The organism is candidate division KSB1 bacterium (genome assembly GCA_034506255.1).
In the GTDB taxonomy this organism is placed as follows: domain Bacteria; phylum Zhuqueibacterota; class Zhuqueibacteria; order Zhuqueibacterales; family Zhuqueibacteraceae; genus Coneutiohabitans; species Coneutiohabitans thermophilus.
Map to the genome: position 1 here is coordinate 57672 of JAPDPX010000004.1, position 57671 is coordinate 115342.

41 protein-coding genes, 2 tRNA genes and 1 other RNA gene (2 of these 44 cut by a window edge) are annotated in these 57671 nt (G+C 59.7%); 20 read left to right on the forward strand and 24 right to left on the reverse strand.

Annotated features, from left to right (window positions below; all coding sequences use genetic code 11):
• Window positions 1-5768: the 3' portion of an Ig-like domain-containing protein gene (locus tag ONB52_08875; GenBank protein ID MDZ7416257.1), read on the forward strand. The gene continues 2530 nt to the left of window position 1, outside the view; 5768 of the gene's 8298 nt are visible here — the last part of the coding sequence; its start codon lies beyond the left edge, outside the window; the stop codon is at window positions 5766-5768.
• Between the two features lie 233 nt (window positions 5769-6001).
• On the opposite strand, the gene ONB52_08880 is transcribed toward ONB52_08875, so the two are convergent.
• From ONB52_08880 to ONB52_08925, 10 genes are all read right to left on the reverse strand, one after another.
• The gene (locus tag ONB52_08880; GenBank protein MDZ7416258.1) at window positions 6002-8365 is read right to left on the reverse strand and encodes a family 10 glycosylhydrolase; all 2364 of its coding nucleotides are present in this window, start codon (window positions 8363-8365) and stop codon (window positions 6002-6004) included.
• Between the two features lie 8 nt (window positions 8366-8373).
• A complete protein-coding gene (locus ONB52_08885; protein MDZ7416259.1) occupies window positions 8374-9354 on the reverse strand; it encodes a DUF4143 domain-containing protein in 981 nt (326 codons plus the stop codon).
• Window positions 9355-9851: 497 nt separating this feature from the next.
• Window positions 9852-10487 carry a hypothetical protein gene (locus tag ONB52_08890; protein MDZ7416260.1) on the reverse strand — a complete coding sequence of 212 codons (636 nt, stop codon included), beginning with the start codon at window positions 10485-10487 and terminating at the stop codon, window positions 9852-9854.
• A 294-nt stretch (window positions 10488-10781) separates the two neighbouring features.
• Window positions 10782-13034: a T9SS type A sorting domain-containing protein gene (locus tag ONB52_08895; GenBank protein ID MDZ7416261.1), complete on the reverse strand. Its 2253-nt coding sequence runs from the start codon at window positions 13032-13034 to the stop codon at window positions 10782-10784.
• A gap of 233 nt (window positions 13035-13267) precedes the next feature.
• Window positions 13268-14518 (reverse strand): IPT/TIG domain-containing protein, encoded by a 1251-nt coding sequence (locus ONB52_08900; protein MDZ7416262.1) that lies wholly within the window; start codon window positions 14516-14518, stop codon window positions 13268-13270.
• 39 nt (window positions 14519-14557) lie between these two features.
• On the reverse strand, window positions 14558-15562 hold the full coding sequence (locus ONB52_08905; protein ID MDZ7416263.1) for a PorV/PorQ family protein: 1005 nt from the start codon (window positions 15560-15562) through the stop codon (window positions 14558-14560).
• 123 nt (window positions 15563-15685) lie between these two features.
• Window positions 15686-17779, reverse strand: a complete 2094-nt coding sequence (locus ONB52_08910) for a hypothetical protein (protein ID MDZ7416264.1) — start codon at window positions 17777-17779, stop codon at window positions 15686-15688.
• Window positions 17780-17877: 98 nt separating this feature from the next.
• A complete protein-coding gene (locus ONB52_08915; protein MDZ7416265.1) occupies window positions 17878-20976 on the reverse strand; it encodes a carboxypeptidase-like regulatory domain-containing protein in 3099 nt (1032 codons plus the stop codon).
• A gap of 184 nt (window positions 20977-21160) precedes the next feature.
• Window positions 21161-21331, reverse strand: a complete 171-nt coding sequence (locus ONB52_08920; GenBank protein ID MDZ7416266.1) for a hypothetical protein — start codon at window positions 21329-21331, stop codon at window positions 21161-21163.
• Complete coding sequence (locus tag ONB52_08925; GenBank protein ID MDZ7416267.1) at window positions 21328-21573, reverse strand: hypothetical protein; 246 nt, start codon at window positions 21571-21573, stop codon at window positions 21328-21330. The genes ONB52_08920 and ONB52_08925 overlap by 4 nt, the downstream gene beginning before the upstream one ends.
• Window positions 21574-22542: 969 nt before the next feature.
• Between ONB52_08925 and ONB52_08930 the strand changes: the two genes are divergently transcribed.
• Window positions 22543-23133, forward strand: coding sequence for a porin family protein (locus ONB52_08930; GenBank protein MDZ7416268.1), 591 nt, complete (start codon window positions 22543-22545; stop codon window positions 23131-23133).
• A gap of 279 nt (window positions 23134-23412) precedes the next feature.
• On the opposite strand, the gene ONB52_08935 is transcribed toward ONB52_08930, so the two are convergent.
• The 5 genes from ONB52_08935 to ONB52_08955 form a co-directional block, all read right to left on the reverse strand.
• On the reverse strand, window positions 23413-24501 hold the full coding sequence (locus ONB52_08935) for a tetratricopeptide repeat protein (GenBank protein MDZ7416269.1): 1089 nt from the start codon (window positions 24499-24501) through the stop codon (window positions 23413-23415).
• A gap of 138 nt (window positions 24502-24639) precedes the next feature.
• Complete coding sequence (locus ONB52_08940) at window positions 24640-25470, reverse strand: Ku protein (protein ID MDZ7416270.1); 831 nt, start codon at window positions 25468-25470, stop codon at window positions 24640-24642.
• A 195-nt stretch (window positions 25471-25665) separates the two neighbouring features.
• Window positions 25666-27060, reverse strand: a complete 1395-nt coding sequence (locus ONB52_08945; GenBank protein ID MDZ7416271.1) for a sigma-54 dependent transcriptional regulator — start codon at window positions 27058-27060, stop codon at window positions 25666-25668.
• Between the two features lie 323 nt (window positions 27061-27383).
• On the reverse strand, window positions 27384-28823 hold the full coding sequence (locus ONB52_08950; GenBank protein ID MDZ7416272.1) for a HAMP domain-containing histidine kinase: 1440 nt from the start codon (window positions 28821-28823) through the stop codon (window positions 27384-27386).
• 151 nt (window positions 28824-28974) lie between these two features.
• Window positions 28975-29460, reverse strand: coding sequence for a hypothetical protein (locus ONB52_08955; GenBank protein ID MDZ7416273.1), 486 nt, complete (start codon window positions 29458-29460; stop codon window positions 28975-28977).
• A gap of 391 nt (window positions 29461-29851) precedes the next feature.
• Here ONB52_08955 and ONB52_08960 point away from each other — a divergent pair, with 391 nt between their 5' ends.
• The 17 genes from ONB52_08960 (at window position 29852) to ONB52_09040 (ending at window position 46837) form a co-directional block, all read left to right on the forward strand.
• Window positions 29852-30328, forward strand: a complete 477-nt coding sequence (locus ONB52_08960) for a flavin reductase family protein (GenBank protein MDZ7416274.1) — start codon at window positions 29852-29854, stop codon at window positions 30326-30328.
• Between the two features lie 624 nt (window positions 30329-30952).
• Window positions 30953-32464: a bifunctional metallophosphatase/5'-nucleotidase gene (locus ONB52_08965; GenBank protein ID MDZ7416275.1), complete on the forward strand. Its 1512-nt coding sequence runs from the start codon at window positions 30953-30955 to the stop codon at window positions 32462-32464.
• 274 nt (window positions 32465-32738) lie between these two features.
• Window positions 32739-33488, forward strand: a complete 750-nt coding sequence (locus tag ONB52_08970; protein ID MDZ7416276.1) for an exodeoxyribonuclease III — start codon at window positions 32739-32741, stop codon at window positions 33486-33488.
• Window positions 33489-33630: 142 nt separating this feature from the next.
• Entirely contained in the window at window positions 33631-34770 is a 1140-nt protein-coding gene (locus tag ONB52_08975; protein MDZ7416277.1) for an aminopeptidase, read from the forward strand.
• A 17-nt stretch (window positions 34771-34787) separates the two neighbouring features.
• On the forward strand, window positions 34788-35333 hold the full coding sequence (locus ONB52_08980; GenBank protein MDZ7416278.1) for a hypothetical protein: 546 nt from the start codon (window positions 34788-34790) through the stop codon (window positions 35331-35333).
• Window positions 35334-35388: 55 nt separating this feature from the next.
• The gene (locus ONB52_08985; GenBank protein MDZ7416279.1) at window positions 35389-37689 is read left to right on the forward strand and encodes a T9SS type A sorting domain-containing protein; all 2301 of its coding nucleotides are present in this window, start codon (window positions 35389-35391) and stop codon (window positions 37687-37689) included.
• A 661-nt stretch (window positions 37690-38350) separates the two neighbouring features.
• Window positions 38351-39658, forward strand: coding sequence for a signal recognition particle protein (ffh, locus tag ONB52_08990; GenBank protein ID MDZ7416280.1), 1308 nt, complete (start codon window positions 38351-38353; stop codon window positions 39656-39658).
• Between the two features lie 83 nt (window positions 39659-39741).
• Window positions 39742-40176: a 30S ribosomal protein S16 gene (rpsP, locus tag ONB52_08995; protein ID MDZ7416281.1), complete on the forward strand. Its 435-nt coding sequence runs from the start codon at window positions 39742-39744 to the stop codon at window positions 40174-40176.
• 297 nt (window positions 40177-40473) lie between these two features.
• Complete coding sequence (locus ONB52_09000; protein MDZ7416282.1) at window positions 40474-40704, forward strand: KH domain-containing protein; 231 nt, start codon at window positions 40474-40476, stop codon at window positions 40702-40704.
• A gap of 130 nt (window positions 40705-40834) precedes the next feature.
• Window positions 40835-41371, forward strand: coding sequence for a ribosome maturation factor RimM (rimM, locus tag ONB52_09005; GenBank protein MDZ7416283.1), 537 nt, complete (start codon window positions 40835-40837; stop codon window positions 41369-41371).
• Between the two features lie 9 nt (window positions 41372-41380).
• Complete coding sequence (gene trmD / locus ONB52_09010) at window positions 41381-42067, forward strand: tRNA (guanosine(37)-N1)-methyltransferase TrmD (protein MDZ7416284.1); 687 nt, start codon at window positions 41381-41383, stop codon at window positions 42065-42067.
• A gap of 31 nt (window positions 42068-42098) precedes the next feature.
• Window positions 42099-42440: a 50S ribosomal protein L19 gene (gene rplS / locus ONB52_09015; GenBank protein MDZ7416285.1), complete on the forward strand. Its 342-nt coding sequence runs from the start codon at window positions 42099-42101 to the stop codon at window positions 42438-42440.
• A gap of 208 nt (window positions 42441-42648) precedes the next feature.
• The gene (gene ugpC / locus ONB52_09020; GenBank protein ID MDZ7416286.1) at window positions 42649-43755 is read left to right on the forward strand and encodes a sn-glycerol-3-phosphate ABC transporter ATP-binding protein UgpC; all 1107 of its coding nucleotides are present in this window, start codon (window positions 42649-42651) and stop codon (window positions 43753-43755) included.
• A 471-nt stretch (window positions 43756-44226) separates the two neighbouring features.
• Window positions 44227-45474, forward strand: coding sequence for a transcription termination factor Rho (gene rho, locus ONB52_09025; GenBank protein ID MDZ7416287.1), 1248 nt, complete (start codon window positions 44227-44229; stop codon window positions 45472-45474).
• Window positions 45475-45845: 371 nt separating this feature from the next.
• Window positions 45846-45918 (forward strand) — tRNA-Lys (locus tag ONB52_09030).
• A 31-nt stretch (window positions 45919-45949) separates the two neighbouring features.
• A tRNA-Lys gene (locus tag ONB52_09035) sits at window positions 45950-46022 on the forward strand.
• A 182-nt stretch (window positions 46023-46204) separates the two neighbouring features.
• Entirely contained in the window at window positions 46205-46837 is a 633-nt protein-coding gene (locus tag ONB52_09040; GenBank protein MDZ7416288.1) for a hypothetical protein, read from the forward strand.
• Between the two features lie 118 nt (window positions 46838-46955).
• Here the strand turns inward: ONB52_09040 and ONB52_09045 are convergent, their stop codons facing one another.
• From ONB52_09045 to ONB52_09080, 8 genes are all read right to left on the reverse strand, one after another.
• The gene (locus ONB52_09045) at window positions 46956-48134 is read right to left on the reverse strand and encodes a RuBisCO large subunit C-terminal-like domain-containing protein (protein ID MDZ7416289.1); all 1179 of its coding nucleotides are present in this window, start codon (window positions 48132-48134) and stop codon (window positions 46956-46958) included.
• Window positions 48135-48152: 18 nt separating this feature from the next.
• On the reverse strand, window positions 48153-48557 hold the full coding sequence (locus ONB52_09050) for a hypothetical protein (GenBank protein MDZ7416290.1): 405 nt from the start codon (window positions 48555-48557) through the stop codon (window positions 48153-48155).
• A gap of 141 nt (window positions 48558-48698) precedes the next feature.
• Entirely contained in the window at window positions 48699-50936 is a 2238-nt protein-coding gene (locus ONB52_09055; protein MDZ7416291.1) for a VIT and VWA domain-containing protein, read from the reverse strand.
• A 114-nt stretch (window positions 50937-51050) separates the two neighbouring features.
• Window positions 51051-51914, reverse strand: a complete 864-nt coding sequence (gene rfbA / locus ONB52_09060) for a glucose-1-phosphate thymidylyltransferase RfbA (protein MDZ7416292.1) — start codon at window positions 51912-51914, stop codon at window positions 51051-51053.
• A 60-nt stretch (window positions 51915-51974) separates the two neighbouring features.
• Window positions 51975-52337: RNase P RNA component class A (rnpB, locus tag ONB52_09065), an RNA gene on the reverse strand.
• Between the two features lies 1 nt (window position 52338).
• A complete protein-coding gene (locus ONB52_09070; GenBank protein ID MDZ7416293.1) occupies window positions 52339-53067 on the reverse strand; it encodes a C4-type zinc ribbon domain-containing protein in 729 nt (242 codons plus the stop codon).
• A gap of 414 nt (window positions 53068-53481) precedes the next feature.
• Entirely contained in the window at window positions 53482-54570 is a 1089-nt protein-coding gene (locus ONB52_09075) for an MBL fold metallo-hydrolase (GenBank protein MDZ7416294.1), read from the reverse strand.
• A 145-nt stretch (window positions 54571-54715) separates the two neighbouring features.
• The gene (locus ONB52_09080) at window positions 54716-55123 is read right to left on the reverse strand and encodes a DUF2914 domain-containing protein (GenBank protein ID MDZ7416295.1); all 408 of its coding nucleotides are present in this window, start codon (window positions 55121-55123) and stop codon (window positions 54716-54718) included.
• Window positions 55124-55412: 289 nt separating this feature from the next.
• Here ONB52_09080 and ONB52_09085 point away from each other — a divergent pair, with 289 nt between their 5' ends.
• Window positions 55413-55919, forward strand: coding sequence for a PTS sugar transporter subunit IIA (locus tag ONB52_09085; GenBank protein ID MDZ7416296.1), 507 nt, complete (start codon window positions 55413-55415; stop codon window positions 55917-55919).
• A gap of 122 nt (window positions 55920-56041) precedes the next feature.
• On the opposite strand, the gene leuS is transcribed toward ONB52_09085, so the two are convergent.
• Window positions 56042-57671 carry the 3' portion of a leucine--tRNA ligase gene (leuS, locus tag ONB52_09090; GenBank protein ID MDZ7416297.1) on the reverse strand. It continues 1031 nt past the right edge of the window, so only the last 1630 of its 2661 coding nucleotides appear in the window; its start codon lies beyond the right edge, outside the window — the gene reads right to left on this strand; it ends in the stop codon at window positions 56042-56044.

The window sequence follows — 57671 nt, forward strand, 5'->3', positions numbered from 1 at the left end:
CCGGGGAGAGCGGCGCCAATTCCTGGACGGTGAGGGTCGATGGCGGCGCGCCGTTCGTCTACGACGTTTTTCAAGGCCAGCGTTCCAACACCTGGAAGTGGGATTTGCTCAGCGAGCGCGGCACGGGCAACCCCTCCAATCCTCAATTTGATCCCAAGACTTTCGAATGGGCGGCGGGCCAGCATACCCTCGTGGTCGAGGGCCGCTTTGACCGCGCCCGACTCGACAAGTTTTTGATCACGCGGGATGCGAGCTACATTCCGCAGGGCAAGGAAGAAGGCGGCAGCCGCACGGATGAAAACGGCATAGCCAGCACGGAAGTCGTGCTCGGCACCCTGGCGGGTCCCGTCAAAGTGGAGGCGCAATTCGGTGCTCTGGTGCCGGCGGTGTTCCACTTGACCGCAAAACCGGGTTTCCCGGGTGGTTTGGTGCAGCCCGGCGGCAGTGGACAGTCCGGTCCCGCCGGGCAGTTTTTGGCACAGCCCTTTACCGTGGTGGTGACGGACAGCTTTGGCAATCCCACTGCGGACGGCCGGGTGTCGTGGGTGGTGACGGAAGGCACCGGCCAGCTTTCAAGCTATCGCGTCATCAGTGATTCCACCGGCAGGGTGGAAGTTGATTTCGCGCCTGGCAACGGCAGCAGTCAGAACAAAGTCGAAGCGGCGGCGGCCTTCACCAGCCAGCGTTTTGAATTCACCGCGCAGACCAGCAGTGGTGTGGCAAGCGCTGCGGAGCTGGTGAGTGGATCGAATCAAACGGGTGCCGTGGCCAGCACTTTGCCGGCGCCCCTGGTGCTGCGCGTGGCGGATGCCGGCGGCCAGCCGGTGGCGGGTTTCCCGGTCGAGTTTGAGACCATGCGCGGTGGCGGTACGACCAGCGGCCACAATCTTGTGGAGAACAGCGGCTTCGAGAAGGGCAACAATGGTCTGCCCTCGCAATGGACGCTGGAAGGCAATCCCACCACGGATGAAGTTCGGCTCAACAGCAGCAATCCGCATGCGGGCAGCCGCAGCGTGTTCGTCAATGCCAACCGCAACGGCGTGGGCATTTCGCAGGTGATTTCGTATGCCGCCAACACCAGCTATACGCTGACGTTTTGGGCGAAGGTGGACAGCGGCGTGCTGCGTGTTTCCTGGCGCATGAATGATGCCGCCGGCAATCAGCAGGAGACCATCGTCGATGTGACAGCGGAAGCCACTGCCGGCGGATGGCGGCGTTACCTGGTCACGGCGACCAACCAGGCGGCCGCCAATCGCCAGTTGTTCTTCCGCACGTTGAATAGTGGCAAATTCCGCGTGGATGACGTCAGCGTGGTGCGCAACACCGGTGCCGATGGCCGTCTGGCGGTGAATTGGACTTTGGGCGACACCGTTGGCACGCAGCAAGTGCGGGCGCGCGCGCGCAACGCCAGCGGTGCGGATTTGTCCGGCTCACCGGTGGTGTTCACGGCGCAAGCCACGGTGGGCGCGGCAGCCAGGCTGGTCGAAGTGAGCGGCAACAACCAATTGGGAACGGCCGGCCAGCCGTTGGGCGCACCCTTTGTGGTGAAGGTGACGGATGTCGTCGGCAATCCGGTTTCCGGCAGCACGGTGTTGTTTGAAGTGATTCAGGGTGGTGGCAATCTTGCGGGTGCGACGACGGCCAACCTCGTGACCAACGCCCAGGGCCTGGCGCAGGTCGTGCTCACCCTGGGATCGAATGCAACGGTGAGCAATCAGGTGCGTGCCAGCGCCGCTGGTTTGACGGGCAGTCCCATTGTTTTCACGGCTGGCATCGGCACACCGGCCAGGCTGGCCAAAGTCTCGGGTGACAATCAGGTGGGGACGGCCGGCTCGCCGGCGCCCGGCAATTTGGTGGTGAAGATCACCGATGCCGGCAATAAAGCCATCTCGGGTGCATCGGTGACGTTCACAGTGCAGCAGGGCAATGGCACAATCAACGGCCAGTCCACCGCCGTGATTCGCACCGACGGCAACGGTGAAGCCCGCGCCCTCTTCGTGCTCGGGCCGCTGACCGGTGGTGAAAACCGCGTGCGGGCGAGTGCCGAGTTCAACGGCCAGGCGCTGCAGGGCTCGCCGCAGAATTTCGTGGTGCGGGCGGCAGCCTTGAAAGAGATGGCGATGATCAGCGGCAACAATCAAACCGGGATTGCCGGCGAGACGCTGGCCAATCCCTTCCGCGTGATGCTGGTGGACACGCTCAACCACGGTGTGCCGCAACAGGAAGTGACGTTCACCGTCATCGAGGGCGGTGGCCGGCTCGACAATGGCGGCACCAGCAGCATCGTGCGAACGGATTCCACCGGCCGGGCGCAGGTGCGCCTGACGCTGGGCTCGCAAATCGGCACGAACAACAACAAGGTGCGGGCGCAGGCGGCGATCGCGTTGCCGGGTTCTCCGCAGATTTTCCAGGCGAGCGCACAAGTCGGCCCGCCCGCGGTGCTGAAGAAGATCGACGGCGACAGCCTTTCCGGCGTGGTGAATAATCCCCTGCCCGAGCCTTTTGTGGTGCAGGTCACTGACCGTGCCGGCAATCCGCTCTTCGGAGTAAAGGTGATCTTTGAAGTGCTGGAGGGCGGCGGCAATCTCGACGGCGTGACCAGGGACACGGTGACCACCAACGATCAGGGGCGGGCGCAGGTGACGCTGACTTTGGGCGCCACCTCGGGTCTGTACAACAACAAAGTGCGCGCGCGCGCCTTCAACGGCTCGCTCGAGCTGCAGAACTCGCCCATGCTGTTCGTGGCCACCGCCGCACCCAGCAAGGCGCGCGTGCTTGCGATCGCGGGCGGCAACCGGCAACAGGGGTTGGCGGGCGAACCGCTGGCCAATCCGCTGCGCGTGCGCGTGCTCGACAGCCAGGGCAATCCCATCAAGGACCATCCGGTGCGCTTCCGCTCCAGCGGCATCGCCAATGGCACCTTCAGCACCACAGGTCTGGCCGACACCACCGTCGTTACCAATGCCAATGGCATTGCCGAGGTAACATGGATTCTCGGCAGCACGATTCTGCCGGACAGCCAGATGGTGACTGCCAGCGCCAACGACGGCCTGCAAAATCTGCAGGGCTCACCGGCAACCTTCAAAGCCGCGGCCACACCCGGCCTGCCCAGTGCCCGGACCTCGACCATCACCGCCTCCGGGCCGGTGCCGGCCAACGGCCAGAGCCGTTCCACCATCACGGTCACCGTGAAGGACAAGTTCGGCAATGCACTCGCCAACAAGCCGGTGCAACTCCTCGCCTCCGGCTCGGACAACAACGTACAGCAGCCCGGCGTGACCGACGCCCAGGGGCGCGCCACCGGCTCGCTGGCCTCGACCAAAGCCGAGCTCAAAATCATCACGGCCAAAGTGGACGGCGTGCATGAGATCAAGCCCGGCACCAGTGTGCGCTTCACGCCGCTGGCCGCCACGCAAATGGCGATTCGCAGCGGCCACAGCCAGAGCGGCAACGTCAACACCGCACTGCTGGAACCGTTGAGTGTGCTGGTGACGGATCAATTCAACAATGGTGTGCCCAACGTGACGGTGGTTTTCAGCGTTGAAGCGGGCGAAGGCCGGCTGCTCGGCCCGGGCCCGGTGGTGACCGACAGCAACGGCGTGGCGGCAATTCAGTATGTGCTCGGACCGACAGTGGGCGAGAACCGCGTGCGCGCGAGCGCGACCGGTCTGCGCAACTCGCCGCTCATCTTCGTGCTCAATGCCGTCAACAATCCGGCGCGCAGCATGCAGTTGATCTCCGGCAATGGCCAGACCGGGGTGGTGCTGGAAGAGCTGCTGCAGCCGCTGGTGGTGGGTGTGGTGGACAAGGACAATCGTCCGGTGGCCGGCAAGACTATCAAATTTGAAGTCACCTTCGGCGGCGGCCAGGTCAACGGCGGCCAGACGGCCAACGTGAGCAGCGATGAATTCGGCCTGGCGAAAGTGGTGTGGCGTCTCGGGCCGAGCGCCGGCTTGAATGTTGTGCGCGCCAGCGGGACAAATCTCAACAATTCGCCGCTGGATTTCCAGGCGCAGGCGCGTACCGGTCGGCCCGTCGCGCTGGTCGAGGTGAGCGGCAATGGCGCCGCCGGTGCTGTCAATCAAACCCTGGCCACGCCCCTGGTGGTGCGCGTGGTGGATGCCAACAGCAACGGCATCGACGGGGTGCCGGTGATTTTCGAATTGATCCAGGGCGGCGGCCAGCTCTCCAACGGCTTCATCAATACCGCCAATGGCGGCTTTGCCTCGACACAGATCACCTTCGATGGCGTGAGCGGCCCGCGCAAGATCCGCGCAAGCGCCAACGGCCTGGCCAACTCGCCGCTGTTCTTCACGGTGACCGCAACGCCGGGCACTGCCAGCCGGATGCAGGCAGTGGCGCGCACCAACAACCAGAGCGGCACCGCCGGCCTGCCGTTGAACTTTCCGCTGCAAACGAAAGTCACCGACATCCATGGCAACCCGATTGCAGGCGTGCCGATCAGCTATGTGGTGAAGAAAGGCGGCGGTAATTTTGCCGGACAGGCAGCGGCCACGATCATGACCAATGCCCAGGGGATCGCGCAAGTGCCATGGACCGTGGGCCCCGGCGCCAATGAAGCGGAAGCCATCGGCACCGGCCTGAGCGGTTCGCCGATCGAATTCCGGGCCACCGGCGTGACCGGCAACAATTTCCCGATTCTCGTCGATGTGCCGGATCAGCAGGCTGTGGAAGGCAACCGCATCGAGTTTGTGATCAGTGCGACCGATGCCGACAACGAGGCCATACGTTACAGCGCGGCCAATCTGCCGCCCGGTGCGGTTTTCGACTCGCTCGGCACGCGCATCTTCACCTGGCAGACCGATCTCAACAGCGCCGGCCGTTATGAAGTCAGCTTCTTTGCGCGCGATTTGCGCGGCGGCCGGGACGAGGAGATCGTCGTCATCGAAGTGACGAACAAAAACCAACCACCGGTGATCGTCAGCCGCATTCCGGCCGGCATGCCCGGTGCGCCACAGGACACCACCGTGCTGAGCGGCAGGCTCACCATGCGCGTCAACGCGGTTGACCCCGACGGTGACGTGTTGAGCTACCGCTGGTATTTGAACGGCGAGCTGACCAGCGCCATCACCAACACCTTCGAGTTTGACAGCAAGATCAAACTCAATGCGGTGGAAGCCTGGGTGTTCGATCTGGAAGACACGGTGCGCACGCGCTGGACCATCCGCACGCCGGTGCAGCTCGAAACCTTCAGCGCCACCGCAGTGGAGGGCAGGGGCGTGCGCCTGGAATGGGTCACCAGCAGCGAGTCCAACAACGCCGGCTTCAACCTGCTGCGCAGCCGCAGCCGGGACGGCGGGTATGAAAGCATCAATCTGCAGATCATCACCCCGAGCCAGGATGGCCGCTATTCCTACCTCGACACCGACGTCGAGGTCAACACGCGCTATTTCTACAAGCTCGAGGACATCGATCTCAACGGCAACATTACCGTGCATGGCCCGCTGGAGATCATGGTGGCGCCGCCGTCACGCCTCGATCTGGCACAGAACTATCCGAACCCGTTCAACCCGTCCACCAACATCCGCTACCAACTGCCGCAGAACACCCGGGTCAAACTGGTGGTTTACAATCTGATCGGCCAGGAGGTGCGCGAGCTGGTGAACACCATCATGCCGGCCGGTTATCATACCGCAGTGTGGGACGGCCGCGACCAGCGCGGCAAGCCGGTGCCCTCGGGCATTTATCACTACCGTCTCGAAGCCGGCGGCCAGGTGTTGGTGAAACGCATGACCCTGGTCAAATAACGGACCGACTCCTCTCACAATAAAAGAAAATCCCACCGCTCTTTGGCTGCGGTGGGATTTTCTTTTTGGGCAGAAGCCCGGTTTTTCCAATTCGTCCGACAACGACGCACCCCCCGGCAGGGCCGGGCTTGTCAAAGCGTTGCGTTTTGCGAAAGGGCGGGGAGGCTGCCACGGCCAAGCCATGACGCGGACGGCATTTTCGATGGAAGTGAATGCCTCTCCTCGCCTGTCTTCTACTTGGTCAGCAACATGCGCCTGGTGAGCACCTGCGCGCCGAAACGCAGGCGGCAGAAATAAACGCCCGAAGCCAGCGCCGAACCGTCGAAAGTGACTTCATGACGACCCGCAACCAGATGCTCATCAACCAAAACCGCGATTTCCTGTCCCAGCGTGTTGTAGACCGCCAGGCGCGCCGTGCCGTTCTCCGGCAGATTGAACACGATGATGGTGACCGGATTGAACGGGTTGGGATAGTTCTGCGCCAGGCTGAATTGCTGCGGCCTCTCCGGATTTTCCGCCACCACCGTGCCACTGCCGGTCTTGAAGCGCCAAACTTCCGACCACAAGCTGACACCGATGGCATTCGCAGCCCGCACGCGCCAGAAATAGAAGCGGTTTGCCTCCAGGCCGCTGGCGGCGAAGGAGGTGTCGGTCAGGCCGCTTTCATTGACCACCAAAGCGGTCGAATCGAAAGTCAGGCTGCGCGCGACCTGCAGGTCATAGGAATGCGCTGCGGCGGAACGCCGCCACTGCAGAACCGGATCACGCGCAATCTCCCCCGTGTTGTTGGCCGGATAGACCAGTAACGGTGCTGCCGGGAAGCCCGTGGAGAAGCTGAAAACCGGCGAGAAGGGGCCGGTTCCGCCGGCATTGCTCGCCCGCACCCGCCAGAAGTATCTGCTTTGTCCCGCCAGCCCGCTGATCGTTTTGAAGGTATCCACCACCCCGGTTTCATTGACCAGCAACGCGGTCGCAAAGCTGGAGTCGCCGGCAACCTGCACATGATAAGACGTCGCAGCCGTGGGGTAATACCAGCTCAACGTGACACTCGGCGGCAGATCGCGCGCGCCGTTGGCGGGCAGGGCCAGCAGCGGCGCCGGCGGCGGCACCACCTGAATCACATTGCTCGTTGCGCTCTCATTGAAATTGCGGTCGAGTGCGGTCACAACATAGTAATGCGGTCCGTTGTCCGTCGGCGTGGGCAATATCGCGGCGTTTTCACCGACCACGGTCGCGATCCTGGCGGGATCTTCGAGATCGCCGGCCGTGAGGGTGGAGGTGTTGAAATGATAAACGACGTAGCGGGAGGCCGTGTCGCCATCGCCGGCGGGCGGGGGCGCGTCCCAGCGCAGTGCCGCCGGTGCATCGCCCGCCAGCCGTTCGTAGCGCAGATTTTGTGGCGCATTGGGCAGCAGGCTGTCTTTCCACGCCATCACCGGTGGCAGGGCGTGATACCGAAAGAGATTGGTGCGCAGGCTGTCGGCGAAACCCTTGCTGTTCTCGCGAAAGTACAAGGCACGGAACATAATGCTGCCCTGCACGCCGGGATTGGCGCGGTTGGCGCGCACCTGCCGCGGGATTTCATTGGCCGGCCAGTTTGCCGCGCGATAGACGGCCTGGCCGGGATAGAAGTGCCGGCCGTTGCGCTGCGACGCCCACCATGGCATGAGCTTGCCGTAATCCTGGCTGCCGCCAAAGGGCCAGTAGAGTTGCGGCGTGATGTAATCGACAATTTGGCGCTGCAGCCAGGCCAGCGCGTCGCAATAGATCGTGCTGTAGGCATCCAGGCCGGTGATGCCGGGCGGCACCCCGTTTTTCCAGATCCCGAACGGGCTCATGCCGAATTTCACATGCGGCTTGACCGTCTGGATGCTGTCATGAATCGTTTGAATGAGCAGATTGACATTGTCGCGCCGCCAGTCACCGAGGTTGGTGAAGCCGCGGCTGTAATTGGCAAAGGTCGCGGCATCCTGATTGGTGATTTGATTGGGCGGATAGGGATAGAAATAGTCGTCGAAGTGCACGCCGTCAACATCGTAGCGGCTCACCACATCCATCACCACGTTGGTGATGTGCTGGCGCACCTGCGGCAGACCGGGATCGAGAAATTTGATGGTGCCGATTTGAATCACCCACTCCGGGTGCTGCACCGAGAGGTGGCGGGGATCGTTGGGATAATTGCCCACTTCCCGCGAGACGCGGTAGGGATTGAACCAGGCATGCAGTTCCATGCCGCGCCGGTGTGTCTCCTGAATCGCGAATTCCAGAGGATCATAGAAGGGCGAGGGCGGGGTGCCCTGGCTGCCGGTGAGCCAGTACGACCACGGCTCGAGCGTGGAGGCGTACATGGCATCCGCCTCCGAACGCACCTGAAAGATCACGGCATTGATGTGATGGGTTTGCAATTCCTCGAGCAGCCGCACCAGTTCGGCGCGCTGTGCCGCGGGAGTGAGGAACGGCGAGCTGGGCCAGTCGAGATTGATAACCGTGGCGATCCAGGCGCCGCGAAATTCTCGCTTGGGCGGGAGGAACTGCGCCAAAACAGAAAAAGCATTGATGAACAATACAATCGCGCACAGCAATAGCGGTTTTTTCATAGCACCTCTCAAGAGTTCAAGTTGTCAAGCCAATGTCGCGCCGGCTGCTGCAGAAATTCCTCCAGCGCAATGCCATCCGGGCCGACCAGCAGGGTCTTGGCCGGCGCAAATGCCCGCTGAAAGGCAGTCATACCCTCAAAATGTCGCCGCCGTCCGCTTTTGACCTCGATGCCAAGCAGACGCTCTCCCTGCCGCAGCACAAAATCGACTTCGTGTTTATGATTGCGCCAATAATAAATTTCGTCACCCGTGCCCAGTGCGCTATTGACCAGATGTGCGCCCACCGGCGTCTCCACCAAATGTCCCCAGCGTACGGCATCCTGCCGCCAGGTGGCAAAACCCACTCCCGCCGTGGCCGTCAGCAAAGCATTATTTAAAACCAGCCATTTCGGACTGGAGGCACGCCGGCGCAATGGCGTGCCTTGCCACTTTTGCAAACCTTTGATCAACCCGGCGCTTTCCAGCAGATGTTGATAATGCGCCAGTGCGGTGGTGTTGCCGGCATCCAGAAGTTGTTCCAAAAGTTTTTGATAAGAAACAACCTGGCCGGCGTATTCCGTGGCCATGACGAAAAGCTGACGCAACAGCGCCGGTTTTTCGATGCGGGTGGGCAACAAAATGTCTTTGCTCAAAGTCGTCTCGATCAACGATTCCCGCACATATTGCGCCCAGCGCCGCTCGTCCGTGATTAAAGCCGCAGCGCCGGGATAGCCGCCAAAATACAAATACTGGTCGAGATTCCAGCCAAATGCCGCCCGACACTCGGGCCAGGACCAGTGTGTGGCATGCAACTGCTCGAAACGGCCGGCCAGGCTTTCGGTCAATCCGGTTTGCATGAGCAGCGCGGAAGAACCCAAAATGACAACGCGAATATCACGCCCCGCGAGGGTGTCCTCGTCCCAGCAGCGTTTGACGGTTTCCGACCAGCGCGTAATTTTTTGCACTTCATCCAAAACCAGCAGGACGGGATGGCCGGTTTGCGTCTGCAAACGCGCGCGCTGCCACTGTTGCTCAATCCAAAATGAATCCGGCGGTGCGGTTAAATCGGCGGTGGCGTAATGCGCGGTCCCCCCCAGCTTTGCAGCACTTGCTGTGCAACTGTGGTTTTGCCGACTTGCCGCGGACCGGTGAGCACCTGGATAAAGCGCCGCGGCTCGCGCAATCTTGTCAGAAGTGTGCCGGCGACAGGCCTTTGATAATCAGAAGGATGCATGATGGCTTGAAAATTTACTCAATGAGCCGGGTAAAAATAGGCAGATGCGCGCGCAAAAGCAAGCACCCCCAATGCAGCAACAAAAAGGGCGCGGAAGAATTTCTCCGCGCCCCGGGATTACGTTTGAAGACTCCGTGCCACCTCGTTATTTTAGCAGGCTCATTCTTTTTGCCAACTTTACACCGTTGGAGGTCATTTCGTAGGTGTAAACACCCGCGGCAAGCCGCGAGGCATCGAACGTGACCTTGTGAGCACCCGCAGACAAATGCTTGTTCACGAGCGTGGCAACCTCCTTGCCCAGCATAATTTTCTGATGATTTCACTGCGCAGCCCCTCCCGGAATTCCACCGGCAGTGCAAAGGCGGAGGCACTGTAGTCCCATTGGCGTTGGCGGATCATATCGCGCTCGAATTTCCCCGCGCACTCGTCACACAAAGACATGTCGTCCACGCGACCGTAGGCATCACAGGCTTGGCATCGCCCGTCGTAGCCCGGCCAGTCGTCTTCCTCGTTCGTTTCCATCTCTGCGATGAGGGCCAGCGCCGCGCTCTCTTCCGGGTTGGTGTAGTAGCTTTTTTCTCCGATATACCAGATGCCGGTCTCACCTCGGTCACTACGTTTGTGGCTGGCACGTTTCGTTTTGCCCTGTGCCATGAGTCTTTCCAGGCTTTCCCGATCCTCTATTGTCGCCATCCGGCTGAAACGCAGATTGTCGGCGCTGGCCTCGGACTCTTCGTGCCGGAGATGGTCGCGAATCAAGTCCTTTGATTTCTTGACTGATGCTTCCGTGCTGAAGAACTGCTGAAAATACCCCAGTGCCAGCCGGGGTTCTTCATGCGGCGGTTGTGGCGGGATGACGCGCGGCCGCTCAAATTCGACCTGGATGATGGTGTTGTAGTGTTGCATCATGGCGATGCAAGCCTCCATTGCTTGATTGCCAACTGAGCGTTGCCAGCCCAACGTTTTCCTGTGCCTGCTTGCGTGGCGAGTTGCGGCGGCTCGCGCGATCCTGCTGGAAGCGTGCCGGTGACAGGCCTTTAACAGCCAAAGGATACATGCGGGCCAGAGAATCTACGCAATGATCTGAACAATAGTAGGCAGATCACCGCGCAAAAGCAAGCGCCTCAATGCAACAACGAAAAGGGCGCGGGGGGATTCCCCTCGCGCCCTTGGGTAAGGCCTGAATTGCTTTCTATCGCCTCGCTATTTCACGAACAGCATGCGCTTGGTGAGAACTTCGTTCTCGAATTTCAGGCGATAGTAGTAGGTGCCGGTGGCCAGGCCGGTGGCATCGAAGGTCAAGTTGTGGTTGCCGGGCGCCATCATCTGATCGACCAGAGTGGCGACCTGGCGGCCCATCATGTCGAACACCACCACTTGCACGCGCCCCTGCTTTTGCAGACTGAAGGGGATCGTGGTCTGCGGGTTGAATGGGTTTGGATAATTCTGGAACAACTGGAAGGTTTGCACATAGGCCCAGTTGCTTTCCCGGCCTTCCACGCTGGTGCCCACACGCATGAACTTCTGCACGATTGGATAGTCGCTGGCGCCGAAGCAGAGCACGTAGGCGATGTTGCGATTCGGGCTGAAGGCAATGCCGCGCGGCCGCTCGTTGGCATTCGCGGGAGTGTTGAACTGCCATTCGATCCAATCAACGATTTCCTTGGTCGCCGGATCATAGGCATACCAAACATTCGGCTTCCAGAAAGTCGTCGCGCCCGGGAAACGATTGGGTAGATCATTGTAAGAGCCGGCGCTGAACCAGAGCTGGGTGCCGTTGGGATCCCACACCACGGATTCGCTGTCAAAGCCCTTCAACAGGGTGTCGGTGACAGCGAAGGCTGAGAATTCATCCGGGCGGGTGTACTTGTAAACGGCGTGATTGGTGTAACCGCACCAGTAGATGGTGTTGCCATCTTTAGAGACTTCAAAGCTGCGCGAGAAGCCCTTGGAACTATCCACGGCGTTGCCCAGGAAGTTGAAATCCTTGTCGAAGATCTTGATGGCGTTCGGTGGTACGACGGGCGCGGTGAAGACGTTGCCCTGGGCATCGACGGCGGGTGCGGTGAGCGTGACGCCCGTTGTCGGCACCACTTTGGCCATGCCGGCGCCGGTCTTGTAGTTGATGCGATAAAGTGCATCGAAATGGGCCGCCAGAATGTTGCCTTCATGGTCAGTGCGCAGGCCGCGGGCGCTGTTGAACAGCGTGTCGGTTACGCTGCCAATCGTCAGGGTTTTGATCGGTGAGAACGGTGCCGGGCTGCCATCGGGGTTGAAGACATAGATCGCGCGCGTGGCTCTTTTGGTGCCGGCCGCGGTGGTAATGCTGTCACTGGCGCCGAAGAATTGCACCCAGACTTTGCCATCGGGGTCAACCGCAACGCCGTGTCCGCCCGAAAAGCCCTTGAAGTTGTCGTTTGGGAAATTGCTTTTCGAGGTGGCCGGGAAACTGCTTTGCAGGCGTTCGAACTTCTGCACGATCGGATAATTGCTGGCGCCGAAGCAAGTCACGTAGGCGGTGTTGCCATCCGGGCTGAAGGCGATGCCGCGCGGCCGCTCGTTGACATTTGCCGGCGTGTTCAACTTCCACTCGATCTCATCCACCACTTTGTTGTTCACCGGGTCGTAGGCGTACCAGGTGTTGGGTTTCCAGTAGGTGGTGGCGCCGGGGAAACGGTTGGGCAGGTCGTTGTAGGAGCCGGCACTGAACCAAAGCAGTGTGCCGGTCGGGTCCCACACCACGGATTCGCAGTCAAAGCCCTTCAACAGGGTGTCGGTGACAGCGAAGGCGGAGAATTCATCCGGGCGGGTGTACTTGTAAACGGCGTGATTGGTGTAACCGCACCAGTAGATGGTGTTGCCATCTTTAGAGACTTCAAAGCTGCGCGAGAAGCCCTTGGAACTATCCACAGCGTTGCCCAGGAAATTGAAATCCTTGTCGAAGATCTTGATGGCGTTCGGTGGTACGACGGGCGCGGTGAAGACGTTGCCCTGGGCATCGACGGCGGGTGCGGTGAGCGTGACGCCCGTTGTCGGCACCACTTTGGCCATGCCGGCGCCGGTCTTGTAGTTGATGCGATAAAGTGCATCGAAATGGGCCGCCAGAATGTTGCCTTCATGGTCAGTGCGCAGGCCGCGGGCGCTGTTGAACAGCGTGTCGGTTACGCTGCCAATCGTCAGGGTTTTGATCGGTGAGAACGGTGCCGGGCTGCCATCGGGGTTGAAGACATAGATCGCGCGCGTGGCTCTTTTGGTGCCAGCCGCGGTGGTGATGCTGTCACTGACACCGAAGAACTGCACCCAGACCTTGCCGTCGGGGTCGACCGCGATGCCGTGTCCGCCCGAACTGCCTTTGAAATTGTCATTAGGAAAATTGCCGGCGAATTTCCATTGCGCCTGGCTGCTGGTTGCCGCCAGCGCGAGGACGACAACCAAGGCTGATAGCCATTTAGACATAGCTTTCTCCCTTCACGAAGATGAATTGGATGGATACTGATGAAGAATTATCAGACGCAGCAAACGTTCTTTCTTGCTCAGCCTCCTTTCCTGATTGCATAGACACCTTGCTCCCTAGCGGGCCGCCCTTTGTAGTCCCGATCCCTTGGGGATCGCTGTTGATGCCAATCAACTCACAGGCTGGAGCAATGCCCCACCAGGGGGCAGGGTTACGAAATCACGGTAGCAGAGCGTTAGTTGTCTCCCCGGCCGTAATACGGCGCGCTCTTTTTCACCAGGTTGACCTTGAGCAGGGCCTGTGTGCTGCTGCCAACGGCTTCCCGGATGACATAAAGAAACGTGCCGTTATCCCAGCCGAAGCTCAGGCTTTTGGGCCGAAGCAAGCCGGGATAAAGTGCCTCCGCCGTCCGGTTGGGATGAACCACCACCATGGCCTCCGGCGCATCCGTGCCGATATACAAGTCGCCGTCCGCCGCAAAGGTAATCGCATAGACGCCGGCACCCGCGGCACCGAAGGGTGAAGCCGAGAAATTGAAATACTCCTCCTCCGGACCCAATTGGTCAGCCGACACGATGGCGAAGCGCCAGACCTTCTCGGCGCCGTCACGATTCCCGGCGAGATAAAGATGGTCGTTGAAAACGCGCACCGACCGCACATTGGCCACAAAGGGGAAGCTGCGCACGTTCTTGTCCTGCCGGACGCGATAAATCTCCGGGTTGTTGCCTGCCAGCCACAGGTTGCCCTCGCGGTCGAAATCCATGTCATAAAGCCGCGTGGTCGTGGTGGGCAGCACCACCCAATTGGTGGGGTTGCCGCCGGCCGCCGGAATCTGAATGATGCGGCGTTCCAACGTCAGGCCATAGAGAAAGCCGCCCGGCCCGACTTTGAGCGAAGTATAGCGCGTCGGTGTGCCGGTGGGTTTGGGGGAAAAGCTGCTGCGCGTGCCCTCCGGGGTGAACTTCGCCACGCCGGACTGGCTGCTGACATTGTTGTTGACAAACGAGACATAGGCATTGCCCTGCGCATCAAACGTCACCGACCACGGCACTTCGGCTTTGTCAAACACTTTGACCTCGCTCACCGCCTCCAGCAGTCGGTACGAAACGGTGTTGCTGAACTTGTCGGCATGCAACACTGCGATCCTCAGTTTGATGTTGTCCCTGGGCAGATTCGGCGCCCTCACCCGCAGTTGTGTCGCCGAAGCCTCCAGCACAGTGGCGACGGTGGCGTCGAAATAAACCAGGTTTTCCTCCTTGACCGGCGAGAAGTTTTGGCCGTTGATAGTGACAATGCCGATGCCGGCAAAGGTATCCGGCGGGGTGACACTGGTGATCACCGGCGCCGGCCGGCTGACATAGTTCGGATCGAACAGGCTGGGAGTGGGTTCCTCCTCGCAGCCGGCCATGAAAGCGCCGAGCAGCAGGCCGACGGGCAGGATGGCCAGCAGCTTTCCGGCAGTGGAAAAAAGAATCGCTCTACTCATCGTCGTCCCATTGCTATTTGAACACGGTCACAAAGCCCTTCAGTAGGCAAATTTCACCGAGAAGCGATGGACTTGGTCGAACAGGCCGAAGGGTGTGTAGGCATAGTCCAGCGCCAGATGGTTGCCCTTGCGAAAACCGGCGCCCACGCTGAAGTGGTGTTCATCACTGGGAAAGAGGTAGCCGGCGCGCAGGGCAAAGGCGTTGAGAAACACGTATTCGCCACCCAATTTGACCTGCTCGGGATAATCGCGCGGATGCGTCGCTTCCACGGCGAGCACGAAATCATGTGGCGAGTGCGCGTCCGTCAGCAGATCCATGGCATTCATGGAGAGCCCGATTGCGAAGATCAGGGGCAGTTGAAAAGTCTCGTCCTGATATTTGATCTCTTCGGAAAAATTGCGCACGTTCATGCCGAAGTCCAGGCTCTTGAAACCGGTGCGATAGATGATACCGAGATCGAAAGCCAGGACGTCCACCTTGTTTGCCGTGGTGATCTGGCTGCCGTCGCTGCCAAAACCGATGATGGCGGTCTTGAGATCCTGCTTGACGAAGCGCACGTTGCCGCCCACCGAAAACTTGTCGGTGAGCGCTTTGGCATAGCCCAGCCCGACGGACAAGGCCGTGGGCCGGAAGGTGCCGGTGTCCAGAAAACCGGCCTCATTGTCGGCGCGGATGGTGCCATAGACCTCGCCGTAGTCGACCGACAGGAAGCTCACGCCGAACACTCCGTATTGCCCGTCGCCGGGGTTGAAGGCCAGGCTGCCGTACGAATAGTTGATGTCGGCGATCCATTCCACCCGGCCCAGGGCAATGTCCACTTTGGTAGGCAAACGCGCGATGCCGGCGGGATTGAAAAACAGTGCGGCGGAAGAGCCGGTCATCGTGGCCGTAGCCTCGCCCATGGCGGTGGCACGCGCGTCAGTGGCCACCGTCAGGAATTTCAGGCCGGTTTGCGCCAGCTTTTGTTGCTGGCTCAATCCCGGCGCGACCGCCAGCGCCACCAGCAAACAGCTCAGTTGCCGGACAGCAATTCTTTTTTTCATCGATCCACCTGTGGGGCTTAGTGGTTCATGCAAGCAATCGAAGGCATCTCAAACTCGGGACCCCGCGGCTGCACCCGCCGCCCGGGCGTTTTTCCCCGGGCGTCATCGCCAGCCATGCAGGCTTCAGCGCACCACGACGAATTTCACCACCGAGCTTTTGCCGGTGACTTTGTCGGTGACCACGGCGAGATACAAGCCACTGACGATGACTTGATTGGAGGAGGTGATGGAATTCCACGCCGCGTCGCCGCTGCCGTCGCTATGCTCGATGGTATGGATCAATTCGCCGCTTTCCGTGAAGATGCGGATGGTGCACTGGCCGGGGATGTTGAAGAACTTGATCTGATTCGGCTGATCAAAGCGCAGCGAGCCCCGCGGTGCGGAAATGTGATAGGGATTGGGCACCACGCGAATCGCGCCCGCTTCATTGACATCACTGCTCGTAATCGCCGGGCCGGCCTGGCGTTTGAGATTGGCCGCGTTGTAGGTCTGCGTGTAGTAGCGGTTGCTGCGCAAGGCCCCGCGTGGTGTCAAGCCTGCACCGGTGTTGTCCTCCGGTTTGCCGACCGCAACGACGTAGTAGTAGTAGTCGCGGCCGCGAATCGGCGAAGTGTCGGCATAGCGCCGTTCGTTCGGTCCGGCGGTGTGAATCAGGACGTGGGTGCTGTCTTTCGAGCCGGCGGCGCGGTAAATCTCGAACCCCGCCAGCTTGGGGTCATTGTCTTGATAGGTTTCCCAGGACACGACAATGCGGTCACCGCCGCTTTCGATATTGACCGACTTGGGAGGCAGCGGCGGCCGGGGAATGGCGTAGCCGGAATTGAAGTTGGCGAGAGCGCGCCGAAACGTCTGAAACAGCGAATCCCGGCCGGACATGACCCAGATGTTTTTCTCCCGTGCCGTGATTTGCCCGCGTTTGTACAGCCGGCCGATGGTTTCCTGGCGCTCGCGGCTGATGCCCGAGGCGCCTTCCGCCATCACGATGTGAATACTCTCGCCGGGACGCAGGGTGTAGGGGCCGTAACCATTGGCAAACGAAAAACCGCCGGTTGTGCCCAGGGAGGGATCACCCGTGGGCTCGATGAAATTGCCGCTCGGCTCCACCCGGTCGGCATGCCGTGGCTGGTGCCCTTTCGACATCCAGCCATATTCCAAAGTCATCTTGGGAATGTTGAAGGCATCATTGTTGGATTGCAGCGGCGCGTCCGAGTCCTCATGGCTGGTGGTGGAGGGCTGGCCGGGATCATCGGTTTGATCGGTGGCGGAGCGATCGGCGTGCAGCGTCACCACCCCGATGAACTGGGTCGCGCCCAGCCGGCCGGTGGTGTCCGCTTCCGTGGTGCCCACCCCGGAACCGGGCGCCCAGATCGGCCCGCCGATGTTGTCGTAGCGCGTGAAGGGCGGATACTTGCCATGCCAGGTGAATTGCGCGCGGAAATTTTCGCCCGGTGGATCGGGCTTGATGCCGTCACCGCGTGCGTCATTCATGGCGTTGATGCCCCAGCCGGTGGCATTGCCGATGACATAGCGGGTGGCGGCGCAGACCGAGTTGCGATACTGAAAATAGAAGTAGACGCCCTCCAGTGTGGTGTTGGGCAGCTCGATTTCCGGGTCGCCGTCGGTGTTGCCGGTGTTGGTGAAGGTGTAGTCGTAGACGAAGTAGTTGTCATGATAATCCTGGCTGAATTGCATGATCTTGCGCGTCATGGTGATGCCGAGCTGGCAATTGACCACCACCACCAGCATGCGGTCGGGCACCAGGTTGGGGTCAACTTCGTCGTTGTCCACCGGTTTGTCATATGACAATTCGCCGTCGACATAAACCTCCGGCGGGGCAAAGCGGCTGATCATTTTGAATTGCACCGGAAAGAATTCGTTGGCGCCGCTGACCCGCGGGCCGACGTGCACGACTTTGTAGGGATAGGTCGTACCGCGTTCATCGGTGAAGTTCACCGCGCCGATCCACAGGCCACGCGCCGCCTGCATGTCCTGGTAGGCATAGATCGCCGGCCATTGCATGCCATCCTGCTGGCTGCCGATCGGCCCGCCGACCTCGACCTCGCAGCCAATGGCGGAGAACCAACTGTGCAGCGAGCCCGCGGCCATGTAGCGGTTCTGGAATTGCGCCAGGCCCGGGCCGGGTGCCAGCAGAAAGGCCAGCATTGCAAGGCAAGCCCAAAAGCGCAGCACGTGCTTGATCTCACACATCGTTTTCATTGCTCCCTCGAGTGAAAATGAATGACGTGGCTGCCTGCGCCGGCACCGGTGATGACCGCCCGGCGTGCCCGGCGTGGCGGCGGCACACTCGTGTCATGTCAAAAAAGGGTGAACGACAATTGCAGGCCGAAGAAAATGTCCCGCGGGTTGAGAAATGTGAGAAACTCCTGGTTCGGCATGTCGATGTAGGCCTTGGTCTCAAGGATCCGTTTTTTGCGGGCCTCATCGGGATCATTGGGATCATACGGCTCGTAGGGAACGGTGCGATAGTCGCCCGGCCGGTCATTGCCGACAATGGGCGAGTAACCGGCATCGAAATCACGCAGGATTTTGCTGATGTCCGCCGGGTAGTGCAGGGACTTGAGATAGCGTTCGTAATCCTCCGCGTTCACGAAGCCGCCCTGCGACATGTACTTGAGATTGAGCGCGTTGTTGACGTCCATGAAGAACTGCACCTCGGCGTTGGCAAGGCGGAAGGTCTTGCTCAGGCGCAAGTTCACATTGTAAAAATCCTTCCAGTGCAGGATGTTTTGAATCTCTGTGATGTTGGCGCCACCCGGGGGCGTGTAATAGGCGCCGGAGGACCAGGTCGCCAGCACGTTCAACCGCCAGTTTTCCAGCGGATGCCAGCCCAGCACTTTCGGGCCGACGGCAGCCGGCGAGAAGAGATAGACATTGGCGCGTGCAAACGGCTGCGCCAGCGGCTTGACTTGATAGTGCGAGCGCGTGTCGTTCTCATACCTTTCCTGCTGGCTCTTCACATCGACATATTCGGCAAAGCCGAAGTTGCCGAAGGTGTTGACCTGATAGGTGTAGTTCAGGAATCCCTGAATCCAGTTGCCACGGTTTTTCGTGACGGTGAACTCGAAGCCGCGAATGTCTTCGTAGTTGGTCGGCTCCACCGCCTGATAGTTCACGGCGTTGCGGATGCTGCGATATCTCACCAGCCGCGGTTGCAGCGACACATCCTTGTAATAACCGGCAAGCCGCACCAGATATTGATCGAACAGGTTGTGCTCATACCCCAATTCGTAGGCCACGGTCTTTTGCAGCGGATTGTTGGGGTTGCCGATGCGAATGACTTCCTTGGTTGCGGAGGCGCGCCGGAAGAGATACAAATCATCGGGCGTGGGAAGCTGGCGAAAATGGCCGTAGTTGAAGTAGAGCTTGCTGTTCACGGAAATGGGAAAGGCAACCCCCAGGCGCGGGCTGAGGGTGAATTTGCGCTCGGTGTCGGCCTTGGCCAGCAGGGTGTCGATGCCGTCGGCCTTGGCCCCGGAGAAGGCGGCATCGAAGGGGCTTTCGATGACGTACCACTCGCCGCCGGCATGGGAATAGTCCAGGCGCAAGCCGAGATTGGCGATCATGCCCTCGAACTCCAGTTTGTCCTGCAGGTAAAGCGCACCGCGTTTCGGAAAGGTGTGCCATACCGACCGCGAGTTGTTGTCGGGGAGATAGAAATCGAACAGGGCGTAGTTGACGTTGTTGTCGGTGTAGACAAACTCGAAGCCGGCTTTGAACTGGTTGAAGCGGCCGACTTGTTTGCTGATGTCGAACTTGGCCGCCCACACCCCCACTTTGCTGCTGTCGCGCGAGTTGCTCATGCCGAAGCCCATGCGGAAATCCGGGGTGCCCAGGCCGGGCGCCGGGAAGGGATAAAAGCCGAAGGGGGCCTCGTCCACCAAGTACCCGTTGCCGAAGGCGTAGCGCGGCGTGGTGTCGCGCGGCCGGCCGGGGTTGGTTTCATACTGCGAGTGGAAGTAATGCAGCGTGGCCTCGTAGAAGGTCGAGGGCCCGAGCACGTGCGTGAGCTTGGCACCGATGCTGTTGCGTGTGATCGCGGAGGGCGCCCAGTAATCGGTGTTGAACATGCGCGTGTCGATGTAGCTCACCCGGTTGAGCGCCGCGGCAATGCTGCTGGTGGAGCGGAACAGCCCGGGCAAGCCGGCATTGTTGTTGTTCGTGCCGCGTTCCCGGCCGCTGATGCCCTCGATCATCAATTTCATTTTGGGCGTGATATCCGCGGTCAGCTTCAGTTGCATGTTGTAATCACGATAGCCGTCACGCGAGAGCGGGATGAGGTACATGTCCTGGGTGGTGCGGTAGGAGGTGAAGAAGCGCAGGTCTTTGAGGGCTTTTCCGATCACCGGCACCGGGCCGCCCAGGCTGACATCGAAGTCATAATCCGGGTCCACGATATCGAGCTGGCGGCGGTGCTGCCACAGGAAAAGCTGGCGCAGGGCCTCCGGAGTGAGGTCATTGTTGGGGTCATCATCCTGCAAGCGTTTCAACGCCACGGCATTCCAGCCGCCTTCGAAGGGGGCATATTGTTTGCGCGTGAACTCGTCCCACGCGCCGTTGTTGGTGCCGGTCCAGCACACCGCTTCATCGACGAAGGGCCGGATCCAGTAGGAATTGCGATCGTGCGGGGAGGGCCCGAAATGCTTTTGCGCCGGCGGACTGTAGCGCGAAATCAACCCGAAGGTGTAGCGATCCTTGCCGCCTTCCTTGGTGGTCACATTGACGACACCGGAGCGAATGTTGCCATATTCGGCATTGAAACCGCCGGTTTGAATCTGAATCTCTTCGATGGCGGTGTAGCTGATGCCGGTGTAGGGTTTGTTGTCGCGTTCGTCGCGCAGCGCGATGCCGTCCACCACGAAGGCCGTTTGGCTGGCGGTGTTGTCGGTGACCCGGCCGCGGATGATGATGCCGGTGTCATCATAACGCACGCCGGCTTGCAGCGCCACGACGTTCTCCAGTCGGACGACCGGCAGCGCCTCGACTTCTTTGATGTTCAGGTTCGCCGTGCTGGCGGAAACGTCCTTCTGCACCACCGGCCGCTCTGCCACCACCACCACTTCTTCACCCGCCAGGACTTCGGGTTTCATGGCCACGTTGATGGTGGTGGTGAGATCGATATTCACCCGCACATCTTTGACCTCGTAAGTCGTGTAACCGATGATGCTGGCGCGCAGCGTGTAGGTGCCGGCGGGAACGAAGGGCATGACAAAGTACCCATCCAGCGCCGTCGCCGCGCCGATGGTGGTGCCGACCAGAGTGACATTGACCGCCGGCAACGGCATTCCGGTCTCCGCATCTTTCACCGTGCCCGCAATTTTGCCGGTGGTGCCGGCATGGGCCAGTGCGAAGCAACAGGCGAGAGCAGCGGGCAGGAGCACAAACTTCTTGGGCATGCGTGACTCTCCTCTCCTTATTTTGAAAAATGGAATCGTGATCGCCAGAGGAAGCGATGATGATCAGAGAGATGCTGTCGTTTAAAAATTTATCGGGGGAGGGGTTCAGAATTTTACGCCAGAACGCAACTCCGCACGGTGCAGGCAGTCAACAAAAAAATGCAAGACTCGGACCACGCAAAGATCAACAAGCACTTTTTAATTTTTCAAAATTTGCTGTCAACCAATCGCGTTTTTTTCCCGGCTTTGTGAAAAAAGAAGGCAAAAATTCCTGTTGTTGCGAAAGGTGCTTTTTACCATTATAAGGAATGAGGTTGCGGATTTTGGGAAAGACTTGAAGGCAATCGCCACTCATGCTGTCGCGTCCAACATGATTTTGAAGGTGCAGATATGGCCACATTCACCCGGTTGGGCCCGGTCAAAATAGCCAAACTTTCCAGCCATGTCAAGCGAAATGTTCCGCCGGCGGCAATGCCCGGTTCCTTGTGATGACGTCGCCCAGAGCTCTTGTCCGATGCTGCTCACTTTTTGGAGGGCCAAGCCAATTGCGGGCAATTCAAAGGCAGTGACAGAAAAATTATGCGAGCGGGTTTTCATCGAAAACCTTCTTGCTCGCTGAATTTTGCATCCAGATTGATCCCCCGCCACGAGAAACACCGATTTGATCACGGCGCCCAAACACCCAGGGGGGTGGCGCATAAAAAATTTTGCCGGCCAACGTGCGGTCAACTCCGGCAGGGGTGCACGTCACACACGCCATTTCTTCCGGACAAGAGCAAGCCAGCATGTAAAATTCAGGCAGCGCAACCGCTATTCAACCTTCAGTGTCAGGGTCAAACACAAACAATTTGCCCACGAAAACAGAAATCCCACGGGAACAGCCATGTCGTGGGAGTCCACTTTCGTGGAGAGAAGCCGTGACGCCTTCGGCAAACGGGCGAATTTCGAAGTCAGGGCCGCTCCACCTTCGAAAAAAGTCTTGCTTGGCTTCGAACGGTATAACTGGCGGCGTTTTGTGAACACGTCATTTCCTCCGGGCAACAGCAAACCGGCATGTAAAATCCAGGTGGTCGCTCGGCATGAGACCTGAATGTTTTGCACCCGTAAATCTCCTGGCACGACTTTCTTGAAAAAGTTGGTGACATTGGACCTCTTGTCTGCAGGTGGGGATGCCGGTGCGGTGTCTTGCGCAACTGAGACAGGATTACCCCCGGCTGCCTGCCGCCCGTCAGTCATGAAGGCAATGCCAACATTTTCTTCATGACAGTTCAACCACGACTGGGCCGTGGCTCGCAGGAGAGTTTTGTGTGAAGTTCCACGCACCGGCCAAGCCGTTGCGCCTCCCGTTGGGTGAACTTTTGCAAATCTGCACTGCCTGGTTGATAGTGCAGCGCCTGCGCCACCGCCGCCGCAGACCGGTGTGGCGGGCAGGCAACAGTGTGTCTTTATCACCGCATGCGTGATGCTGCCCGGCACTGAAAATCATGGCGTTCCTGCCGCGTCCCGAATGGCATGGCATTTGTCCTTTGGCCGGCAGACTCTCACAATGACAAGGAGCCGTGAACCATGAAAACCAAGACAGTTTTGCTCGTCGCGCTCACCGTGGTCTTGCTGCTGGCGCCCAGGGCAGTGCGCTCCCAGCCGGCCGTCGCGCTCTCCAACATCGGGTTGAAGCTGGATCTCGGCGCCGGCAGTGAACGCCTGGCCGGCGCCCTGAACCTTGAACCGGCGGGCGCGCTTGCTCTGCATCTCGGATATGGCGTGTCGCAGCCGGTGACGCTGTGGCTCGGCTTGCAAGTGAGCAAGCATGTGCAGGAAGAGCTGCCGGAGTTGCAAAGCGGCATGACCGGCGTGGAGCTGAATCTGCAGTACAAACTTCGCCCCTTCCAGAGATTCCGGCCCTACGGCAAGGTTGGTCTCGGCGGTTTCATCCTGGAAACCGAAGCCACGCAAATCACACTGACTGGCGGCGGTGTGGTGTGGGCGCTGGGCGTCGAATATCGACTGGCGAAGTTTCTCTCGCTCGGCGGAGAATTTTACTGGAAGGATTTTGACTTCGATCGCCGGCGCCTTGGGCATGAGAGTGATTTCGAAAAGCTCGAAGACCCCCTTCCCGGCGACAGTCGCGGCTTCATGCTCCACCTCACTCTGCAATGAGACCGGCTTGCCATAAAGCCTGCAGGACGAGGCCGTCGCGTTTTTCTCCCCCGCAAATGGACTCCCACGGATCAGCTTTTTCCGTGGGCGTTCTGTTTTCGTGGACGGATGCTGTCGCTGTGCGCAATAGAATCGCTGGTTGGGCGAAGGTGCCGTTTTTTCCTCCCGCGAAAATGGGCTCCCACGAAACGGTTTGGGTGGGAGTTTTGTTTGTGTGAGAGGGTTTGCCTTGCAGCATTTGTGGTGAAATGAAGCACGGGGCGGCGCCCTGGAAAACATCTATTCCGGGCTGTCCTGCAGATGCTCGCGGGCAATGGCCGCCCATTCGCCCGAGGGATCGAGCTGCAAATAACGCTGCCATTGCATGCGCGCCGCCTCCCGCATGCCGAGTTTCTCATAAACCACGGCGAGGTTGAAAATCGCGGGTTCATATTCGGGGAAGAGGGTGAGGGCGCGCTGATAAAGTTGCAGTGCCTTGCCGGTCTCCCCCAACTCATCGTAGAGGTTGGCGAGATTGTAGCAGACGAGATGGTTGTTCTCATCCACCGCCTGCGCGCGTTCGAGCAGCTCCGCCGCCCGCGGCAGTTCGCGGCGGTGACAGTGAATGTTGGCGAGATTGATCAGGGCTTCGACAAAATCCGGCTTCATGGCGAGCGCGTTTTCATAGGCGGCAATGGCCTGATCGTAGGTTTCGGGATTGCCATCCGCTGCATAACCCAGGTGGTACCAGTCTTCCGCGGTGCGCGGCAGCTCGGTGACGGCGGGTTTGGGGGTGAGCGCCACCACCGCGCCTTTGGGCTTGTACTCTTCGAACTCGAGCACCGTCTGCGGCGAGGGTTGCCGGCCGGCCAGAATGCGCTGCGCGATCGTGCGCAGGGGCAGTTTCTGTTGGAGCAGCTCGTCGATTTGCCGGAAGGTGAGCAGATCTTTGAACTCGTAGTAGTGTTCGGCGTTGGTTTTGACCGCGGGCGTGAACAGGCCCCAATGCGCGAAGTAACGCACCAGATCCGGCCGCAGCCGCGGAAACACGCGTTGAATGCGGGCCAGGGAATAGAATTTTTTCTCGAGTGCGGCTCTGCTTTCCTGGCCGGTCATTTCGAGGAATTCGGCTTCGGAGAGAATGCGGATACGGCCGCCGCTGGCATTGATCGCCTCCGCACGCTTGAGCTTGTTGCTCTTCACGATGTTGGCGAGATAGCCCTCCTCGCCGATCACCAGCATGGTGGTTTCCCTGGTGACGCGCGGCGGCGCCTGGCCGCCCAGGCGGCGCACCAATTCCTGCGCCTGCCGTCGTGAAAATGCGAAGAGCTTGCCCGTAAACACCACCACGGCGCCGGCAAGAAGTTTGGAGTCAGCGTGATTGGACATGTCCTGGCATCAGCTCCCTTCCTCCAGATGGGCCTGACATGAAAAAACCACACGGATCCTTATCTCCATGTGGTTGGTGGTTGCGCCCGTACCGCCAATGAGAAGTGGCGAGTCGAATTTGTCGTGTCGCGGGAGAGGTTATTCCTCATCCGTGCCGGTTTTGCGGCGCGGTTTTTTGGCAACCGGCGGTGCTTTTTCCATGCCGCGGCGGACGGTTCCGCCGTTGCCCGACAACGGCGAGGCATAGGTGGCAGCCCTCTCCACTTCCTTCATCTGGGCAGCAGCCTGCAGCCTGGCAACCTTCTCCTTGATCAGGGCCAGCAGTTTTTCCTGATACCCATCCTTGAAATTTTTGGCGCGGAATTTTTTGGTGTGTTTGTCGATCAGGGCGGCCGCCATTTGAATGCCCTCTTTGTTTTTCTTGAGGCCGCCGTTGACCTCGTCGAGTTGGGCGGTATCCCGCAGTTCATTGTCATAGCGCAGCGTCGAGACAACGATGAGATTCTCCCGCACCCATAACGCCACCAACTGCTGCTTGCGGTTCATTACCATTTGTCCGATCCCGAATTTGCCGGAGGGGCGCATGGCTTCGCGCAGATTGCAGAAGGCCTCGGCCGCCAGCGGGCCGTCGGGCGCCAGATAATAGGGCGTGTCGAAGCGCAGCGGTTCGAGCGCGGCCTGCTCCACGAAGAAGAAGATTTGCAGCGTGCGTTGCGTTTTGGGCGCGAGCGCCTCCAGCTCGGCTTCGCTCAGGGTGACGAACTTGCCGGCTTCGTATTCATAGCCCTTGATGAGTTCATCCTCGAGCACCGGCCCGTGCAGCGGGCAGCGCTTTTCATATTTGATCTTGGACAGACAGGGCGCGTGCAGCAGGTTGAGCGAAATCTCGTGCGCTTGCGTCGCCGAGTAAATTTTTACCGGAAAGTCGAACAGGCTGAATTGCAGCCGGCCGGTCCACAGCGCTCGCATGGGTCGGTCTCCTTCGGGTTGGCGATTTTAAGGGAGAATATACCACAGCACGCGCAAGCAGCGGAAAATCCGCCATGATGGTACAGAAAAGCCTTCAGGATGTCAAGCGGGAATTTCCACGCTGGCGGTGGCGCGCTGTGGCCGCCGCCACCGTGGGCTGGCATCGTCGCGGAACCAAAGCCGTGCCGCGCCGGCCTATTCCTGCGCGTTTTCCAGGCCGTATTTTCCCAATTTGTACAACAGCGTCGTGGTCTTGATGCCCAGCAGGCGTGCGGCTTCCGCCTTCACCCCGTGTGCACGCGCCAGTGCCCGTTCCAGCATGGCGCGTTCGACTTCTGCGAGCGTCTTGTTCAAATCGAGGTTGTCCTCGCTGAGGGAAAGAATCGCGCCGCGATCTTTCACCAGTGGCGGCACTTCCGCCAGCGTGATGGTGGCATCTTCGCAAAGCACGGCGGCGCGCTCGAGCACGTTTTCCAGCTCGCGCACGTTGCCGGGCCAGTGATAGTTCTTCATCATCTCCAACACTGCGGGCTCCAGGCGCAGGCGGGGTTTGCGCAGCTCACGCCCCAGGCGCTGCAGAAAATGATCGGCCAGTAGCGGCAAATCCTCCAGACGCTGTCGCAGTGCCGGCAGCGTGATGGGCACGATGTGCAGGCGGTAGTACAAATCTTCGCGGAAACGGCCGGCCGCGACCTCCTCCTTGAGATTGCGATGGGTGGCGGCAATGACGCGCACATCGACCTGCACGGTTTCTTCGCCACCGACGCGCTCGAATTCCTTTTCCTGCAGGACACGCAACAGTTTGACTTGCAGATTCGGCGAGATGTCGCCCACTTCATCCAGGAAAATGGTGCCGCGCTGTGCCAATTCAAAGCGGCCGAGTTTGCGTTTGAGCGCGCCGGTGAAGGCGCCCTTTTCGTGGCCGAAAAGCTCGGACTCCAGCAGGGTTTCCGACAGCGCGCCGCAGTTCACCCGCACAAACGGCCCCTCGCTGCGGCTGCTGTTCTTGTGAATCGCACGGGCCACCAACTCCTTGCCGGTGCCGCTTTCGCCGTAGATGATCACGCTGGCATCGGTGGGGGCGACCTTTTGCAGCATGCGAAAGACGTCCTGCATCACCGGCGCCTGCCCGATGATTTCACCAAAATTGAACTGCTGCTCCTCCTGCTGGCGCAGGTAGCGGTTCTGTTCCTGCAGACTTTCGAGCTGGCGGCGCTGGCCGAGACGCTGCGTAAAATGTTCGAGTTTGAGCGTCAGCTCCTCCGGTGAAACCGGCTTGGTGATGAAGTCCGCCGCACCCTTTTGCATCGCCTGCACCGCCAGCTCGATGGAGCCGAACGCGGTGACCACCATCACCTCACAGCCGGGCCGCAGTGCCCTGACTTTCTCCAGCAGCTCCAGGCCGTTCATGCCGGGCAGGCGGTAATCCGAAATGATCAGATCCGCCGGCGCGGCGCTGAGCGCCCGTAGTGCGTCCTCGGCGCGCTCGAACGCCGTCACCTCATGCCCCTGGCGCCGGGCGACCTGCTCCAGCCCCTCCCGCATGGCGGCATTGTCTTCGATGATCACGAGCTTGAGTTTTTCAGACATGTTGTTGGCGCTCCACGAGTCACTCCGCCCTGCCGGGTCTCTGGTTGGGGGCAGCGAGGCCGTGCGTCAGCTCGCGGCCCATCCTCACATCGAAAATCCCGGGCTGGCCGGGATGACCCACGAACTGCACGAATCATGCCCGGGAGCATTGCGGGTGTATCACCGCCTTGTAACGGTTTTGCTTCACAGGATCAGCAACAGCCCGGGTGTTGCATGGAACTTCCCACCCAGTGTGTTGCATGCCACGGTGCAGTCGCGGCGGAGCTGTCCTGATTTCTCCCGCGGGGTTCGAGTTTTTCATGGCATCCTTTCATGCCGCAGCGTCAAACATCGCTCGATTTTCCGCCCGCAGCCGGCGGTTCCTGCGGCAGGGTCAACCGGAAGTGCGCGCCCTTCTTGCTCGGTACCAATTCAATGTGGCCGCCGTTCAATTCGGCAAAACGGCGCACCAACGCCAGACCCAGGCCGCTGCCCTGTGGCCGCGTGGTGAAAAAAGGTTCGAAGATTTTTTCCCGCAATTCAGGCGCCACCCCGGGGCCGCTGTCTTTGATTGAGAGTTGGAGACGGCCGTGTGCTGCTGCGGCACTGATTTCAAGCTCACCGCTGCCGTTCATGGCCTCGATGGCATTGCCCGCGAGATTGAGCACCATGCGGCGTAACTGCTCTTCATCCACCAGCGCGGAGGCGGTGGCGGCCACGCGCAGCCGCCAGGTCACAGCCGGATGCAGACTGTGCAAGTGGGTGTGCACGTCTTCGATGATCGGGCGCACGCGCACCTGCTGCCGGACACTCGGCCGCGGCCGGGCATAATCGAGAAAATCGCGCACGGTGTTTTCCAGCCGCCGCACTTCGGCGCGAATGCGCTGCACCTGCGGCTTGAGCGCTGCCGGCGCGTCGCTCTCCAGCATGCCGGCAAACAACTCGATGCCGCCGAGCGGATTACGAATCTCATGCGCCACGCCGGCCAGCATCAGGTGCAGGTTTTGTTCGCGGTTGACGATCGCGGTGTGCATTTGCTGCATGGTCTGCGCCAGAAAGCGAATCTCCTCGGTGCCCTTCACCTCGAACGACACGGAGGGTGCGCCGTGGCCGATGGCTTGCGCTGCCGCGCGCAAGCGCTCCAGCGGCGACGTCAGGCGTTGCGCAAAGATGATGCCGCTGAGTGCGGCCGCCAGCAGGCCGAGCGCGGCTATGCTCCACAACACCCGCTGCATCTCGGCGACGGCAGCAAGACTGGCGGCGCTGCCTTCGATGCCCACCAGTGCGCGCACCTCCCCGCCCTCGGTGAGCGGTGCATAGGCCGCTTTGAAGGGCCGTTGCTGCGCATCAAAGAACAGTTTCGCCGCACATGGCCAGCCGTGCCAGGCACGCATCATTTCCTCCCGATCGAAACGCAGCCGCACATATTCGCTGCCAATGGCCAGCTCGCTGCGACTGTCAAACAGCAGGCGGGAGTCGCGATCGCAGATCACCAAACGGTTGAGTTTGCCCGCCGCCAGCAGGGGCGCGCAAGCCTGCCGCAGCGCCTGCACGGTGCGTGAGGCTTCATCGCCGGGAACCAGGCTGATGACCGGGGTCACGCCGCTGGCAGAGGCAACGAGTTGTGCGCCGCTGACCGCCAGCGCCACCAGTTTGTCAGCCAGCTCGCTTTCGATCTGGGCGCGCATGCGTCCGTGCAGATAAAAACCCGCCAGCGCCAGCAGCGTGCCCACCTGTAGAATGAGAAAGAGAATGAGTTGTGTGCGAATGCGTGGACGGAACATGAGCTCAGATGCCAGTTGCCGCCATGCCGCGCGGGCGGCTGAAAAGAACGGCTGGCGGCGTGCTGCGACTGAAAAAAACACCGCGCCGTCGCAAGGCTGGCTAAAAAGAAGCACATGCCATGCAGGAATCCGGCCACCGGCCAGCCGGGCTTCACGGGCTGCCGGCAGCATGGCGGCGGCCAAAGATCAAATACAATCCCGCCAGGATCAACACCACCGGCCAGTAGGCCCGCAACTCCGAAAACGGACCAAAAATGATCAGGAAGAGCGCAGCCATGCCGGTCAGGATGATGCCGGGAAGCAGCAGCCCGCGCTCGCGCCCGCCGAGAAAGTACATCAGGAGAAAACCCATACCCGGGCCAAGAATGAAGATCGGCCACAGGCTGCCCATGTGATCCCAGCGCCCGCTCCAGGTGCAGTAAAGAAAAAGCAGACCCTGACTGATCAGGATGGCGGCCGGCATGAGGAAGCCGTAGTACCGCCGGTTGGACAGGTAGGGAAACAGAAAGATCACGCCGCCGATGATGAGCCACAGCGGCCACCATTCCTCCCAGTACATTCTGACAACATTCCCCGCCAGAAAAGCCAGGCCCAGCACAATCAGCAGGCCGCCAGCGACCAAAGATGAACGATTCATGATACGACCCTCGCAACCGGCATGACTACCGTTTTGGTTTGATGGGTGTCCGTTCCTCGTCGCACACTCGTCAAGAAATCCTGTGGCCACGGCCCGTTCGATGCGATAAAAGGCCCGTTGCCTGCGCAGCGCTCGTCGCAATGAAAAGCCCGAAGTCGCCGGGATGGAATATTTTCGAACCGGCACGTCGCGCAGCACCCGCAATTAAGGGAAAGGCCTTTTGAATGTCAAGCAGCTTCTTGCCGCACTGCCGGCCGGATGCGTTGCTGCTGCTTGCATTTGGCCGGTTGCCGGGCTATATTGCGCCGCAAAAAACCGGCTGTCACGCCGGCGGCACGCCCCGCGGCGCGCTGCGAGGAGGTTCACCCCCTCAGTTCGTCGAGGCCCCAGCATGATTGCAGAGCACGAATTCCGCCAGGTGATGGGCAGATTTGCCACCGGCGTCACAATTGTGACCACGCGCGCCGGCGGGATCATTCACGGCCTGACGGCCAACGCTTTCTGCTCGGTGTCGCTGGCACCGCCGCTGGTTTTGGTGTGCGTGAACAAGGCGGCGCAAAGTCATGATCTGATCCGGCAGGGTGGCTGCTTTGCGGTGAGCATTCTCGCTGCGTCACAGCGTGCCGCGGCTCGACGCTTTGCACGCGAAGAACTGCCGGCGCGCGAGCGCTTTGCCGATCTCCGGTTGCGCACCGCCATCACCGGCGCGCCGATTTTGGAGGAATGTCTGGCCTGGCTGGACTGCCGGCTGGTGGCAACGCATGAAGGCGGTGATCACACGATTTTCGTCGGTGAAGTTGTCGCGCTGGGCCAGAATGCGGACCTGCCGCCGTTGCTTTACTTCCGCGGCAGTTATCATACGCTGTGAGCCGGACATGGCTTTTGCGAGCGGGAAAGCAAGCACGCCGTCAGTTATTCTGTTCGAAGTCGAGCAAGACTTTTTTCATATGCAGAGACTCTGATTGCGAAATTCTCCCTTTTGCCAAAGGTGTCATGGCTTCTCTCCTCCCCCCACGAAAACGAACTCCCATGAAATGGCTTTTTCCGTAGGGATTTCTGCTTTCGTGGGCGGATTGTTTGTGTTTGATCCCGACACTAAAGGTTGAATCGCTGTCCCGCTGCCTGAATTTTACATGCTGGCTTGCTCTTGTCCGGAAGAAATGGCGTGTGTGACGTGCACCCCTGCCGGAGTTGACCGCACGTTGGCCTGCAAAATTTTTCATGCCCCACCCCGTGGATGGTTGGGCGTCGCGATCAAATCGGCGTTCCTCGCGGAGGGGATCAATCTGAGTGCAAAATCAGGTTGCCTCTGCGTTCATCGGCGAAAATCTGTGTTGTGAAGAAGTTCACGGGCATGATCGTTTTTCCGCGTGATTTGCATGCCGCGCGCGGCAGCCCCCCATGATGAAAATGAACTTTCGTCGTCGGGTCCGCCCCTGAAACGTCTCTTCACAGAAGCATTTTGGTGGTAACCTGAAACGGAGCCTTGATCATGTGGAAACGCCTTTTCCGGCGGGAATGGTTGCCGGCCCTGCTCGTCGCCCTGTCTGCCTGTGCCGGTCCGGCGAATCTGGCCAGACGCGAGGCCGGCGCCGCGATCACGCTGCTGCAAATCAATGATCTCTACGAACTCACGCCGGTGAGCGGCGGCAAGGAGGGCGGCCTAGCGCGGCTGGCCACGCTGCGGCGCCAATTACAACAGCACAATCCCAACACTTTCATGATTCTTGCCGGTGATCTGCTCAGCCCCTCGGCGCTCGGCACCGCCGTGGTGGAAGGCGAGCGGCTGGCCGGCCGGCAGATGGTGGCGGTGCTCAATGCCATCGGGCTGGACTTTTGCACTTTCGGCAACCATGAATTCGATCTGAAGGAGGAGGCGTTCCGCAAACGCCTGGCCGAGTCGCGCTTCACCTGGTTTTCCAGCAATGTGTTCGACCGTGACGGCCGGCCGTTTCCGGGTGTCGCTGAAAATGTGCGCTTCACCGTCGTCACTGCCGCGCAACAGCACGTGCGCGTGGGCCTGTTCGGCGTGACCATGACGAAGAACAAGCCCGATTATGTCAGCTTCAGCGATCCGCTGGCGACGGCGCGACAACAGGTGGCCAGGCTGCGCGGGCAGGTGGATATTCTGATTGCGGTCACGCATCTTCCGCTGGAAGATGACCTCGCCCTGGCGCAGGCGCTGCCGGAGATCGACTTGATCCTGGGCGGGCACGAACATGAGAACGTGCAAGTTTGGCGCGGCCCGGACTTCACCCCGGTTTTCAAGGCGGATGCCAACGTGCGCTCGGTTTACGTTCACGAGCTGCATTATGACCCAGCCGCCAGGCAGGTGCGGATCAATTCACGCCTGCAGCCCATCACCGACAGGATTGCAGAGGATCCGGCGGCGAGGGTCGAAGTGCAGAAATGGGTGGCGGTGGCTTTTGCCGCTTTTCGCCAGATGGGTTTTGCCCCGGAGAAACTTGTGGTCAATTCGCCGGTCGAGCTCGATGGCCGGGAGGCCGTGGTGCGCAACCACCCCGGTCTGCTGACCGATTTGATCGCCGCCTCTTTTCTGCGCGCCGCGCCCGAAGCGGAACTGGCGCTGTTCAACGGCGGTTCGATCCGCATCGACGATGTGCTGCCGGCCGGCCCGATCACCGAATATGACATCATTCGTCTTCTGCCCTTTGGCGGCAATCTCGCGCTGGTGGAAATGACCGGTGAGCTGCTCGCCAGGGTGTTGGAGCAGGGCCGCAAGAACAAAGGCAGTGGCGGCTATTTGCACACCGCCAACGTGAGTTGGGACGAAGGGCGGGGCCGCTGGCGCATCAAGGGCAACGAGCTGGACCCCGGCCACCGCTACAAGGTGGCGAGCAGTGATTTTCTGATCAGCGGAAATGAACAGGGCCTGGACTATTTGCAGCGCAGCAATCCCGGCCTCACCGTTTTGAATGAAAAGGTGGCGGAGATTCGCCGGGCATTTATTCTCCATCTACAGGAGACCTACGGCACGCGGTAGGGCCCGTGCTCTATTGTGAAAATTTCCGTCCCAACAAGTTCCTCCCCCGGCTGAGCAGGATTTCCCCAACGACGGGTGTCGAGTCCCCGGGAATCTCATGCAACGGCCGGATCATCGCGGGAAAATTTACTCAAAAAAGTTCACGATTTCGGATGAACTCTAAAAAGTTTTGCATTATTTGCGGCAGCGCCCTATTTTGTCGCGCTTTCCCGCCCGTTGCGCCGGGGAAGCAGAAGATGCCATCGTCAGGAGTTTTTGCCCTTCCCGGCCACCCATGAAACTTATTTCCTGGAATGTCAACGGCATTCGTGCCGTGCTCAAAAAGAATTTTGTGGACTTCGTGCAGACTGCCGCGCCGGAGGTATTGTGCGTTCAGGAAACCAAAGCCGGGCCCGAGCAAGTGAGTCTTGCCCTGCCGGGCTATCAACAATTTTGGAACACCGCGGAAAAGAAGGGTTATGCCGGCACCGCCATCTTCACCAAAATCACGCCACTTGCGGTGCACCCCGGCATGGGGGTGGCGGAGCATGATCGCGAAGGCCGTGTGCTCACCGCGGAATTCAGCGATTTCTTTTTGGTCAATGTCTACACCCCCAATGCCAAGCGCGACCTCTCCCGCCTGGCGTACCGCATGCAATGGGACGCTGATTTTTTGAAGTTTCTCACGCGGCTGGAGCGCAGGAAGCCGGTGATCTTTTGCGGTGATTTAAACGTGGCGCATAGCGAGATTGATCTCGCCAATCCCAGGGCCAATGTCGGCAATCACGGCTTCACCCCGGAGGAACGCGCAGGATTCGATAATTTCATCAAAAAAGGATTCCTCGACACCTTTCGCGAGTTCAACCGGGAGGGGGGACATTACACTTGGTGGAGCCAGATCGGCAACGCCCGCCGTCGCAACGTGGGCTGGCGCATCGATTATTTTTGCATCTCGGCGGCCCTGCGGCCACGTTTGCAGGCGGCATTCATCCTCCCGGAGGTGACGGGATCAGATCATTGTCCGGTGGGCATCATCATTACTTGAAGCTGCCGCCCCGGGCGAGGCAACGCCGGACCCGGAACGCCGGCCGCCATGAAAACTGCGGAGACGCTGAAGCTCCGCTCAGGCTGTTGCCGGAAGATTGATCGCGCAGGAACATTCCATATTTACCGCAACCCGAACAAGCATGACCGATACCCGCATCGAGAAACTCGCCGATCTGCTGGTCAATTATTCCGTGGGCGTGCGTGCCGGTGACCGCGTTGTCATTCAGGGTGGCACGCCGGCCGAACCGTTGCTGCTGGCGGTGTACGCCAGGGTGTTGCAGGTCGGCGGCCAACCGCTGCTGTGGCCCGAGCTGCCGGAAGCCAATGAAGTGTTCTATCGTCATGCCAGCGAGACGCAACTGCAACACATCTCCCCCGTGGAGAAATTGATTCGCGAAACCTTCGAGGTGATGATTCAAATTGACGCCGTGCCCAACACACGCGCGCTCAGTCACATCGACCCGGCGCGACTGGCGCGCCGGGCACAGGCACGCAACGGGCTGAACCGCACGTTGATGCAGCGCACGGCGCGCGGCGAGTTGCGCTGGGTTTACACGCTCTTTCCCACCCACGGCTATGCGCAGGACGCCGACATGAGCCTGCGCGAGTTCGAGGACTTCTTCTATCACGCCTGCATGCCGGAGCCCGAGGATCCCATTGGTTACTGGCAACAAATGGCCGCCGCGCAGGATGAAATCATCGCCTGGCTGAAAGGCAAAAAAAGCGTGCGGGTGAAAGCGCCGGAGACCGATCTGCGCCTGAGCATTGCCGGCCGGCCGTTCATCAACTGCGCCGGCACCTTCAATCTGCCCGACGGCGAGGTGTTCACCGCACCGGTGGAAGACAGCGTGACGGGCCACGTCTGCTTCTCCTATCCCGCCATTTATCACGACCAGGAAGTTTCCGGCGTGCGGTTGTGGTTCGAGGCGGGCCGGGTGGTGCGTGCCACCGCCGAGAGGAATGAAGCGCTGCTGCTTGCCATTCTCGACACCGATGCGGGCGCACGGCGGGTGGGCGAGTTTGCCATAGCGACCAATCCCGGGATCACCCGTTTCACACGGCAGATTTTGTTCGATGAAAAGATCGGCGGGACTTTTCACCTGGCGCTGGGCGCCAGTTATCCAGAATCTGGTGGCGTCAATGAATCCGCAATTCACTGGGACATGATTTGCGATTTGCGCCACGGCGGGGAGATTTGGGTGGATGATGAGCTGATTTATCGCAACGGCAAGTTTCTCCTGAGGGGCAAGTCTCTCGCTTTCATCAACAGAAACCGATAGGGAAAGGAGTCATTCTCATGCCCATCAGTCGTTTTTCCGATGCTCTGCTGCTGGCCGGTGTTCTTCTGCTGGCAGCCTGTCAGAAGCAACCGCCCGCTTCGCAGGCCGTGCCCGCGGTGGCGGCCGAATCCGCCCGGCTGCCGCTCGAGGTGGGCGTGTCACTGCCGCTGGATTTGCACATGCAAGTGGTGGATCGCTCACCCGACGGCACGGCCCGGATTCAGACAACGTTTTCACCGCGCCTGGCGCAGGCCCGGGTGGCTCTCACCATCACGCTGCCGGAAAAGTACGAATTGCTCAGCGGCAAACTCAACTGGGAAGGCAGTCTCAAACGCGGTGAAACCGCCATTTTGGATTTGAGTGTGCGGCCGCGGGAGACCACGCCGCGCTTCGTGATTGCCCGGGCGGTGGTCACGCCGCCGGAGGGCCGTGTCTTCCAGCAGGGCGCCAGCGTTTATCTCGACCCCGGCCAACGGCTGGAAAAATCAGTGGAGATCCGGCCGGTGAAAGGCTACGAAGGAATCGAGAGCCTGCAGATTCACCGCCCCAACGTCGCGCAATGAGAAGGCTTTCCATGATCGCCTGGTGCAAATAAATTGCTGAATCCTGGAGAGAATCATGCTTTGCAACAAGATTTTTCGGTGGTGCAGTGTCTTCGCGCTGTTGGCAGCCGCGGCTGGCGTGCGTGCCGATTACAAGGTGACCGGCCGCTTCCTGTATCAGGATCTCGAATTCGACCGCAAGGGCTTCACCGGGGTACGGCCCGATAAGCCGATCCGCTTGGCGGACGTTTTGATTCTCGACACCAGCACCAACTCCGTGGTGGCGCGGGGTGCGACCGATCTCAATGGTGAATTCAGTATCACGGTGAATGACAACGCCATTCGCACCATCGCGGTGGTGGTGGTCGCCAACAGTCAGAACACACCGGGCTTGCATCAAGCGGTGATGGTGATGACCAGCACCAGCCGCAACGGCACCACCCCGCATGCGTTTGAAGGCGCCGTTTCGCCCAATCACAACCCCACGCAGGATTTCGACATGGGGACGGCGGTGGCACGGTATCGCGCCGGCGGCGAGCCGTTCAACATCTATGACAACATGCTGGACAATGCCGATTTCCTCAAGGCCATCGATGGCGCCCGGCCGCAGGCACCGATCAAGACCATCGTCAATTTTGACATCAAGCGGACGGATGATTTTGCTTATTACAGTGCCGGTGCCGGTCCGGGCGGGGGTGTTTTCCTGGGGCCCAAATACGGCTATGATGACACCATCATCCTGCATGAGCTGGGCCATTATGTCGAGCGCAACTACGGCGATTTCGACGATAACCCTGGCGGCCGTCATTTCATTGGCGACAGTGCGCAAGATCCGCGCCTCTCCTGGGGCGAAGGCTGGCCGACCTTCTGGGCTTCGCATGTGCGGCTGTGGCGCGGCGACAAGAACCCGAGTGTCTATCTCAACTCACTGGGTGATTCCACCCGCAATCGCCTCAGCTTCTCGTATGATCTCGAAGACCGCGAGGGGGAAGGTGCCTCCTCCGAGAATGCGGTGCAATCCGCCTTATGGGACATGACCGACGGCCCCGACACGCCCGATGCCACGCACGGTATCGATGACGAGCCGGGCTACGCCATGACGCGCCCCTTTGCAGAGACGTGGTTCGTCACTTCCTTCCTGATGTCAACCCTCACCGAACCGCAGTCGTTCGAAGACTTTGTTGACGCCTGGAATGCCGGCATCACCAACCCGCAAAGTGTCACGCTCAATGAAATGCTGTACCGCAATCACAACATACAATTCTTCCCGGACGAATTTGAAGATGACAACACGCTCGACCGGGCGGTACGGCTTTCTTATGCGCAGGTCGGCGGCGGCGTGGCGACGCATCACACCCATTTCCCCGAGGGAGATGAAGACTGGCTGGTGTTCGATGCCTTTGCCAGCGTAAAGTACATGGTCAGCACCAGCACCATGCGCGACGGCGCGGATACGTATCTCAGTTTGCATACGGCCGACGGCTTTGTCCTGGCGGACAATGACAATGTCGGCAACCCCACGCCCGGCGAGAACAATGCGTTCGAGCTGTTGCGTTCGTCGATTCAGTATCAGCCGGCGAAAAATGGACCGCTTTACATACGCTGCCGCCGCAGTACGGCCAACCGCAATGCCAAATTCGGAAACTACGATCTCCGGGTTTTGGCGGTCGAGGTGGGACCGGAGGCACCAAACCTGCAGGTTTCGCCTACTTCCGTGGTGGTGTCTGTGCGCCAGGGGGAAGAGCGCGAGCGCTTGTTGTTCCTCACCAACACCGGCACGGCCGACACGCTGGTTTACGAGTTGGAAGAACAGCAGCGTGACCTGCGCGTCTTCGATTTTCCCTGGCTGGCCGTCGCGCCGCTCCGTGGCCGCCTGAGTCCGGGGAAGAGCGACACCATCAAGGTGAAATTGACCAGCGCCGCGGCCAATCTCGGGCAAAACGTCGCGCGCCTGGAGATCAGAAGCAACGACCCGGACAATTCGGCGCGGCCGGTTGCCGTGGTGTTGAATGTCACGCAAGCCACGGCTGTGGCGGAAGAGCAGGCGGCTGCTGCATTGCCGCTCGCGTTTGCTTTGCAGCAGAATTACCCCAATCCGTTGCTGCTGTCGCAGGAAAACGGTGCACCCGCCATAACCCGCATCGACTTTGACATTCCGGCGCAGGCCGCCGGCGGGGTGGCGGTGACCTTGCGCGTTTATGACATCCTCGGCCGGGAAGTGCGAACACTGGTGCAGGAAGTTAAACAGCCCGGTCGTTTCACGGCGATCTGGGATGGTCGTGATCAGGACGGCGCATGGGTGCGCAACGGCGTTTACTTCTACAAAATCAGTGCGGGTAATTTTTCCACCGTGCGCAAGCTGATGGTGGTCCGCTGACGCTCGTTCGGCGAAACATGGTTGCTTTCCACCCCGTTGTGATGCATTGAAAAGTATTGCAAGTTGGTCTTTTTTTGGGTGGACAAAATGCCTGGGGGGAATGCTCCGGGTATGCCCACCGGTTTGGTCCAAAGGGGCGCGCCGTGCCATGGAAGAATCCAGTGATGGCTACCCGCTGTCGCGTATGCAGAAACATGCGCTGGTCCGGTTCTCCCTGCCTGGTCTTGCGCCAAGCGTTCGAAGTAGTCGGCAAGCAATGGGTGGGTTGGCCAATCCTCCCGGCTTTGGTCCCTCAGTCCTGTTGGGGGGTAGCACGTCGTGATGCTGGTTTGGCGATCCGCAAAGCGGCTTTGCTGTCCGCCTTGTTGAGCGCAAGGCTATTCGCGGCGCCGGCGGGTTTGCACACGCAGGCGCTGACGGTTGAAAATTTTGCGCGGGATGCCGGGGCGAGAGAGATCGGGGCTAACTTCTCGCTTTTCAGCCGGTGTGTCCGTGTGGCGACAAGGGGTAGTGTTGGGCGCGTTAAGGCTTGTAGAACCGGAAAATTACCTTGCATCCCACAGGGTTTTTTTATATCTTTCGCGGCTTTACAAACAAATCCCGGCCCCGATTTTGAACGTTTTTATCCGCGTCCAGCGGATATTTTTTCTTTGATCATTACATGTTTCAACAACTCGCCGGTCATTTCGAAGAACTCTTCAAGAAGCTGAAGGGCCATGGCAAGCTCACCGCGGAAAACATCGCCGAGACGTCGCGCGAGGTGCGGCGGATCTTGCTGGAGGCCGATGTTCATTTCCAAGTTGCCAGGAATTTCGTCGAAGCCGTCGAAAAGAAGGCGGTGGGCGCCGAGGTGCTGACCAGCATCACGCCGGCGCAGCAAATGATCAAAATTGTGCATGAGCAGCTCACCCTGCTGCTGGGCGGCAACGATACGCCCATGCGTGAGAGCAGCATTCCACCCACGGTGATCATGGTGGTGGGGCTGCAGGGCACCGGCAAAACCACGTTCTGTGGCAAGCTGGCGAAATTCCTGAAGGCGAAGGGGTGCCGGCCACTGCTGGTCGCTGCTGACTTGCAGCGGCCGGCGGCGATCGAGCAATTACGCCTCGTGGCAGAAGCCGCGGGCGCGGGCTTTTTCTCCCGGCCGAACTCCACCCCGCTGGAGGTCTGTAAAGCCGCCATCACCGAGGCGCGCCAGCGTCTGTTGGACATTGCGATTCTGGACACCGCCGGCCGGCTGCATGTCGATGACGAGCTGATGCAGGAGCTGGTGATCATCAAAAAGAATCTCAAGCCGCACGAGATTCTTTTCGTGGCCGACGGCATGACCGGCCAGGATGCGGTTAACACGGCGCAGGCATTCCTGCAGCGCCTGGATTTCACCGGAGTGGTGCTGACCAAAATGGACGGTGATGCGCGTGGCGGCGCTGCCCTCTCGATCAAGGCGATCACCAACAAGCCGATCAAGTTCATCAGCACCGGTGAGAAGCTCGACGCCCTGGAGAAATTTCACCCAGAGCGCATTGCTTCGCGTATCTTGGGCCGGGGTGACATCATCACCCTGGTGGAAAAGGCGCAGCAGGCGGTCGATCAGGAGAAAATGCGCAGGATGGAGGAGAAGCTGCGGCGCGCAGAGTTCACGCTGGAGGATTTCTACGACCAACTGCAGTCGATCAAAAAAATGGGCCCTTTGAGCCAGTTGGTGGGTATGATACCGGGCTTGGGGGGCAGGCTTCCCCGGGACATGGAAATCGATGACAAGGCCCTGGTGCGGGTGGAGGCCATCATTCAATCAATGACCCCGCAGGAACGTCAACGGCCGCAAATTTTGAACGGCAGCCGGCGGCTGCGCATCGCCAAGGGCAGCGGCAACAGTGTGCAGGAGGTCAATCGCCTGCTCAAGCAGTATGAGATGATGAAGAAGATGATGAAGAAGATCGGCGGGCGCAAAGGGCGGCCGTCACGCTGACCGGTCGATCCGCGGCATCGCGATCACCAACCCAAAATTCCAAACAACAATTACCCAACTCAACCGATGTAAGGAGGTTTGCTTTGGCCGTTCGTCTTCGCCTGAACCGGATGGGCAAGAAGAAACAACCGATTTACGGCATCATTGCCATTGACTCCCGCGCCGCGCGCGATGGCAAATATTTGGAGAAAATCGGCATCTACAATCCCCGCGTCGAGCCGGAGGCGGTGACCGTCAACGAAGAGCGTGCGCTGTACTGGCTCAACGTCGGGGCGCAGCCGACGGACACTGTGCGCAACATTTTCAGCCGGCGCGGCATCATGTTGAAATGGCATCTCAAGCGCCGCGGCGCGGATGACGCCAAAATCAACGAAGAGCTCAAGAAGTGGGAAGCATTGCAGGCTGAGAAGCGTCAGCGGCTGGAACTGGCGCGGCTCCAAAAAAAGAGCAGGAAAAAGACCGAAAGCGAAGCCGCGCCGCCTGCCGAGACGCCGGGCAACGCGGAAAGCAATTCCTGAAGGCTCGTCCGGTTGTGATGCATGCCGCCGGGCACTTGCAGGACGTGATGAGGTGGTTCTGATTCAACCCTTCTCGTGGGATGATCGTTCTCGCCGCCAGAGTGACATACTCTTCTCGTGTATGGTTGTACCGTTGGGCATGAAAGGGCGGGACACAAGTGGGTAGCCTCGATTGAATGGTGCGAAACGCAGATTCGATGTCGAGTTGAAGCGCGAAAATCCCTGCGATTCTGATCTGCTTTCGAACACGCGCAGACTCCAGAATCTCGAGGAACGAACCCAAATGGAGGGTTGATCATGAAGGAGTTTGTCGAGTTCATTGTCAAGCATCTGGTGGACAAGCCCGGCGAAGTCGTGGTCACCGAAGTGGATGGCCAGCACACCGTCGTTTTTGAGCTGCGCGTCGGGCAGGGTGATATGGGGAAGGTGATCGGCAAGCATGGGCAGACCGCCAAGTCCTTGCGCACCCTGCTGGCTGCTGCCTCGGCGAAAACCGGCAAACGGGCGGTATTGGAAATCCTCGAATGAGCAGATCCGCGCGTGCGTCGGTCCAAACTCATCACACCCGGTCATCCTGCCCGGACAACGCGCGGCAAGGTGGCGGCCGGGCGAACCGCTCGCGCACGCCGCCCTGCCAGAACTCCCGAAAATATTCCCCATGGCGGATGTCAAGCATGTCACGATTGGCGTGATCGTGCGCCCTCACGGCTTGCACGGCATGGTCAAGGTCCTGCCCGAGACCGATGATCCGGAGCGCTTTCGCCGCCTGGCTGCCGTGGAATTGCGGCTGCAGGGACGATCGTTGGGGACATTCCGGCTGGAGCGGGTCATCGTGGAGAGCCGCGGCGTGCGCATTAAATTTCACCAATTCGACTCGCTTGCGGCGGTCGAGCCTCTGCGGGGTGCGGAAATCGTCATTGCGCGTGAAGCCTGTCTGCCCACCCGCGAACACGAATACTACGCGTTCGAATTGCTGGGCCTGCCGGTTTACACCAGTGCCGGCCGGTTGGTGGGCACGCTCAGTGACATTGTGCCCTATCCTGCCAATGATGTCTGGGTCGTGCGTGATGCCGAGCGCCGGGAATGGCTGATCCCCGCCATCAGCTCCGTGATCAAGAGTGTCGAACTGGCGGTGCCGCGCATCGTGATCGAGCCCCTGGAAGGCTTGCTCGACGATTCCACCCGTTTGCCTTGATGGAATGAAATGCAGATTCACGTTGTTACCGGCTTCCCGAAGCTCTTCAGCGGCCCGCTGACCGAGAGCATCATCAAGCGCGCCCGCGAGCGCAAGGTGGTCGAGATTCTGATCCACGATCTGCGCGATTACACCACCGACAAGCATCGCACCATCGACGATTATCCCTACGGCGGCGGTCCGGGCATGATCTTGAAGCCGGAGCCGATCTTCGCCTGTCTCGATCATCTGCGCGCGCATTACAAGCTGAGCGGTGCGCCGATCATCCTGATGTCGCCGCAGGGCGAACGCTTTACCCAACGGCGTGCGAATGAGCTGGCCAGACTGCCGGTGATGGTGTTTATTTGCGGCCATTACAAGGGTGTCGATGAGCGGGTGCGGGAGCATCTGGCCACCGAGGAGCTCTCAATTGGCGATTACATCGTCACCGGCGGCGAACTGCCGGCGATGGTGGTTATCGACGCGGTAATTCGCCTGCTGCCCGGCGTGTTGGGCGATTGGGACTCGGCGAGCGGAGATTCCTTTCAGCAGGATTTGCTCGATTATCCGCATTATACCCGGCCGGAAGAGTTTCGCGGCCTGCGCGTGCCGGAGGTGCTGATTTCCGGACATCATGCCAAAATCGCCGAGTGGAGAAAAAGCATGGCGGAAGCCCGCACGCGCGAGCGCAGAGCGGATTTGTTGAAATCAAAATGAAAACAATGACGGTTTGAGGAGGTTATCCCAAATGAACCTTATCAATGCCCTGACGGCACAGCAACTACGCAACGATCATCCGGATTTCAGCCCGGGCGACACGGTGGCTGTGCACCACAAAGTGGTGGAAGGTGACAAAGAGCGCATTCAAACGTTTGAAGGTGTGGTTATTCAACGACGTGGCCACGGCATAAACGAGACCTTCACGGTGCGCAAGGTTTCAGAGGGTGTCGGTGTGGAACGTATTTTCCCCCTGCACTCCCCCAACATTGAGCGAATTGATCATGTGCGCCGCGGCAAGGTGCGGCGTGCGCGTCTTTATTATTTGCGTGAACTCAAGGGACGAGCAGCGCGCATTGAAGAAAAAAGGTAACCCCTTGAAGTTTTTGCTGGGACCGCCGGCAGCCGCAAGCTGCAGCCGGCGGTTTTTGTCAGCAGAGCGGGCCTTTGCAGCCGACAAAATGCTTGACAATCAGATTGCGAATATTTACATTGCACCGCGTTTTAAGCCCTGCACAAGATAATCCATTCTAACATACCTATCGTTGCGCTGAACCACAGTTCATCCATCCTCCTTCCGTATGGCCCGTGTTGAATTACGCGAGGTGAGCAAGGTTTATGACAAGGGCGTAATCGCCGTCAATCGTGCGAATATTTCCATTGCAGACAGGGAATTTGTCGTTCTGGTCGGACCATCGGGATGCGGTAAATCAACGACCCTGCGCATGATCGCCGGCCTGGAGGAAGTGTCCAGCGGAGAGATTTATATTGACGACCGCCTGGTCAACGATGTCCCTCCCAAAGACCGTGATATTGCCATGGTCTTTCAAAACTACGCGCTCTATCCACACATGACCGTTTTCGAAAACATGGCGTTCGGATTGAAGTTGCGCAAGTATCCCAAGGCGGAAATCGAAGCGCGCGTGAAGGAAGCAGCCAGGATTCTCGGAATCGAGCAACTCCTGGATCGCAAACCCAAGGCGCTGTCCGGGGGGCAACGGCAACGAGTGGCGGTCGGCCGTGCGATTGTGCGCAAGCCCAAGGTTTTTCTGTTCGACGAACCGCTCTCGAATCTCGATGCCAAGCTGCGTGTGCAGACGCGCATCGAAATCTCCAAACTGCACAGCCGGCTGGAAACGACCATGGTTTATGTGACGCATGACCAAGTCGAAGCCATGACCATGGGCGATCGCATCGTGGTGATGAAGGACGGTGTGGTGCAACAGATGGACACGCCGTTGAACCTGTACCACTACCCGGCGAATAAATTCGTGGCGGGTTTCATCGGATCGCCGGCGATGAATTTCATCTGCGGCAGGGTGGTGCGCAACGGTGGGTTGAGATTTCAGAGCGAGCGCTTGGCGTTTGCGATTCCGGCGCATTTTGCGCCTTCGCTGGACAACCATGTGGGGGAGGAAGTGGTCTTTGGCATCCGCCCGGAGGATATTCATCTGGCCGGCGACGTTGCCGGTCTGCAGGAGACCGCGGATGTCCCCGGCGTGGTTGAAGTCGTCGAGCCGATGGGCAGTGAAATCTTCTTGTATGTCAATCTTGGCGCGACAACTCTGGTTGCTCGCATCAACTCCCGCACGGAGCCCCCAATTGGCAGCCAGTTGCCCCTCACGTTTGACATGAGCAAATCCCACTTCTTCAGCGCTCAAACCGAAGAGAGCCTGCGGCCTGCTTAACATACTTCTGAACGATTCGCTGCGCGATAGCTGGAACCGAGGTTCCGACCGCTTCAATCTCACGGCGCGTTGTCGAAGAGGGTGAGCATGGTGGTCATGCTTACCTTGCAGTTTTTGTTGGTGGTGTCTGTCCGAAATCGCAGCCTCCAGCGAAATGTGTTCCTGCAGCGGCCCGGCCGTTGCCTCAAAAACCTCAAAGTTACCACAGCATTCGAAACTCGGGAACTCCGGCGCAGCCATCTCTGGCATGTTTCTGGATGGACACGGATCACTGCCAGTCGCCACCGTCTCCATGTTGCAGTTTTGTAAACGGTCGCGCCGCCGACAATCGGTATGACTGCTTGTCTCTCCGGTAAATGACTCTAACCGATACCAACGGCCGCCGTGCGCGGTCAGGGCAGGGCTACTGCCCGGCGAAGGAACCCAACCCTTCCCGGGCCATCACATTTCAAAAAATTTGAAGGACGAGTTATGGATATTGCTGAACTGAAAGCCATGAAAATCGCAGAGCTCAACAAAGTTGCACAGGAATTGAATGTGCAGGGCGCTGCGGGCTTGAAAAAATCCGATCTGATTTTTCGCATCCTCGAGGAGCAAACCAAGAAGGAAGGTTTGATCTTCGCCGACGGCGTGCTGGAAGTGCTGCCGGATGGATACGGCTTTCTGCGCTCACCGGACTATAATTACCTGCCCGGGCCGGATGACATTTACGTCTCCCCCAGCCAGATCAAGCGCTTTGGTCTGCGCACCGGCGATACGGTATCCGGGCAGATTCGGCCGCCCAAGGAAAACGAGCGCTTCTTCGCGCTGCTCAAAGTCGAGGCCGTCAACTTTGAAAACCCGGATGTTGCCAAAAGCAAAATCCTCTTCGACAACCTGACCCCGCTGTATCCCCTCAAACGCATCAAGCTGGAACACGACCCGCGCGATTATGCCTCGCGCGTCATCAATCTGATCAGCCCGCTGGGAAAAGGCCAGCGTGGCTTGATCGTGGCGCAACCCAAGACCGGCAAGACCACCATCCTGCAGAAGATTGCGAACGCCATCAGTGCCAATCACCCCGAGATCAAACTCATCGTCCTGCTTATCGATGAGCGCCCGGAGGAAGTCACCGACATGGAGCGCTCGGTGGATGCGGAGGTGATCAGCTCGACCTTCGACGAACCCCCGGAGCGGCATGTGCAGGTTGCTGACATGGTTTTGGAAAAGGCCAAGCGCCTGGTCGAATATGGCCAGGACGTTGTCATCTTGCTGGATTCGATCACACGGCTGGCGCGAGCCCACAATGCCATCGTGCCACACTCGGGCAAAATTCTCTCCGGTGGCCTCGACGCCACTGCCCTGGAGCGACCCAAACGTTTCTTTGGTGCCGCGCGCAACATCGAGGAAGGCGGCAGCTTGAGCATCATCGCCACTGCTTTGATCGACACCGGCAGCCGCATGGACGAGGTCATCTTCGAGGAGTTCAAAGGCACCGGCAACATGGAGCTGCAACTGGACCGACGCCTGGCTGACCGGCGAATTTTTCCGGCCATCGATATCAACAAATCGGGAACCCGCAAGGAAGAATTGCTGTTGAGTGAATTCGAACTCAACCGCGTCTACATCCTGCGAAAATTCCTCAGTGAGCTGTCTCCCGTCGAGGCCATGGAATTTCTGCTTGAACGCATGAAAGGCACAAAATCCAACGAAGAGTTTCTGCAGAAGATGAACTCCTGAGCACGCTGCCCGTGTCAGCCTCCCGCCGCCCGCCTGCGCCTGCTGGCTTCTGCGTGATGGCAGGCCAGCTCTTGCGTTTTCCCGGCATGTGCGACATCAATCATCCGCTTCAATCTGCCCAAAACACGTTCGCTTGGTGAATGCGTGAACCGTTTGGCCGGCATTCAAACTCTCCATGACCATGAAAATGCCGCAGCGCAGACTTTCAGCCCCCAGTCAGACAAGTGTCTGTACCAGTGGGTGTCGCACGCGGCATGACGATTAGCAGGCAAAACCAGCAGGACTCTCGCGACAGAACGAAATTCACGGAAATTTAGATTGACTGCCAGATGCGGATTATTTATATTTGCGGCGTTTTGTCGAGTTGAGTCGAGGGTGTAGCTCAGCCGGTAGAGCAGCGGCCTTTTAAGCCGTTGGCCGAGAGTTCGATTCTCTCCACCCTCACTTCTCGATGCGCGGCAGTTTTGCAGGATTTGCGCCCATAGCTCAACTGGCAGAGCAGCGGACTCTTAATCCGGAGGTTCTAGGTTCGATTCCTAGTGGGCGCACTGCTGAGCCTTCCGGGAAAGCAGCAGGGTCAATGTGCCAGGTATCCGCGCCGGGATGGCCTTCATGAATCCCGCCAAATGGCACCCTTTTAGATTTTAATGGTGGGGAAGAACAATTCATGCCGACAAAACCTCGCAAACGTCCTCAAAAAGACACACCGGTTCTCAGGAGACTAAGTCAGTTGGAGAAGCGTGTCGATGGCTTGTCTCAAGACCTTGCCACCTTCCGCAACCAAACCAACGAGCGCTTCGATTCCCTGCATCAGGAAATGAGTGAGGGCTTGCAGACCCTGCGTCATGACATGAACAGTGAGCTGAAAGCCGTCCGGCAGGAGATGGAAGAGGGGCTGCAGGCCGTGCGTCAGGAGATGAATGAGGGGCTGCAGGCCGTGCGGCAGGAGATGAAAGAGGGTCTGCAGGCCGTGCGTCAGGAGATGAATGAGGGGCTGCAGGCCGTCCGGCAGGAGACCGCTGCTAAAGTTCAGGCTCTGCGTGATGAGAGCTCGGAAAAATTTGGGAATGTTGTTGATGCCATGTTTAGGGGGTTCGCCAATCTCAGCAATCAAATTGCGGATATCGAAAAACGTGACGCACAATTCCGTAACGAGATTTTGACCATGATGGATACCGTGTTGCGACGTTACGAACAGTTTGAGCAGGAAAAGACGGCTTTGGGGGCGGCGCAGGATCGTTTGCAGGCTGCGATAAGTGATTTGCAGGCTTCCGAGGACAGACAAAACAAAGCCCTCGCAGAGCTGGAGGGCCGCGTCGCCAGACTGGAGTCGGCACAAACACAGACTTTCCCCTCACCATAGGCCCGCCGCAGGAACACGCGTGTCCATTTCGACTCCCGCCGGACGCGCGGCCCAGTCGTTCAAAAGTGTCACAGCTCGAATCCATCCCACGATCATCACCAACTGCGATACGGCGGCGTTACACCAGCGGCACGAGCGGGCCCAGCTCATCCAAAAACATTTCCACATGAAGCGGGGAGACGTGTTCCCTGCCAGTCATGCTGCGGCCAAATTGCAGCACGACCTGATTGCCGAAGCGCAGGCGCAGGCCGCGCACGTCTGCAGCCTTCAAGCCGCCGGAAGTGACTGGCAGGCTGTTGCCGAGGCCGTGCCAGTTTTGATCAAAGCGATGCGGGTCGCGCGTCTTGAAAAGATCCGCCAGTAAATTGGAGTGAAGTTGCACCACATGCGCCTCGGTTTCGACCATGTCGCCGGTGATCGAACCGATTTCAACCAAGTCGGCGCCCGCCAGGCGGGCGAACTTGCCGAGTGTGGTCATCGAGATGCCCTGCCGTTTGTTGCGGGCGGTGGCGGCATGCGAGGTGCGGTCCGCATAGATCACCAGATCGGGGAACTCGTTGCGCAGCATTTGCAGCATGCTGAAGCCACAGGCCTGAAAGTCGATCACCACTCCCTGCCCACCCTGCTTGATGACATAGTGTGTGCGTTGCAACACCAGGTCACCGGGGCCGCTGACGTTGGGAAAATACATCTTGGGCATGCCCGTCTTGTCCGCGCATTCGCCTGCCAGCGCCAGCATCGTGTTCACGCGGTCTTCGAAGGAGTTCGCAGGCATGTTGCGGATTTGCGGGCTGTCGCGCACGATGTCGCAGCCCCCCAGGAAGGACGCCCGCGCCTTTTCCTTGTAGCTTGCAAGCGTCAAGCCGACCTCCGGACTGATGAGCGAAGCCACCAGCGGTCGTGCCGGACTGCCGAAAAATTTGGCGAGCAACCCGCTGCCATATGTCGGGCCGCGAAAACTCTTGATCCACCACTCCGGAAAGCGCACATCCTGCAGCCGCAAGTTGGCGATCTTTTCCAAGCCGAAGATCTTACCGGCAATGATGGTGAGCATTTGCGGAATGTTGCCACCCTCGAACAAGTCGGCGGGGAAGGCCACCTGGGTGCCCTCTTCATGCACGGCATAGGCACAGGCGCGCAGACCCTGTACCATCTCTCCTCCGACCACATCAACAGAAGCTTTTTTGCACAACTCTTCGGCGGCCTCCATCAGGGTGTTGCGGGGCGCCGGTTCGAGATAATAGCTGCACAAAACCTCAGTGGGTTTGGGCTGGTGGGCTTTGTTGATGTAACTCATGCTGGTCTCCTGTCTGGCTCATGTTTGGGCAGAATCCGTCGTGTCTTGTTGGCGAGCGCCGGCTGCCGGCGCATTTTGCAGTTCCGCAATTTCCTTTTCCTTGCTCTCGAGCTTTTCCTCCAGGTCACGCAAGGCTGCGAGTTGGTCATGGGCCGCGGTCGCGAGCTCGGGCAGCCTGCCCTGCACATGCAATTCGTAGACCTGACCGCCAAGCGCGAGAAAGGCCTTCTCGAGGTCGCGGTGGATCAAATTTTTTTCCCACTTCAATTTGGCAAGCTTGGTGGCTTGCGCGGTCTTTTCTGAAGCCGTCTCCAGACCCTCGCGCAAAGCTTCGGTGCTGCTCTTGATCCAATCCCCGGCCAATTCCGACAAAGTGGTGGCGCTTTGCTGCAGATCCTTCGCAATCTTTTCCCACAGGCTCATCGTCACGCTCCACAGTTTCTGGCAATCGAACTTCGGCTGGCTGGCGCCATAATGCGAAGTTTCCGGAAAAATTCCAAATCAAAACAACAAAACCCCGCCCCGGCAGGAGATGGGACGGGGTTTGACATGAGAGACTCGTTTTCACCCGGTCCGTCGCAGGGCGATCTCGCCAAGCTCCGGTTCGCCTTGCTCGCCGATCTCCACGAACGTTTCCCGCCATTTAAAAATCACTTTCCGGCCGAGGCGGCAAAACTCGCCGGCCTGCGGAAAGAGGCGCAGAAACGTGAAGTAGCTTGTGGAAGCAAACGGAAGTTTCACCGTTGCCAGGGCCGGCTTGAACTCCTCATCCACCCAGAGACCGCCGGCTTGTTGGATCATCGTCCGGCCCTGGATCACCGTCACGTGCACGTGTCCGTTTGCCATGACGACGGCAGCCTCCTGCATCTCCCGAATCGCCTTGCTCATGAAAACCGCGTCGGCACCGGAAACAGCCGGCATCAGCATCTGATCAGAGGGTGCGGGGGCCGAAGGTTTTTCCCGGGAACGCAGCCTGCCCAACGGCACCGTCGGCGAAATGACCTGCTCCTCCTCCCGTACAAGGTAGGAGGTGTAGGGCGTGACCAGACCGAATTCTTTTGCCAGGCTGATCACTTCGTTTGTCAATTCCGCGCTTTCGCCGTTCAGCCGGATTTCCTCCAGCAGATCACCCACGCGCCGCGTGGCCCACAAACGCGCGACAAACTCGCGCTGCCGCTCACGCGGCGGAAAGTCGAATTCGTACTGCAGGGTTTGCCGTTGTTCGCCAACCCGGCCGCGCAACGTCAGACTGGCGTGGCCAGCCTCGTGATAACGGCCGGTCAGGATGATCTGGCCGCCTTTGAACAAATCCGGCAAATGGCGGGGTGACAGGAATCTCACATCGGCGCCGCGGAATTCGCAGGAGAGATTGCTCATCACCGGATAACGCACCTTCTCATAGAACCGTGCAACCCGTTCCTCGATGTTTTCCTGTGGTGTGATGTAATCGGCGAAGGCATGGTGGTCGTGGCTGAGGCCGTCGAGCAGCCTGGTATTGACATCGAAGCCGACACCGAAGGAAAAGAGACGCACGTCATTGCGATTGGCGTGCTGCAGGTTGCGGCGGATCTGGCCCTCGTCCTGCACGCCGGTGGAGGGCAGGCCGTCGGTGAGAAAGATGATCATGCCGCGGCCCGCATCTGACTCGCGCAGAAGCTGGTGGGCCGCCCGCAGGGCCGCATTGATGTCGGTGCCGCCTGTTGCCTCCAGACGGTCGAGGTGCCAGAGGGCATCATCGCGCGCACTGGCTTCGGCCAGCGCCGGTCGAAACAGCCTGACTTCGGAGCTGAAGGTTACCAGGCCGAAGCGATCGCGCTCGCCGAGCCGTTGCAGACAATAGCGCAGCGCGGCCTTCGCCTGGGCGATTTTCTCGCCGGCCATGCTGCCCGAGGTATCGAGCACGAAAACCAGGTCGCGTGCCAAAATCTGATCCTTCGCCAGCCTGATCTGGGGCGAGAGAAGCAACATGAAATATCCCGGCCGGTCACTCTCGGGACGATGGGTCAACAGGGTGGCCGCGATTTCATTGGGATCGAGCGAATAATAGAGCAGAAAATCGCGGGCATCCTGCGCCGCATGCACTTCACTCGTGACGGTTGCCCGGCGTTCGCTCTGCTGATGGATTACAATGCGATGCGAGGGTGAATAAATATTGCGCAAGGCCGTTTCGGCCTGCAATTCGAGCTGCAGCGTGCTCTGCCGGGCTTGCATATGTTCCGGCTGGCCGGTGTGTTCCAGCGGAATCCGCATGTCGGGGCGCGGCAGCGGCTCGGGCCGGGGACTGCCGGCACCGCGGTGTGTCAGATTGCCCTGCAGGGGGTATTGAAACGTGACGGTGTTGCCCTCCCGGTTGAGGGGGGCGTCGTAGCGCAGCGTGAGTTTGCGGGTGGCGCCGGCAGGTATTGGAAAAAGGCGCGCGCGAAAGCTGCGGTGGTTGACCATCTCCAACAGTGCCGGATCGAGCTGGCGGCGCACGATGTCTTCGTAAATGCGGAGGGCCTCCTCCGCGCCCAGCAGTTCGCCGGCCATTTCCCTGCCCTCGGCATCCATGCGGAAGCGCGAAATTTGTGCATTGGCGGGCAGTGGAAAGAGAAAGGTGCCCTCGACGGCGGTGGGACCGGGATTGTAAAACTCGTATGCGACGGTTACCACGGCAATTTGCTCATCGAGCTGTGCGGTGATCGCGTGGCGGCATAATTCCAGCCCGGCCGGTTGAAAATCCGGGCGGATAATGAGTCCCTGACTCCGCAGCGCACCGCACAGCAGCAGCAAGAGTGGAGGAGAAAGCAAGCGCAACTTCATGAGGCTCTCCTGTCAAGAGTAATTCGTAGAATAGCCGTTTGCCTCATTACTCCTGACAGACAGTTTTATTCCGGCGGGCAGGGAGATTTTTTGAACGGCGGGCGGCTGCCGGTCTCAGCGCAACAGGTCAAGCAAATAGCGGCCGTACTCGTTTTGGGCGAGCGGTTCAGCGAGGCGGCGCACCTGCGCTGCCGAGATATAGCCCATGCGATACGCGACTTCCTCGATGCAGGCAATTTTCAAACCCTGACGTTTTTCGACAGTGGCAACGAAGGTCGAGGCTTCGATCAGGGAGTCGTGCGTGCCGGTGTCCAGCCAGGCAAAGCCGCGGCCGAGCACCTCCACGCGCAATTCATTCATTTCCAGATAGGCGCGGTTGGCGTCGGTGATTTCCAATTCGCCGCGCGCCGAGGGCTTCAGGCTTCTCGCAATCTCAACGATGCGATTGTCATAGAAATAGAGGCCGGTCACCGCATAGTTGGATTTGGGCTTTGCCGGTTTCTCTTCGATGCTGATGGCGCGCCCGCTGGCATCGAAGGCGACGACGCCGTAGCGCTCCGGGTCACGCACGAAATATGCAAACACCGTGGCGCCCGTTTCCTGCTCGGCGGCGTGGCGCAGCATTTCGGCCAGACCATGGCCGTAAAAGATGTTGTCACCGAGCACCAGCGCCACACGATCTTTGCCGATGAAATCCGCGCCAATCAAAAACGCCTGGGCCAGACCCTCCGGTCGCGGCTGTTCGGCGTAGCTGAAGTGCAAACCAAGGTGCCGGCCGTCGCCGAGCAATTCGCGAAAGCGCGGCAAATCCCGCGGAGTGGAGATGATGAGAATCTCCCGGACCCCGGCCAGCATCAAGGTGGAGAGCGGATAATAAATCATCGGTTTGTCATAAACCGGGAGCAATTGTTTGCTGATCACGTGCGTGATGGGATAAAGACGGGTGCCGCTGCCCCCCGCAAGAATGATGCCTTTCATGTCAACTCCTTTGTTTTCGCAGGGCAGGCAAACAAAAGGGCACAGCCAACGCTGTGCCCTTTGCGAAGCGAGCCTGTAAGCCGAATTCTGTCTCCCGCAGGAGGACCACCATTTATCTGGGACTGTTGTCGCCAACAGCCTCGAGCATGCTACCCGCTTACTTGAGCGAGCCACTCTTCATGCGCTGCGGTTCTTGCGCGGTTCGCGCGCCCGCAGCACAAACGTAAGCCTATTTGCACTTGCACGGAGTACTGGTTACCCTTTTCACTCTTGCCCCGCCGGACGGGGCAGACCTGGTTTCTGTGGCCCTGTAGCGCCATCACTGGCGGGAGGTGTTACCTCCTACTCTGCTCTGCCGTGTTCGGACTTTCCTCATCCCGCCGGCACCGCAGCGCCGCGGGACGCGGTGGTCCGGCCCACTTCGCTAAACCGCCACTGCCTGCTCCTCTTCGAGCCAAACCAAAATGCGGCCGCAGTTTTCACAATAGTAAATTTCCCTGCTCTCACGAATTTCCATCATTCGCTGCGGCGGGATGCGCGTGCCACAACCGTCGCAGCTTCCGCGCGTCACCATCGCCACGGCCATGCCATCGCGGCTGCGCTGGATGCGTTCATACATGCGCAGGAGATTGGGCTTTACCTGGCGCGCCAAATCACTGCGTCGGCGGCTCAAATCCTCGACCTGGCCGCGGGTATTTTCCAGCAACACGGCCAGCTCCGCCTCCTGTTCCTGCGCCTGTTGTTGCAGATGGGCGACGGTTGCGTTGTGCCCGTCGATTTCCTCCTGCAACTTGCGCTCCTCCTCCAGCATGGTGAGAATGCGGGTTTCGCCCTGATCGATCTGCTGCTCGGCGGTTTCGATTTCCAGCGTGATGGCGTCGTATTCCTTGTTGGTTTTGACGGAGTAGAGCTGGGTTTCGTATTTCTTCTTGCGTTCCCTCGCCAGCGCCACCTCGCCCTCCAACGCCCGGCGGTTGCGTTCGAGCTGGCTGAACCGCTCCCGGGCCTCATCGCGCTTGCGGGTGGCGTGTGCGAGATTTTGTTTCAACTCGCTCAACCGCTGTGGCAGATCGCCCTTGGCCCTCTCCAAAGCGAGCAGTTGGCGGTCAACTTGTTGCAGGGCCAGGAGGGTTTGGAGAACATCAGCAATCATAATTTTTTCTCACCTCACGGGAGTCCGTTCCGGAATGCGTGCAGGCAAAGAAGCCGGGCTGCGCCTGTGGGATCCGGCCACTGCAAAAAAGAAATGCACCCGCCACGCAGGTGCATTCCAACTCGTTCGCCCGGCCGCACACACCGCCGCCCAGAGCAAGCCCCGAAGTTGTGCCCGAATGATTGCTGCACAACCTTGGCGCCGAAAGCTGTCCTCTTCGATGTGGCGACGGAGCATGTTCTTTTCGTGTACGTGCGTGACTGGTTGGTGATGAGCTTGAAATTTCACAGACGAAGGCTGAATATAGGGCGGGAGGTCAAGAGATGCAAGGCTTTTGTTGGGCCTGTGATGGCTGGAGCGCGTTCCCCTTCGCTCCTGCAGGGGCAAGCGGGACACGCCTGGTCGCCGGCCAGCTCACAATTCGATTCGCTCGCCCTCCCGGGCGACGGCCATCCCCGCCTCCTGGAGGGTGCGCGCCGCCTCGCTGTGCGCCTGCAGTGCCGGATTGGTGTGGTTGAGATGAATGAATTTGATCCTGGCCCTGTCCTGCCTGCGGAGGCTGTGCCAGCGCGCCAGGCTCTCAACAATGAATGGGTGCGGGATTTCAGCCAGGTCCCGTCCCGGGATTTCATGGACGGCATAAAACGTCCCGTCGAGATACGCCACGTCGGCGCGCGCCAGCTCATCCTCGATATCGCGCTCCCATTTTTCCCACTTGTCGATGTCAGGAATGAACAGCACCCTGCGCCGCGGACCGCTGATGCGAAATCCCACAGTCTCGGAGTATTCGTCGCGATGCGGGACCAGAATCGGTGTGATCTGCAGCCTGGAATTCAGGATAATCGTGCTGTCGTGCTGCAGAGGATGCAGCCGGATGTTTTGCAGCCGCACGAGCTGATCCCATGGCCCCTGTGTGCGCAGGAATGCACGCAGCCGCGGCATGGCATAAACCGGGATGGCGCGCGCGCCCATCCCCTCCCGGCCCAAATGCATCAGTCCGGTGTAATGGCCGATGTGGGCGTGGGTGAGAAAAATTCCGGCAAGTGTGGCAGGAGCCGGCGCCAGGGCAAGCAGGGTGTGCAGTTGTTCGGGGAAATCGGGCGTGGCTTCGATCAGCCAGCATGCGGCGGTTTGGGGATCAACCAGCCCCAGCGCGGTCACTTTGCGTCGCAAGGAAGCGTCATGCCAGGCCCGGCTGCAACACTCGCGATTGCAACCTGCCTGTGGCACGCCCGCGTCTTGAGCGATGCCGAGCACGACGAGAAAGGGCGCGGAATCGGTTTGGGAGGTGGCAGGCGAAAGCAGGGCGCCGGCCAGCAGCACGGCGAGTATGAAGCGCGGCGTTTTTCGGGCACGGCAGCGCGCCCCTGTCATGCCGGTTGAAATCACCGGTCGCAATGCCTCCCCTGCCGCCGTGATTTCTCCAGCAAAGCTTTCGGGATGATCGCCGGAGACAAACTTTTCCAGGTGAGGCCTGCAAGGATTCGGGATGGAGGCTTGCATGGAATGCCTGATATGGAAGTGATGCTCCAGGGAGCGTCGCGTTTCCAGTTTGGTCTCTGCGCGGCTGTTTCGCCGGCGCGGGTCACGCACGGAAAGGAGAAGCGACCTCCCGCAACGATTCGACAGCGGGAGGCCGCCGGAAAGCTCATTCTGTCTTGCCAAACGTGAAGTTCGTACTCTTGAGCACATGGCCCGTGGCGTCGCGAACTTCAACCTTCCAGGCGCCCGTGGCTTCGCTGCTCATGGTTTTGCTCGACCAGGTGCGCCAGCGGCCGGCACGGCCCTTGTGGAGTTTCACTTCGGCACGCAGGGAATCGCCCTGAAACCAGGCATGCGTCACCTCGCCAGCCGCACCATCCAGTTCGGTAAAGCAATAGAGCATGGGCGTGGTGGCGTCGAAGGCCGTGGCTTCACCCGAAGGTTCGCGTTCCACCACCGCGGTGCAAATCACCAGACGATTGACGCGGATGGAGTCGGCCTCCTGCGCCGCCGCCGGCGTATGCGGCAGCAGGACAAGGACCGGCAGTGTGAGAACAATGCGGAGTGGTTTCATCGGTTGGAGTCCTCCATGATGGATGTCCTCGAGTTGAAGAAATTATTTGGTGTCTGCACGAAAGCACAAACTTTTGATGCAGAGTTTCTGCAACGGCCTGGCTGTTGTCTCAAATCCCCCGGATTGTCACGCGCTTCACTGTTGCGGGCACCCCCGCTCAGCCGGAGTGAGAACGATTTCGGACAGACACAATGCCGGGCCGGCGGTGGATAAAAGACTTGCGAAAGGCGGACGGTCGCGCTAAATTCGCGGCATTTCGAATGTCAGGTGTTTGCCCGGGAGATGAGCCATGAATTTGACCCGCTACTTGTCAACCGATCTGATCAAGCTGGAAATGGAGCCGCCGCTGCCGTTGCCGGAGGATCCGGAGGCCAACCTCGAAAAATTCCGGCAGCAACAGAAGGAGAAAATCCTCGCCGAGCTGGTCGCTTTGCTCGAGCGCTCCGGCAGGGTGACCAACAAACGCAAGCTGCTCACCGATTTGATCAACCGTGAGCGCCGCGCCACCACCGCCCTCGGCCGCGGTCTGGCGGTGCCGCATGTCCGCACCAGCAACATCCGCGATCTCACCCTCGCCATCGCGCGTTCCAGTGAGGGCCTCGATTTCGATGCCGTTGACGGCCAGCCGACCCACATCTTCTTCGTCGTGGTTGCGCCCCCGCAGGAAGACGAGAACTTGTATCTGCGCATCTACAAGCATCTCGCCGAGATCAGCAAATATCACAATGCTGTCGAGCAGTTGCTGGCGGTGCAAGATCCGGGCGAGATGATCCGCCTGTTGCGACAATGGGAGTGAGCACTGCCGGCTCACCGGGCGGGTGGTCTGCTGTCAGGCTGCCTGCTGCCGCGTGCCGTCATCACTGCTTTTGCCCGCCACGCCCCGCGCCTCTCTGAACCGCCCGGCGGTGCCCACTGTGCCTACCCCACCACGATATTCACCAGCTTTTTCGGCACCACGATCACCTTTTTTACCGCCTTGCCGTCGACGAATTTTTTGATTTGCTCGCTGGCCAGCGCCGCCTGTTTCAGCCGTTCCTCATCAATCGCAACGGGCACGGTGAGCTGGCCGCGCAGTTTGCCATTCACCTGAATCACCACGGTGATCTCATCAACCGCAAGAGCGGCCTCGTCGTATTCCAGCCAGGGCAGGCGCTGCACGCACTCGCCCCGGTGGCCCAGCATCTCCTGCCAGACTTCTTCGGCAAGAAACGGGGCGATGGGTGACAACAGGCGCGTGAAGATTTCCAGGCCCTCCCGCCACAGGCCGGGCGAGACGCCCACCACTGTTTGCTCGCGCCGGCAGTCATGGAAGAAATTCAACAGCTCCATCAGTGCGGCAATGGCGGTGTTGAAGGCGAAGTTTTCCAGATCATGCGTCACCCGCTTGATGGTCGCATGCAGCATGCGGCGAAATTCACGTTCGCGTTCGTGCGCGGGTTCTGTAAATTGGGCGGTTGCCAGCTCGTGTGCCAGGGTCCAGAAGCGCTGCAGGAAACGACTGGCACCTTTGACGCCGGCTTCCTCCCATTTGGTTTCCGCCTCGAACGGCCCCATGAACAGAATGTAAACCCGCAGGGCATCGACGCCATGCGCCGCCGCCACTGCGTCCGGCGTGATGACATTGCCGCGCGATTTCGACATTTTCTGATTGTCGTAGGACAGCAGCATGCCCTGGTTGCGCAGCTTTTTGAAAGGCTCGACAAAGGGCACCAGGCCGCGATCATACAACACCTTGGTCCAGAAGCGGGAATAGAGCAAATGCATCACGGCATGTTCGGCACCGCCGACATACAAATCCACCGGCAGCCAGTAGCGCACCGCCTGGGGGTCAAAGGGCGCCTTGTCCTCGCGCGGGCTGGCAAAGCGCAGGAAATACCAGGACGAACAGGCAAACGTGCCCAGCGTGTCGGTTTCGCGTTTGCCGGGGGTGCCGTCCGGCAGCGTGATGTTGACAAAGCTCGGAATCCCCGCCAGGGGCGATTCGCCGGTTGCGGTCGGTTCATAGTTGGGGACATCGGGCAGCAACACCGGCAAGTCTGCCAACGCCACCGGCACTTCGCCATAGGCTTCGGTGTGCACGATCGGAATCGGTGTGCCCCAGTATCGCTGCCGGCTGATGAGCCAGTCACGCATCTTGTAAAGCACGCGGCGTGAGCCCTTGCCGGTCTGCTCCAGCCAGGCAATGACTTTGTTCACCGCCTGGTCAGTCGGGGTGCCGTCGAAGTGTGCCGAGTTGACCATGACGCCGTCATGCGGCCAGGCTTCGGTCATCTCTTCCGGGCGCAGCGTTTGCCCGGCGGGCTGAATGACGACGCGAATCGGCAAATTGTATTTGCGGGCAAACTCGAAGTCGCGTTGATCGTGCGCCGGCACCGCCATGATGGCGCCGGTGCCATACTCCATCAGGACATAATCCGCGATCCAAATCGGAATTTTCTCCTGATTGACGGGGTTGAGGGCGTAGCTGCCGGTGAACACGCCGGTTTTGTCGCGTGTTTCCGCTGTGCGGCTTTGCTCGCTCCTGCCTTTGGCGGCTGTGACATAGGCC

Bases quoted from the DNA above. Each gene is read 5' to 3' on its own strand.
- ONB52_08880 (MDZ7416258.1), bottom strand. From the start codon at position 8,365: ATGAAAAAACCGCTATTGCTGTGCGCGATTGTATTGTTCATCAATGCT.
- ONB52_08890 (MDZ7416260.1), bottom strand. From the start codon at position 10,487: ATGATGCAACACTACAACACCATCATCCAGGTCGAATTTGAGCGGCCG.
- ONB52_08895 (MDZ7416261.1), bottom strand. From the start codon at position 13,034: ATGTCTAAATGGCTATCAGCCTTGGTTGTCGTCCTCGCGCTGGCGGCA.
- ONB52_08900 (MDZ7416262.1), bottom strand. From the start codon at position 14,518: ATGAGTAGAGCGATTCTTTTTTCCACTGCCGGAAAGCTGCTGGCCATC.
- ONB52_08905 (MDZ7416263.1), bottom strand. From the start codon at position 15,562: ATGAAAAAAAGAATTGCTGTCCGGCAACTGAGCTGTTTGCTGGTGGCG.
- ONB52_08910 (MDZ7416264.1), bottom strand. From the start codon at position 17,779: ATGAAAACGATGTGTGAGATCAAGCACGTGCTGCGCTTTTGGGCTTGC.
- ONB52_08915 (MDZ7416265.1), bottom strand. From the start codon at position 20,976: ATGCCCAAGAAGTTTGTGCTCCTGCCCGCTGCTCTCGCCTGTTGCTTC.
- ONB52_08920 (MDZ7416266.1), bottom strand. From the start codon at position 21,331: ATGAGTGGCGATTGCCTTCAAGTCTTTCCCAAAATCCGCAACCTCATT.
- ONB52_08925 (MDZ7416267.1), bottom strand. From the start codon at position 21,573: ATGAAAACCCGCTCGCATAATTTTTCTGTCACTGCCTTTGAATTGCCC.
- ONB52_08930 (MDZ7416268.1), top strand. From the start codon at position 22,543: ATGAAAACCAAGACAGTTTTGCTCGTCGCGCTCACCGTGGTCTTGCTG.
- ONB52_08935 (MDZ7416269.1), bottom strand. From the start codon at position 24,501: ATGTCCAATCACGCTGACTCCAAACTTCTTGCCGGCGCCGTGGTGGTG.
- ONB52_08940 (MDZ7416270.1), bottom strand. From the start codon at position 25,470: ATGCGAGCGCTGTGGACCGGCCGGCTGCAATTCAGCCTGTTCGACTTT.
- ONB52_08945 (MDZ7416271.1), bottom strand. From the start codon at position 27,060: ATGTCTGAAAAACTCAAGCTCGTGATCATCGAAGACAATGCCGCCATG.
- ONB52_08950 (MDZ7416272.1), bottom strand. From the start codon at position 28,823: ATGTTCCGTCCACGCATTCGCACACAACTCATTCTCTTTCTCATTCTA.
- ONB52_08955 (MDZ7416273.1), bottom strand. From the start codon at position 29,460: ATGAATCGTTCATCTTTGGTCGCTGGCGGCCTGCTGATTGTGCTGGGC.
- ONB52_08960 (MDZ7416274.1), top strand. From the start codon at position 29,852: ATGATTGCAGAGCACGAATTCCGCCAGGTGATGGGCAGATTTGCCACC.
- ONB52_08965 (MDZ7416275.1), top strand. From the start codon at position 30,953: ATGTGGAAACGCCTTTTCCGGCGGGAATGGTTGCCGGCCCTGCTCGTC.
- ONB52_08970 (MDZ7416276.1), top strand. From the start codon at position 32,739: ATGAAACTTATTTCCTGGAATGTCAACGGCATTCGTGCCGTGCTCAAA.
- ONB52_08975 (MDZ7416277.1), top strand. From the start codon at position 33,631: ATGACCGATACCCGCATCGAGAAACTCGCCGATCTGCTGGTCAATTAT.
- ONB52_08980 (MDZ7416278.1), top strand. From the start codon at position 34,788: ATGCCCATCAGTCGTTTTTCCGATGCTCTGCTGCTGGCCGGTGTTCTT.
- ONB52_08985 (MDZ7416279.1), top strand. From the start codon at position 35,389: ATGCTTTGCAACAAGATTTTTCGGTGGTGCAGTGTCTTCGCGCTGTTG.
- ffh (MDZ7416280.1), top strand. From the start codon at position 38,351: ATGTTTCAACAACTCGCCGGTCATTTCGAAGAACTCTTCAAGAAGCTG.
- ONB52_09000 (MDZ7416282.1), top strand. From the start codon at position 40,474: ATGAAGGAGTTTGTCGAGTTCATTGTCAAGCATCTGGTGGACAAGCCC.
- rimM (MDZ7416283.1), top strand. From the start codon at position 40,835: ATGGCGGATGTCAAGCATGTCACGATTGGCGTGATCGTGCGCCCTCAC.
- trmD (MDZ7416284.1), top strand. From the start codon at position 41,381: ATGCAGATTCACGTTGTTACCGGCTTCCCGAAGCTCTTCAGCGGCCCG.
- rplS (MDZ7416285.1), top strand. From the start codon at position 42,099: ATGAACCTTATCAATGCCCTGACGGCACAGCAACTACGCAACGATCAT.
- ugpC (MDZ7416286.1), top strand. From the start codon at position 42,649: ATGGCCCGTGTTGAATTACGCGAGGTGAGCAAGGTTTATGACAAGGGC.
- rho (MDZ7416287.1), top strand. From the start codon at position 44,227: ATGGATATTGCTGAACTGAAAGCCATGAAAATCGCAGAGCTCAACAAA.
- ONB52_09045 (MDZ7416289.1), bottom strand. From the start codon at position 48,134: ATGAGTTACATCAACAAAGCCCACCAGCCCAAACCCACTGAGGTTTTG.
- ONB52_09050 (MDZ7416290.1), bottom strand. From the start codon at position 48,557: ATGAGCCTGTGGGAAAAGATTGCGAAGGATCTGCAGCAAAGCGCCACC.
- ONB52_09055 (MDZ7416291.1), bottom strand. From the start codon at position 50,936: ATGAAGTTGCGCTTGCTTTCTCCTCCACTCTTGCTGCTGCTGTGCGGT.
- rfbA (MDZ7416292.1), bottom strand. From the start codon at position 51,914: ATGAAAGGCATCATTCTTGCGGGGGGCAGCGGCACCCGTCTTTATCCC.
- ONB52_09070 (MDZ7416293.1), bottom strand. From the start codon at position 53,067: ATGATTGCTGATGTTCTCCAAACCCTCCTGGCCCTGCAACAAGTTGAC.
- ONB52_09075 (MDZ7416294.1), bottom strand. From the start codon at position 54,570: ATGCAAGCCTCCATCCCGAATCCTTGCAGGCCTCACCTGGAAAAGTTT.
- ONB52_09080 (MDZ7416295.1), bottom strand. From the start codon at position 55,123: ATGAAACCACTCCGCATTGTTCTCACACTGCCGGTCCTTGTCCTGCTG.
- ONB52_09085 (MDZ7416296.1), top strand. From the start codon at position 55,413: ATGAATTTGACCCGCTACTTGTCAACCGATCTGATCAAGCTGGAAATG.